Genomic DNA, 57671 nt, shown 5'->3' on the forward strand with positions numbered 1-57671 from the left:
TTTCTATAATAATAGATTGTACTTCATTGTATATAAATTTAAAGGAAAATAAGTTAAGAAAAATGTGGGTGATGGTCCTAATCGTGACACACTCTCTATTTTTATTAGTATTTTTTAATTTTTTTCTATGATCTTTTAATTATTTTTAACCAATATTTTCAACTTTTTATTTTGTCTTATTTTCATTTATTTTCTTTATAAAGATTATTTTACATTATTTTTTTATTTAACTCTTTATCTATTCTTTGTTTTTGATTTTAAGATGCAAGTAAGCACTTGCACTCGAAAACCTTTATATATGGGCTTGTATATATAATAGTATAGGAAATATCAAATTGAATGAAATGAGGTGAAAAAATGCGTATTCCATTTATAAAATAATTTTTTTAACTTGATTTTTATATAAAACATATCAAATTGAATATAAGGGGTGAAAATATGTTTATTAGAGTTATTTAAATACATTTTTTGAAACTTTTGTAAAGTTTTCAATTTTTTTTCTTTTTTCTTTTTTTCTTTAAATTATTGTCTTATTGAATTTTTTCTTAATATTTTTTTATATCTGGTTTTTTCTAACTTTTTTTCGCATGATCTTTTTATTGTTTTTAGCTGATATTTTTTCAAGTTTTTTTTAGTCGATTATTCTTTTATTTTATTATTGAAAGTTATTTTTCTCTTATTTTTTATTTAAATCTTTATTTGTTCTTTGTTTTTGATTTTAAGATGTAAGTAAGCACTTGCACTCGAAAACCTTTATATATGGGCTTGTATATATGATAGTATAGGAAATATCAAATTGAATGAAATGAGGTGAAAAAATGCGTATTCCATTTATAAAATAATTTTTTAACTTGATTTTTATCGAAAATATTTTTTTGATTATACCAAATTTTTTTTAAGAACTTTTTAAAAAGTTTTTTTTAACCATTCTTCTTTCCTCCAAACATATTAGTTCGTATAAACTTTTTAAAAAGTTTTTATAACAATTTCTTTCCTCCAAAATAATAAATTGTTATTAACTTTTTTTATCTATTTTTTTTAATTATTTTTAACTGATATTTTTTTTAATTATTTTTAACTGATATTTTTTTAATTTTTTTGCTGATTTAAACTTTTGGATATTTTTAAAAAAACAGTCTTTTATATAAAAGTTAATTTAAAATAAAAAAAGATTTGCTTTTATTAGGGGTTATTAAAGTAAAAATGGTAAAAATAAAACAGATTGCTTTTATTAATTGTATTAAAGTAAGGTAAAAATAAAAAAAGTAAAAATCCTTAAGTAGGATTTTGATTGGTCTTTTTCTCTGCAGCATTTCTGTCTGAAACTAATTTGACATATGATACGCATCCTATGACCACAGTAAGAATCTGGATTAAGGTTGATACGTAATCATATATTAGGAAGAAGTAAAATATGTAAAATGATTCATTTACGATGAAACTGAGTTTGATCCATCTGATGTCCTTATATGCATAATTACAGATTGTTATTTGAATAACTGCAACGATTGGAATTAAACCAACTAGTCCCAGTGTGTTTACCCATAAACCAATAACTACAGATAGGATAAGGAAAAATATTGTCCACCTGATTGTGAAACGGTCTTTTATAACCATATATATCCTTACTGAGGCTATTGCCATAATAACTGCACCAACTATTGAATTAAAGAAAAATGATGCGATAACCAATGTTAGTGTATTAAGTAATTGGAATGTATATGCCTTTTTATCATCATTTATAATTAAGCTTGCAATTATAAAAATTCCTGCTATCAAGGAAATAAAATTCCCTATAATGATATTTGTAGGCAAACTCATAATAGTTGTTGCTAAATCCATATATTTACTTATATAATATAATATTTAAATAGTTTATTCATTGACTTTTTTAACTAATATTTTTAGTTAAGTTTATATATGATGTAATACATATTATAGTATGTTGTATAGTCCCGTGGGGTAGTGGTAATCCTTCTAGGCTTTGGACCCGGAGACAGCGGTTCGACTCCGCTCGGGACTATCAATTTTTTTAGACCAGTATTATAACAATGTTATATATTTCTATTTTTATTAATTGATTCTTACTTTCATATTTTTATCTCTTGAAAAGGTCATGTTTGTTTAAATGGATTTATTCTATAATTCATATTTCAATCGTTTTTTATTTTTATTTATTATTTCTCAAAATGTTCGATTTTTTATTCTATTTTAATAAAAACTCTCTATTTAACATTTATTTTAAATTTAATGCAAGCATGTACTTGCTTTCAGAAATTTATTTATATATTTTTTTTAAATATATCTAATTGTTTAATAAGGGAGGTTATGAATGAATAATTCATTTTTAAAGTATTTAAGTATTTTTTTAATTTTATTGTTTTGTCTTTCTCCTTTAGGTGCTATTGATTTAGGCCAAGGAGATAATAGTAGTCAAATTAATAATAATGGCACTGATTTAAAGGATTTAAATGATACTGTTATTGATGATGATAGAGATATCAAAAGCGATAATGGTACTGATGATATAAAAGCAATAGATAATGATGTTGAAATTCAAAGAGTGTCTGTTAATGATTCCAATTCCCTAAAACTTCAAGGTCATGATCCTAAATTATCTATGGAAGTTGAGGATTGTGTTTATGGTGAAAGTCCAATTGTAAAAATCTACTTTGAGGATAAATATTTTGGAATTGCTTATGATCAAGATGTTTTTATTCGTTCCGAGGAAAATGGCATTTTTTATGGCATTCCTATTGATCATTTAGTGAAAGGGTGTAATGTCGTTAAGCTTGATGATGATTTGCCTGCCGGTAATTATACGGTTAGCTACAGTTTTGAATATTCTACTTATTATGACAATGTTGAAGTGACGGATGTTTTCACTATTCATAAGCGTGATGCTGCTGTTGAGTGTTCAATTGAGGATATTGACTATGGCAAAAAACCAGTTTTAAATCTTAATTGTGATAACTCTTTAGGAGGTTCAGTTTTTTATATCACTTCACCTTATTTCGAAAATGGGTATAAATTCCATATTCCTAAAAATCCTCAAGGACCTATTTCTTTTGAATTAGATGAGAATTTAACTCCTAGAAATTATATTGTCACTTTTGACTATCAAGGTGATCATAACCACAATAGACAATTGACAAATGTAACTTTTAAAGTAAGAAAGCTTGATTCTAATTTGACTGTTAAAGCGAAAGACTATATTCTTCAAGGGGATAATCTTTCTGTCGAAATTAATGCTAATAAGGCTGTAAATGGTAATGCGACATGCACTCTAATGATAATACGCAAACCGTGCAGCTTGTTAATGGTGTTGGCTATGCAAATATAGATTGTCATGATTTATCTCCAGGTAAATATGTGGTTAGCGCTTCTTTTGATGGTGATACTATTTTCAATAAAGATAATAATTCAATAGATTTCAATGTGAAGGGGTATCCTAATCTAAGCATGCATGTTGATGACAGTCAGGGCATGTTTGAGAGATTGCATGTTGTAGTTGATGCGGATAAAAATTTCAGTGGAAATGCAACCATAACACTGAATAACCGTGTTTGGACTAATAAGATTGAAGTTGTCAATGGTCATGGAGAAGGGTATTATGATGGAGGAGATCGCCCTGGAAATTATACTGCCAAGGCAAGTACCAAGGAATGTGATTTCTTCGTAGCCGGCAACTGTTCTACAACTTATGCCGTTAAGAATTTATAATCTAAAGGGGAGAACTTTAATAATGAATTTCATTTATTATTTTTCTCCGTTTTCTTATTCTTATTATTAAAAATACCATTTATTCTTTTTTTATTATTTAAAATACATTTTATTCTTTTTTTTATTATTTAAAATACATTTTATTCTTTTTTTATTATTGAAAATACCATTTATTTTTTTCATTGATTAAATTAATTTTTTTGAATGTAAACATTAGAGTTTTTATTTCTTTAAATATTAATTTCAAGAAACTTTTTAAATCTTATTTTAAATGCATTTTCACTAAATTCATATAATAATTTATATATAATTTAATACAGATTTATCAATATATAAATAACTTACATATAATTTTTTTAAAACGGAGGAATTTTAATTTTAACTTCAAAATTATCTATCTTTATGGGGAAATTATCCTTTTTGGTTGCTCAAAAGTTTGGAAAAAAAGGCACTGCCCTTCCAGGTAAAGTAGCATTAAAGTTTAATCCTAATCTGCTTGGTGAGGTAGCCGGCAAATGTGATAAGGTTGTATTCATCACCGGAACAAATGGAAAAACCACAACCAATAACCTTTCAACCCATGTGCTTAAAGGTGGATTTGGGGATGTTTTGTCTAATCTAAACGGTTCCAATATGATTCAAGGGGTTTTGACTCCATTTATCACTGATTATAAGGACCATTATGATGTAGGTATCTTTGAAGTTGATGAAGGCTCTGTTCCAGTCGTATCTGAGTATCTAAAGCCGGATTACTTCATCATAACAAATTTCTTTAGAGACCAGTTGGATAGATACGGTGAAGTTGAGATGACCATTAAAATGGTTCATGATGCCATTTCTCCAGAAACTGTTCTGATTATCAATTCAGATGAGCCATCTCTATTGCGTTTTGATGACTTGCCTAACAGGAAGGTCTATTATGGTTTCAATCAAACCAGATTCGCAAAGCATGACATTAATGTTGCAGAGTCTATATTCTGCCCTAAATGTGGAAACAGATTAAGCTACGATTACATTTACTATGGAAATGTGGGAAGATACCATTGTGAAAAGTGTGGAACCACAAACCACGATGCTGACTATTTTCTTGAATCTGCAGACCTTATCAATGGATCCTATGAATTCACAGTCAAAAGCAAAGAGTCAAGTGAAGATTATGTTCTCAATTTAATGGGTTTGTACAATTTATATAATTCCTTGGGAGTTATCAGCTTAGCTAAAGAGATAGGTCTTCCATATGAACTTATTCGTGAGAGAATAGACAATTTTGAGTACAGATTGGGAAGAATGGAAACATTCCACTATTCCAATAAGGATTTGGTTTTGGTTCTTTCCAAAAACCCTGTTGGATTGTCTGAGGTCTTCAATACAATAACCTATGATGATAATGAAAAGTCAGTAATGTTCATTTTAAATGACTATGCTCCAGATGGAAAGGATGTTTCCTGGATTTGGGATGCAAACTTTGAGGAAATCAATAATATTCCAAATCTCAAGACATTTTACTGTGTAGGGACAAGAGCAGAGGATCTTGCTTTAAGATTGAAGTATGCTGGAGTAGATGAAGGCATTCTTAAGGTCTATCCAGCTAAAGACCAGTTTGATATTAATGAGGCAGTCGATACAATTCTAAATGAGGACATTAAGTCATTTGTAATTGGAACATTTACAGCAATGCCTGAAGCTCGTAAGATTCTATTGAAAAGGGAAGCAGAAGGATTCTAAATTTTATTGTATTAGTTATTAAATTTTATGAAAATGATTAATTATTATGTAATTAATATATGATTTTATCAAATATGAAAAATTATTATTTGTAATTATTATTATATTTCTCAAAAATGAAAATTTATTATTTGTAATCTTAATTAAATTTTATTCTAAAAGGTAATTATTATGGAAAATATGGAATTAACAGTAATGAATATGTATTCTGATATTCTAAACACATATGGAGATATTGGAAACTTCACATGCATCAATCAAAGAATTAGATGGAGAAATATCGGTTTAAATATTCAGGAATGCACCATTGACAAGGATGATGACTTCAATTGGGAAGACATTGACATAATCCTTATTGGAGGCGGTTCAGACAACAATCAATCCATTGTATCCCATCACCTTTTAGAGCAAAGAAAGGAATTGGTTGAGTTTGTAGAAACTGGTGGTGTATTGATTGCTATCTGCGGAAGCTATCAGATGTTTGGTAATGTTTATGTGGATGTGGATGGCAATGACATACCTTGCCTGGAAGTCTTTGACATTGAAACCAAAAGTGCAGCTGATAGGCTTATTGGAGATATAGTCATTTCCAATGCTATTAATGATTCAAATAATGTAATCAATAAGGATTTTAGCTTTAAGTTGGAAGATATGGTTGGTTTTGAAAATCATGGTGGAAGAACATATCATAATCATGACCCTTTAGGATATGTTAAGGTTGGTTTTGGAAACAATGGCGAGGATAAGAAAGAGGGAATGGTTTATAAGAACTTCATAGGCAGTTATCTTCATGGCCCATTCTTGCCAAAGAATCCTCATATTGCAGATTATATGATTTTCAATGCATTGAACAGAAAGTATTCCATTGATGAAATTGAAGAGTTAAATGATTCCATTGAAATAAATGCTCATAATAGGATGTTAAAAAGGTTATTAAGTGAATAAAGGTGATTTGTATGCAAAGGGATCCATATAGTCAATGGGTTAAAGACCCTGATAATAAAGCTAAACTGTTCATGTTCATTACAGCTGCTATGGTAATGACCACTTTCTTGATTGTTATAGGTACTATAATTCTTATTTTAAGTTTAGTGGGAATTCTTCATTTCTAACAAACTTTTACTCCCCTTCGGCTTGCAAAAGTTTGATTGAAATATTTTCATGGGTTGGTATTTTTTAACTAATCTTTTTACTTATTTTATCTTATTTTTTCATGTTCCAAATTACTTGCACTAGATTGAATTAACGATTAATAAAATTAAAAGTTCGCATGAAAGTTGCAATAATATTGTTCATAATTTATATTTATTTAATAGTGCAATAGAATTTATGAAAAATGAATTCGTACACTTATATCCTCTATAAGATAAATTAAATATTTAATAATAAAATAAACTTTTTCTAAAAATAAAAAATACTCTTTTTTTTGAAAATAGAATATTGGGTTGTGTTTTTAAGGAATTAAAAAAATAACTCTTTTTTTTTAAAATAAAATATAATGTTCTGATTTTAAGAAATAATAAAAAAATAGACTCTTTTGAAATATTAATTAAATTAAAAAAAAATAAAAAAGGATAATAAAAATTATCCTATTTAATTTATGGTTAATTTTGCTGTTTTGCTTATTGCTGTGTATGTACTGTCTCCAGCGAATTTTGCAACAATGCTATAGGTTCCTTTGGTGTTTAAGCTTACGTTTACCTTAGCAAGACCATTTGCATCTGTTTTTCCTTTGTATGTTTTTCCATTTACAGTGAATGTGATCCATTTGTCTGCAATTGGGTTTCCTTTTTCGGATTTGAATGTTGCAGTTAATGTCTTGGTTTTTGCGCTTGCTGCGTAAGATTTGTTAGGAACAGTTAATGTAGGTTTTTGAGTGTCTACGGTGATTTTTGCTACTACGAATGAAGCGTTGTATTCATAGTCACCGAGGAAGCATATTGCAAAGGTGTATACTCCTTTATATCCAAGGTTGATTTGCAATTTAGCGTATCCGTCTTCATCGGTTATGATTCCGTCTTTTTCATAAGTGTATACAACACCGTTGAAACCGATTTCCATAGGGGTGTTTGCTATTGGATTTCCGTCGGCATCTGTTAATCTCCATGTGAAGTATTCGCCGGTTTTTCCTCCGTCAGCTGGAGAGACAGCTGTAGTGTTCATGTTTTCATAAACAATTACTGTGGCTTTTCTTTCATCACTGAGGTTTTGTGGGCCAATATTGATGTCTCCACTAGTTTCAATGTTTGTAACTTCAAATTCAAATGGATCTATGCCTGCAGTGATTGTATTGCCGCTAATGCTTATTTCTCCAGTAGGGGATAATATGCCTCTTTCTGAGTCAAGCTCTAAAATTGTAATGAATTCTGGAACAGTTGTTTCATTGACAAGCTCAAAGGTGTTGCCAGTGATGCTGATATTTGGAGTTATGATGGATAATGGGTTAGTGTCATTATCAGCAGTTGCTTTTACAACAATGTCCCCATTAGCTAATTTGAAGTCCACTCCTTTGATTGTCACATTTTCAGGACCTCCTTTGGAAATTGCTGGAATATTAAATATAGTGGAGAGCTTACCTGAAGAGCTGATGCTGGCTTTATTGTCACCGTCAATTGTCAGATTTTTTGTAATGTTCACATTAGCCACATCATGGTAGCTATAATTTCCTAATTGCACTACATCGCCAGGGTTTGCAGTGTTAATTGCAGTTTGAATGTCTGCAGTATCTCCTGCATCCGTATGTTTGACTGTAATATTTCCCACTCCAAAGACTTGGAAGGTCACTTCTTGGCTTTGGTGAGTGTAGTTTTCTCCTGCATCGAATTTAATTTCGCTAGTGTATATGCCCATATAAAGGGTTGATCCACTTATTTCTATTGTTGCAGTTCCATTTTCCACTTTTGCTGTACGAGTTCTTTCGTTGACTCTGATAGAGATTTTTCCAGTGTTTATTGGCATATCATTGCCGCTTACATTGACTTTAATCTTCAGCATTTCATGTTGATTTATATCATTTAATTGGATTATGTCAAGTTTAACTTCATCGGTTTCACATAGAATGTAATGTCTTTTGATGGATTGCTGTATTTGCTTCCTCCATCATATCTGATGGTTCCTTCATATGTTCCTGCACTTAAGTCTGGAATTTCTATTGTTGCAATTCCATTTGTGACATTGGCTATGTATTTTTTTCCGTTTATTTCTATTGAAATATTACCTGTATTGAGGGTTTTTCCATCATTGCAGTTTACTTTGACTTTTATTTTGGAAGTGTCTGGATAATCGGCATCTCCCCACTCTATAATTTCAAGGTCTATAATGCCTGTTACTTTGAATGCAACATCTATGCTTGAGTTGTGATATATGTTTCCTTCAGTATAGATTATGGTTTCTTCATAAAGTCCAACGTCCAATTCTGGGATCTGTATAATTCCTATTCCATCTTGCACCGCTCCAGTACTGGTTCTATTTTCTCTTCTTATGATGATTATACCATTATTCACTGGCTTTCCGTTGGAAGTGACTGCGACAGTTATATTGATATCTTCAGGATATGTGGCATTAGTCACTTCTATTATCTGAATGTCTGTAAGGCCCATTACCTTGAATTTGACATCTATGCTTGGGCTGTCATATCCTTTTCCTCCTTCATAGGTGACTGTTCCTTCATATATTCCAGGATCTAGGTCTGGGATTTCTATTGTTGCAATTCCACCAGAGACATTTGCAGTGTAAGGGGTGTCATTGAGTGTGATTGAAACGGTTCCATGGTTTATTGGACTGTCCATTCCAGTTAAGCTCAGTTTGATTTTCATGGTATCTGGGCATGTTATGTTGTTTATTTCCAGTAATTCCATGGTAATCGGAAGTTCATATACTGTGAATGTAACGTTTTGTGAGATTCTGCCCTACATCATTCCTCCATCATAGGTCACTCTTCCTTTATAGGTTCCCATATTCAAATCTGGTATTGTAATTGTGGCTTTTCCATTTGTTACGTTTTCGCTGTATAGTTTTCCATTTATATAAATGGAGACGTTTCCTTCATTTATTGGGGCACGCTCATTAATGGTTATGTTGATTTTAACAGGTTCATCTTTGTAAATGTTTTCCACTTCAACGTTTAATGTTGCTTTTTTGAATGGGCCAAGGTTCTCTGGATAAACATTGTCTAGTATGATGCTATGAAATTCCTGTTTATATTGCTTTATTTCTCGATCTCTGGATAAACATTGTCTAGTATGATGATTTCGGAATCTTCAAGCATTGCGATGTTGTTTAATCCTTCAGTTTCCCTATTGTTGTAAAAGTTTGAGTTGCTGATGTTTAGGATTCCGTTATTTCCGATTACACCTCCATTTCTGGTTGCTGAGTTCATACTAAAATCTGTCTTGTTGATGGTTAATTTTTCATCAGTGTAGATTGCTCCAGACCTTTCAGCATGGTTTTTAAAGAAATAACTTCCGATTATTTTTCCTTCGCCTCCTTCATATTTGATTGATCCACCTTCTACTGATGCGTAGTTTTCGGTGAATGTGGAGTTTATTACTGTACCTCCATATTGGAAGTATATTGCTCCACCTTCTACTGATGCGTAGTTTTCGGTGAATGTGGAGTTTATTACTGTACCTCCATTTTGGAAGTATATTGCTCCGCCCATATCATATGACCCATTTTTAATGTTTAAGTTCTTTATTGTTACATTGTCAAATGCTTCAAATATTCTTGCTTTGCCTGAACCGTCGATTGTATGTCCATTTCCATCAATTTCAATATAGAGCAATCGTATTCCTTGGTTATATTGTTGGAAAAGTGGGATTACTTCGTCAAATTTTGGGTTGAATGCATAATCTTTTTCCAATTTGAATGTGCTGTTGGCACCAATTTCATTTGCCAATCTGGTAAATGAATTCATATATTCATTCATAACATCTTCAAAAGTTATTTTGGAATTATTTGAAGTCATGTATGTATTGTAAATGTTTTTGCATTCCTCAAATGTCAGTGGTGTTGATTCCATATATGTTTCAATATCTGGGCAGACACTTTTCAAATTATTTATGTTCAAATCATCAATTATATCCTCAAGTGTATATTTTGAATTATATCTCATATTGCTGTCAGTATATTTGCAGTAATCAGAAATGTAAAGATTTGAACAATATATGTCATTAGCATTTCTAGTGGCAGAATTTCCATTAAAATCACAATAATGGGCTACCACATTTCCTTTAGCATATATTGCACCTCCATCACCTCCCCAATTCAGGTCCCAACAAGTTACGGAATTATTGTTGAAAAAAGTTTTATAACTCAATAAGGTATTTGCTTCACGTGTGTTTATATAAACATTGCTATTACAATATATTGCTCCACCAAGTTGGCTTGCGGTATTATTTTCAAAAGTACAATTGTCAATGTATACATCGCCATTAGAGAAAACTGTACCTCTACCATCTATAGAAGTTTCTGCATGATTGTAGTTATTTTTAAATATTGACTTTTTTTATTTCAATTGAACCAAATTCAACATATATTGCTCCACCATCGGAGTTTGATAACTTTTGTCCATCAAAAATACAATCGGATATTTTTGTGTCTCCCTTTACATATATTGCTCCACCATAACTGGCTGCTTTATTATTGGTAAAGACAGTTTTATAAGCTTGTCCATTTTCTGATTGGGGGACATTTATATAAAGGCTCTTCTCACAGTATATTGCACCAGCAGATTTGTCAGCATGGTTTTCCTCAAAAGTGGAATTAAATACGTATACATTGTCGGCGGAATAAATGGCACCACCTATTCTATTCAAATTAGAGCTAGATACTTTATTGAGGCTGAATATTGTGTTATTGACTTTCACTGATTTTGGACTGCATATTGCTCCACCTCTTATGCAGGCATGATTGCCTATAAAAGTAGCTCCTTGAACATCTATGTCTCCTACACTGTAGATTGCTCCACCGTTATGGTCATCAGCTTTGTTGTTTGTGAAGATGGAAGGGCCATATCTATTTGTAATGTAAACATTGCTGTTGGCGTATATTGCTCCTCCCCAGTCATCTGCATAATTGTTTTCAAAGTCGGTGTTGTCAATGTATAAATAGTTGTTGCAGTATATTGCTCCTCCGTTGTAATCAGGAATGTCTGATGATCCATCTACCCTATTGTTTTTAAATATGCTGTTTGTGACGTTCAGTGTTCCTGTTGTGTATACTGCTCCACCTTTTCCACAGGCGAGATTGTCACTAAATTCAGCATTATTGATTACTGCATCTTTTTCACAGTAGATTGCTCCACCGTCATGGTCATTCGCTTCATTGTTAATGAAATATGAAACATCATAGCTTGATGGGCTGTTGGTGTTGATGTAAAGATTGCCTCTTGTGTATATTGCTCCTCCCCAATCATCTGCATAATTGTTTTCAAAGGTAGATTTTTCAATGTATAAGTCTTCATTTGAGTATATTGCACCTCCTTCATAATCTGTTGAAGATGCGCTTCCATCAACTATATTGTTTTTAAATGTACAATTTACTTATAGAGGGTGGTTACAGAGTATATTGCTCCTCCAACTGTGGAATATTTCCCATTAATAAAATTAATGTTTTTCAGTGTTATGTTGTTTCCACCGATCTGGAATATTCTACCATTGCCTCTTCCGTCAATGGTATAGCCTTGACCATCTATAACAAAATTGTTTTTATTTATGGCAATTCCCTGAGGATTTTCATTGCCGTTTCTTGTATAGTTTCTATTAAATATCAATATGTCTGTGGATGTTTCAATATCGTTATACAAGTCTCCAAAGTTTCCATTCTCTGATGTTGCACGTATAGTATTTTCTTCATCAGCAATTCCATTGCCTAATGCATTTTCCTCATTTTCTACGGATGATGTTTCATCTGAAACATCATTGCTTTCCAACGAATTGCCAATTTCCTCATTTTCCACGGATAATGTTTCATCTGAAACACTATCGCTTTCCATAGTCACAAAATCTTCCATTTGATTGTCTGCTGCGCTTACATGGGTCAGACTGATTAAAAAAAGCAAGATTATTGTGATAAAAATAATCTTTGATCTAATATGAATCCCCCAAGTAAATATTCAAATGATTATACTTTGTATAATATATTATATATAATATTTTATTTTTTTTTAAAAATTGTTTATTTAGTTAATTATTAATTGAATATAGTGTATTAATAAAAATAGAGTAAAATAATTAAAATTTAGGAAAAATGATTAAAAATTAAGGTGTATATTTAAAAATTATTGAGATATTTAAAAATTAAGGTGTATATTTAAAAATTAAGGTGTATATTTAAAAATTAAGGTGTATATTTAAAAATTTGGAAAAATTAAAATTTATGGGGTTTATGAAATCTCTTTTGTTATAAAGATGTTTTTTAACTATTTAATCAATATTTTCATAAACCTGATTCTCTGCAATTTTTAAATTTTTCATGGCAGTGTCCAAATTCCTATCTGAACTTATTATGGTAACCAAAGGCTGGTCTTTTTCTATTTTCACTCCTTCATAAGGAATGTCGTAAACATTTGGAATATTTAAATTGCCAATGTTTAGCTGTTTTCTAGCATAAATGATTTTCTTAATGGAATATTGATTTGCATCGGGAATATCTATAATTTCCCCTTCACATGCCTTGATATGGGCATCTAACATATTTATTCCACATGCATTTTCCACAAGTTCATAGGTTCCCTGAAGTCTTGGGTTGATTTCAATTATTTTCAAATCACCATCATTATCTAAAATATAATCAATACCATTTGATCCAAGAAGACCAAATTCCCTTATCAAGTCTTCAGATGTATTTTTCATTTCCTTATTTAATTCGTTAATATTAAAATTATTTTTTTCAAAATTAGTTTGATTCCTATTAAACATTTTTATGCTATTTTCATCCAATGGCAAAATGTTTCCAGAATATTCAAATGAATTTTTCCCTAAGTCATGTTCAGTGATAAGTCTTGTATTGATTAAATTCTTTTGAGTGTCATGACTTGATAAGACTGATGATGAAACACTATTTCCTTCAACATATTCCTGAAGTATGTAGTTTTCATATGGAATATTCTGCAAAATTGAATTGGTGTCATTATTGTTGTTACAACTTTCATTATTTAGCAAGAAAATTCCTAAACCTCCACTTCCTTGAAGGGGTTTTAAAATAAATTGGTTGTTAGGGTATTGTTGTAAAATTTCATTAAGTTCATGCATATCACTTGGTTGAAATGTAAGTGGAACGTTGAATTTGTTCTTCAGCTTATTGTAAAACTTAAGTTTGTTTTCAACATTCTCAGTGTTCTTATTACCACGAACAATTTTTTGATACTTTTTGAATTTTCCACTGAAGTCACTTGCATTCAATCCAGTGGTGAGCACAATCTTATCAATATCCTTTTCATCAGATGAATTTTCATTTTCACATAATAGTTCATCAAATAGTAAAAAAAGTTTTTCTTGAGAATAGTTTTCTTCAAATCTTCCACAGGATATGACACTTTCCTGATCTAAAACATGTTTCTCTTTGTAAGGTAGTTGAAAATCCACAGTTTTAAAATAGCTAATGGAAAATGTTTTGTAATTTAATTTTAATGCAGAATTGACCATTGGTCTTGTGTCAATTCCCATAATAAGTAAATTTTCCATAATTTTCATTCCTTATTCTTTCCTTAATCATTATACTTAATCCTTAATATTTAATATTTAATATTTAATCCTTCATAGTTGATTTGTATAATGTATTAAGTTTTATTTTGAAGTGTCTAGTGAGTTTTCCTGTTCTCTTGCTTGGTCGTAAACTGTTTTGATTGTATCCATATCTACACTTGTATAGATTTGAGTTGTGGAAAGGCTTGAATGTCCTAAGAGCTGTTGAATCACTCTAATGTCTACACCATTCTTTAATAAGTGGGTTGCAAAAGAGTGTCTTAAAACGTGTGGAGTCACTTTCTTCTTGATTCCCGCAGCTTTTGCATATTTCTTTATCATCATTTGGACATATCTTGGAGTCAAATTCTTTCCGTTTTTATTGATGAAAAGATATTCGCTCTCATGATCGTTGTATTCAAGATAATCCAGCAAAAGCTCTTTGGTATGCTCATCAAAAAGAACAATCCTATCCTTATCCCCTTTTCCTCTGACTCTTATGGTTCTTTCATCAAAATCGATATCCTTTTTCAATAGTTTTACAAGCTCTGAAATACGAAGCCCAGTAGAATAGAGAAGTGTCAATATGACTTTGTCCCTTCTTTTTGATTTTTGCTTGAAAGGAGTGTCTGTTATATTGACTGTAACTGCTTCCAGCAGGTCATGGACTTCCTTTTCATTTAATGATTTAGGCAATGATTTTGTTCGCTTAGGATTTTGGATGTCTTCTAAAAAATGTATGTCGTTGAATTCAAGAAATTTCTTAGAAACAACAGTTGTAAGGTAAATGTAATTTTGAGTAACGTCCTTATCTCTTTTTAAATCACGAATATACTTTCTAAAACTAGCTAAAAATCTTCTTCCATCATATAGGTTTTCCTCGTTTTTCATATATTCTATCAGATTGCGGATAATGGAACTGTATGTTTTTATTGTGTTTTCTGAATAGTTTCTAATTTCAAGTTCGATCATATATTCTTCGAGCATGTTTTCAAAATCAAAAACTTCAGTCAAATGCTTTTTTTCTCCATTTTCATCGTAGACTGGCAACTTTATTGGAGCTAATGGAACCGGTTCATTTGATAATGTCAATTGCTCTGTAAAAAGATTCATATAAATTCCTTCTAGATTTTCCCAAACCCATTTAATCTATTTGAGGATAGTTTTTCAAGTTTAATAATTTCTCATAATGTCTAAAATTTAAAATAATTAATTATAATTCCTAATAATGATTGATTTAATCTAAATAAAAATACAGAATTATATTTGATAATAATAAACTTCGTTATACCTAATATATATTTTTAGTTTTATATAAAGATTATTAAATTATTATAAAAAAATAATAAAATATTCGAATTTTCGAGTTTGTAAAAAAGTTTAGGCTTTAAATCATAATATTGATTTTTACTTATAAATAAATCTAATAAAATTAAATTAAGCCTATAAAATTTTACAGTCTCTTATTTTTTAAAAATAGGGTTTAAAGGTGGTTTTTTCACCACTTTTTTTTTTTTTTTTTTTTTTTTTTTTTTTTTTTTTTTTTTTTTTTTTTTTTTAAATGATTTTGTTTTAATATGTTTTTCTCTTAGATTTTTTAGCATCCTGCAAGAATTACTGCTCTGAATGTTTGTGTTTCGTTGGTTTCAAGGTTTTTCACAATTATTTTGTGTTCTCCACGGCTTAATGATGTGAATTCTATATTTGCATGACCGTTATCGTCATCAATGTATGATTCATATATGTTGTTGCCGTCTATTGTGAATTGAACTTTGGTTCCGTTTTTCAGGTAGTTTCCGTCTTTGTCAGTGAATTGTGCATCGAATTTTACAAGGTCTCCACGTACTTGAACTACATCTTTAGAACTGATACTGTTTTTAATGTTCATTGCAGTTTGGGCATTGCATCCTATTGCAGAAATGTCGATTGTGTATTTTCCAGCGCCAAGGTTCTCTTGGTTTAGGATTATTGATGCATCTCCGTTTGCATCGGTGGTTACATAGTAATCCTTGAAGAATGATACCTTTACCTTTTGGTTTGCTGTGTATTTTTGTCTCCTTCAAGATGTATTTTTAATGTTTGTGGAACATTTGTGAAACTTGTTATTTCAGGTGCAACAATGCTTATTTTAAAAATATTGATTTCCTGTGAAATGGAATATCCACAAAGGTCTGCAGACACTATCAGTTTTTTTTTCATTTTGTGCACTGAATTCAGAGCAAGCAACATTTGGAACGAAGTAGTTTCTTATTGGATTTACAGCTGTATTAAAATTCAATTTAATTAAGTCTAATGCAGGGGTTGGTCCATCATAGATTGCTCCATTTCTTCTGAGGAAAAGCACTAAGGCTGTGATTTTTTCATTTGTCAGACTGTTGTCATTGCTTACCAGTAGGGTCATTCTTAAAGGATCTTTATCTATTTCATGCCAGTTAGGCACTAATGCAGGCATCCATTCAATCAATTGATCATTATCTTTGCTTGGGATGTTTTCTCCCCAGATATTGTTTTTCACTGTGTCGATTACACCACAGGTGTATACAGCTTGTCCTTCATCATCTGCACTGTTTCCTATGAAGATGTTGTTTAATAAATTTATATGTGATTTTCTATCATTCATATATATTACACCTCCTTCGTCTGTACAGTGGTTGTTTACAAGGATACAGAATTTGAAGGTGACATTGTTTTTGTTTTTGATATATATTGCTCCTCCGTCATCACTAATGGTTGCTCCATCTCCCGCTCTGTTTCCATTGAAAGTTGCATTGTTTACATCAGCATCAAACATGTTTGTGAATATTGCTCCTCCTTTTCCATTGTATGCAGTGTTGGCTTCGAAGATTGTTGGATTGCCTCTTATTGTTATTCCTCCAGTTGCGTAAATTGCTCCTCCGTTGTCTGCTGCATAGTTGTTTTTGAAGATACAATGTACTATGGGCAATGCTTTTGTTGTGTGTATTGCTCCTCCATCACAGTCATTTAATTTGTTTGCTCCATGTCCACGGTTGTTTATGAAGGTTGAGTCACTTATGTAAAGGTTTCCGCCTGTGTTGAAGATTGCTCCTCCATCTTGATTTGCAAGATTACTATCAAAGGTACAGTTAATGATTGTATATTGGGCATTTTCCAGTATGCGAAGTGCTCCTCCATCATCTGCATTCCTTTGGTTTCCGTATTTGAAAATTGTATTCATTATTTTTATTGCACCTTCTGTGGATTGGAATATTCCTGATGCCCATTGTGCATGAATTGAATGTCCATGGCCATCAATTGTAATGTCCTTATTGATCTTGATGCCTTCTTTATTATTTAATGTATTGTCTCCACGATGATATATGTAATTTCTATTTAAGTGGATTGTGGTTCCAGGATTTGCTTGATCAATCATTTCTTGCAAGTCTCTGAATGACAAGTCAGTGTTTTCAATCACTTGAGCGTTATAATCAGGTAATGCTGAACTGACAGTAATGTATCCGAATAATGCTTTGCTTGCATCATTTTATAGGTTTTTAGGATATATTTTGTGCTGTCCTAATTCACTTGCTGTATAGGTGCATTGAATTGAAGAGTCACTTACGGCATATTGGTCAAACTTGCCTTTTTTGTCACTTGCCAATTCAAATACTCTTTCCAATAGAAGTTTGCCATTGAAAAGTTCATTGTGTGAATTGATGAATTTTGCTTCGATTATGACAGGGGAGTCAATTCCTATTTCGGTAGCTCCAAGGGTTAACCTTAATTTCAATGGATCTTCGTCGTAATGGTTTTCGTTTGACTTTCCGCTATGCCATTCTGTTAATATGTTGTCAAAGATGATTAAGTCTTCACCCCACCAATTATTTTTCACTGTTCCATATTTTCCTTTGTTGAATACGGATTTTCCTTCATCATCGGCATGGTTTGCGATGAATATGTTGTTGATTAAGGATAATGTTGAACCTGTAGAATATAGGTATATTGCTCCTCCTTCATCTGTACACTTGTTATTCCAAAATAGGCAATATGAAAAGGTCACATCGTTTGCATTATTGATGTATATTGCTCTAGCATCATCAGAACCCGCACAGTCTTTTCCAGCTATATTGTTTATGAATATTCCATTTGAAACATTTTTAGTGAACTTATTTGTGTATATTGCACCACCTTTATAATATACCCAATTTCCTTCAAAAATGTTTTTACCAATTAGTTCCAATCCATCTTCTGCATAAATTGCTCCACCATTGTCTCCTGCTTTATTTTCAATAAATACACAATCTTCTACATATAAATGTTTAGAAGAGTATATAGCTCCACCATGTTGGGTAAGGGTGAAAACACTTTTGGCTTCTTGAGAATTATTTTTAAATATGGTTCTTTTAACTACCATCTTGCCCCCATCATTAAAAATCGCTCCCCCTCTTCCATGTATAGCATTTCTATCGAAAGTGCAGTTAATGATAGTGTATTGGGCATCTCCTTTAATCTTGATTGCTCCATCATCTTCATCATTATCAAATTTTCCAGCTTGATATAATTGACCGCCTATAAAATAAATGTCTATTAATGTGATGTTTCCTGTTTTAGATTGGAATATACGAGTGAATGTTTCTCCATTAAATGCATGTCCATGGCCATTGATTACAAGATTTTTATTGATGATGATTCCTTCCTTATCATTTAATTCCTTATCACAGTCTTGAAAGTGATAATCTTTTTTTAAGTTCAAGGTGGATCCAGGTACAGCATCATATATGTCTTGTTGGAATTCAGAAAATGATCCAATTGCAGGTTCGTCAACTTTTTGATTCATAACTTTTGCAGTTATTTCCTCATTATGATTTGATTCTGAAAAAGAAGCGGAATTCTCTTTGAGATTGATTTTTTCAGCATCTCCTTTAGAATAAGCATTGTCTACATCTAAAGAATCACTGCTCAGTGCTGGTGATTCAGTGACAGTACTTTCATGTATGTCAGTAGCAGAAACTGCTGCCAACGAAAAAAAAATACTAAAACAAATAAAACAGCTATAAATTTTTTGATATTCATTTTTTCCCTATATTTTTTTTTTTTTTTTTTTTTTATCTTGTAAGATATAATATAAGTTTTGAAATTTCCTATATAAATGCTTTTTCGCATGTAAGTGCCTACTTGCATTTAAAATCATGATTTAACAAGAAAAATTAAGTTATTTATTAAATGCATATTAAATAATACTTTATTAGGAAAATAAATCTATTTTTGAGTTTATTTTTAGAAATTGAGGATTTATAATAATGTAAAAATAGCGGTAAAATTAAGTGTTTTTTTTGGGTTTTTTGGATAATTGTTGGTTTGTATTAAGAAGAAATGCTGGTGAATATATGTTTTTTTTGATTAATATGTGGGTTAAAATAGAAAAATTAGGATTGTTTTTGGTTTTTTGAATATTTTGTTGGTTGAATTAGAAAATTTGGGATTAAATTGGGATTATTTTTGGTTTTTTGAATATTTTGTTGGTTGAATTAGAAAATTTGGGATTAAATTGGGATTATTTTTAGTTTTTTGAATATTATATTGGTTAAAATAGAAAATTAAGAATCATATTTTCCTTAAAAAGTAAAAAATAGTTTATTTTTAATTATTAGTAAAATTAGAAAAGAAAAAAAGAAAAGTAATAGAAATAAATTAATTATTTCTATTTTTGGAATTTATTTATTCAAATAGCGAATTTAACTTAAAGTAACTAATCTGAGCTTGTCAGGTCTTTTAATTACTCTGCTTGATTTAAAAGCAACTAATGTTTTGATTCCTTTAGTGTATGCAATGTCAACTAATCTTTGGCTGATTACACCATCGAAAATTATGGTGTCTGCATCTGGATTGTCTTGTTTTAAATCTTCGTAAAGGGTTTCAACGTTAGTTTCTTTTAATAGGTTTAAAGAATCATCGTAGATTTCACTGTTTCCAGTTCCTTCTAAATCTTTAAGCATGTTCTTTAATAATTTAATTCTACTATCTTGAATTCTGTCGTTTTGTCTGTCTCTATGGCCTCTGGAATTTCTGTCTTCTCCTCTACGATCGTTTCTGCCGTTTTTTCTGTCTTTTCTTTCGAATTTGTCTTTGCGATCGTTTCTGCCGTTTTTGTTTCCGTGGAACTTTTCAGTTTTGTTTAAGTTTTTTGCTCTTCTGTCATTGGTTTTGTTAGCTCTGTTGATTTTGTTTTTAGGTACTTTTGCTTGGGTATCTAAATTGAAATCAAGGTTGTTGATAACTTGTTCAGTAGGAGCTTTATCTCTTAAAGCAACTAAAACTTCTTCTTTTTCAAGATCTTCAACTTCTTTGCCTCTTGGAGCTCTTGTAATGTAGTCAACATCTCCAACTTGCAAGAGTTCTTTTAAGATTAATTCTCCGCCACGATCACCATCAACAAATGCAGTTACAGTTCTTTTTTTGGTTAAGTCTGCAACGCTAGGAGGAATGTTTACCCCTTCTACTGCGACAGTGTTTTTAATTCCGTATTTTAATAAATTTAAAACATCATTTCTTCCTTCTACAACAATGATTGCATCGGAAGTATGTACATTTGGACCTGCAGGAAGTCTTTCTTCTCCAAATTCAGAAATTTCATGAACCCTCATTGATTCTCTGATTTCTTCAATCATTTTCATGCTTTCAGGAGAGACAGTTTCCATCATGCCCATATAAATTTCTTTTGCACGATTGATAACTTGTTGTCTTTTCACAGCTCTTACATCTTCAACTCTAAGAACTTCAATAGTAGCTTCACAAGGACCTACACGATTAATGGTTTCAAGGGATGCTGCTAAGATGGCAGTTTCAATTCTATCTAAACTAGATGGAATAACTATTTCACCTTTTGCACGTCCACTATTGGAATGGATGATCACTTGGATTCTTCCAATTCTTCCAGTTCTTTGGAGCTCTTTTAAATCTAAATCGTTACTTAAAAGACCTTCAGTCTGTCCGAAAACCGCACCTACTACATCAGGTTTTTCTACGATTCCATTTGCATTGATTTGAGCGTGAATAAGATATTTAGTTGTAGTTAATTCTACACCTTTTCCCATATTAAGCCTCCTTGAGCTTTAGTAATAGGATAATTTAAGGCTAGTCATTCGTAGAATTGTTATCATAACTAATATCTTCATGATAATTTAAAACCTATGAAATTAATTGATTTATTCTTAGTTTTAAACATTTATAATTAATAATACCTCATTTAGTTTATTTTAAACATATTATTGTTTTTTAATATTGTTTAATTAAATTAGTTTAAATAAATGGCTTAAATAATATCTCAGATAATAGCTTAAATAATGGCTTAATAAATATCTTAGATAATAGCTTAATAGCATAAATAAACAGCTTAAATGATATCTTAGATAATAGCTTAATAGCCTAAACAGCTTTAATAAATTATTAATTTAAACCCATTTATTTTATATGATTTAAAATTAATTATTCTAATTAAGATTTAGCATAATAACAATCATCACTACTAGCTTAATTATAATTAATTTTAATTAATAAAATTTTAATTTAATTGATTATAATTTTTAAATTATACTGTAATTTGTAATAAATTGATTAATTATTTAATTAATTTTAATTAATTAATTGATAAAAGCAGATACCATTTAGAATTTCTAAAATTTGCCATAGGCAAATAAATATTGAATTTTCTAAGAAACCATATAAAAAAAGATAGCTATTTGATTAAAAGTTAAAGACGATTATTTAAATATCTCTTTAATAATTTCTTATTAGTTTGTCATCTCATTTTGATCGAAAGTAATAAATTGAGTGATTGATCTAATTAAAATTCAAACCTATTTTAATTTAAATCGCTTTTTGATTTTATATTTAAATAATTTTGATTAAAATCCTTGATTTTAATTTCTTTGGCAAAAGTAGTTTTATAAGCTAATTCAAATAAGTCAATGAATAATTGTTTTTTTATATTGTAAGTGATATACATTATTTATTTCAAGTAAAAATTTATTCAGAATTTATTTAATGGTAATTAGTTTATTTTAGTTAATAATGATTTATTTCCTTTCACCTTATATCTTTAATTTTAATAATAATCGTAATAATCGTAATTAATAATGAATTAATTAATTGATAATTCCTAATGATTTTCTAATTAATTAATATTGTTATTATAATATTATATCATTTTTATATGATTTTAGTATCCACTTAAATATATCTATATCATAATATATAAATTATTTTATTTGTTTATCTAAGCACTTTAATTTTTTAATAAATGGTAAATTTATCAATAATTTCATCATTGGATTTGGCAATACAATTGCAAAAATTTATATTCTGAATGGTGCTGCTTTTTAATTATTAGAAATGTTTATTAAATATCTTTTAGAAATTTAATTATAGATGCATTAATCATTTTTTTAATTAATATTAATAATTATTTTATTTTTTCGAGGTGTTTAATTTGGCTAAGGTCACTCCAAAAACTTTACTTAAAAAGTCATCTAAAGTGATTGATTTGGATGATGTTGACATTGCAAAATATGATTTTTCCATTGATGATTTGGATAATGAAAAAAGCAAGAATCATGCATTATTAAAAAAGATATTGGATTCAAGTTCCGCTTGTCAAGTTTCAGATGCTTATGCTTCTGTTTCAGGCAGGAACGGGGTTATTGCAGGTTTGAAACCAATGAATAATAATAAGGTTTACGGTAAGATATTCACTGCAAAGACAAATACAGATGACTGGGGAACTTCCCTAATGGCTATGGATAATGCAGAAAAGGGGGAAGTCCTATTCATTTACACATATGGCAAGCCAGCATCAGTATGGGGAGAGCTTGCTTCCACTTGTGCAGGTGAAAAGGGAATCGCTGGAACCGTTTTATATGGCTGGGCAAGAGATATGGATGCTCTTGTAGACTTGGATTATCCAGTATTTGCACTTGATTACCTTCCAAATGCAGGAAAGGCATTAGGACTTGGGGAAATCAATGTTGAATTGGAAATAGATGAAGATATCATAAGGCCTGGAGACTTTGTCTTTGGTGATCAAAATGGTGTTGTAGTGATTCCTAAGGAATTATTCCATGAAACTATGGTAGCTACCTTTAATGTTAAGGTTAAGGAAAGCCATATAATTAAGGAACTAAAAAAAGGAAGATTATTATCTGAAATCATTGGATTAAACAGATAATTATCTTTTATTTGTAAAATATTTTTATTTTACTTTTAATTATTTTCTTTTTTTCTATTTTGCTTATTTCACTATTTTACTAATTTTACTTATTTTAATAATTTTGATTATTTTGATTTTTTTCTATTTTAATTATTTACTTATTTTACATTTTTTTTTATTTTTTTATTTTTCATTATTATATTAAATTATATTATTCTATTTATTATTTATTTTCAATATTTTATAATTTCAATATTCTATTTAATTTAATTTTCATTATTTCAATTTTAGCCTGTTTTATTCAATTCCAATATTTTATTCAATTTCAATATTTTTTAATTTATTTTATTTCTATTTGGTCTAATGTTTCTCCAATTGCCTCATTAATGACTAAGCTGGCTAATCCATCATATGGTGTTTCGCTTTTATTGATTAGAACAAGTTTTGAACCGTTGAAGTAATTTATCAATCCTGCAGCAGGATATACCACAAGTGAAGTTCCTCCAATTATTAAAGTGTCTGCATCAGAGATGTAATGGATAGCAGAATTCATTACAAAGTTGTCTAAAGGCTCTTCATAAAGCACAACATCTGGCTTGATGATTCCTCCACATTCACATTTTGGAATTCCATCACTTTCTAAGATATGGTCTAAACCATATTCCCTATTGCAGATTTGGCAATAGTTTCTGTGAATGCTTCCGTGAAGTTCAAAAACCTTTTTGCTTCCTGCCTTTTGATGCAATCCATCAATGTTTTGGGTGATTACTGCCTTTAGCTTTCCTGCCTTTTCAAGTTCTGCTAATTTTATATGGGCCGGATTAGGTTCTGCATCCTTGAAGACAAGGTTTTCCTTGTAGTAATTGTAGAATTCTTCAGTATGGTCTATATAGTAGCTATGTGAAACTAATTGTTCAGGGCTTGCACCATACTTTTTTAGGCTGTTAAATATTCCGCTTTCAGATCTAAAGTCAGGTATTCCACTTTCTGTTGAGACACCTGCTCCTCCAAAAAATACAATATTGTTTGAATTGTCTATTATTTCTTGCAATTGGCTGATTTTAGTCATATTCTTATTTTTATCAATGGTTCATATTAATTTTTTCTTCTCTTTAGATTCTTTTCATTCTTAATGTTTTCATATTATTTTTTTTCTTTAAGCATTTCCGTTGCTTAGGGTTTTCATATTATTTTTTCTTCTTTTGAGCATTTCCGTTGCTTAGGGTTTTCATATTATTTTTTCTTCTTTTGAGCATTTCCGTTGTTGAATATTTTCATATAATTCTTGATAAATTTATTAAATTGCAACAAGCTTTATATATGATGGAGTACAATTATGATTAAACTAATCACTGTATAATTTTTTTAAAGGATATTTTTTTATTCTTATCCATATTTCGAATTGATTGCAAATCTAATAATTTTTTGTTTATTTCTATTAGTAACGAATAAAATTAATCAAATTTAAGAAATTAGGGCATTAGACAGTTCGTTAGTTTTTTAACTATTCTTAATCAATTGTTTTATGGATTAAGGATTAAACTTATGGTATTTATAAGTATTATTATTAGGATTATTTAGAAATCCTTTTTAATAAGAAATTTTTATATATAAAGGCATCGAAACATTTAAATACTATCGTAGCTTAATATTAAGATGTACTAAGTTTATTTTTAAGATGATTTTTTATGAAATTTTTAGGTAACATTTCACACCTTGCTAATTCTGGAAAGCTTATTGTTAAAACCACCAAGACTCCTCCAGCAGGAGCTTTTGTTTTTACAAATGACAAACAGAAGATAGGTAAGGTATACTCTATTTTTGGGCCAGTGAAAAATCCATATGTTTCCGTAAATATTTTTAGGTCTGTAAATAGGAGGGATCTTGAAAGTAGACAAGGTGAAAAGCTTTTTGTTTCTACTAAAAGTGAAATGGAAAAACTCAGTAAAAAAGGTAAAAAGGGTTCAAAGAGGAACTCAAAGTCTAGACGGAATTCCAAAAGATCTAATTCAAAAAGAAGAAGAAACAATTAGGTTGATTTAAAAACTTTTAATAATTTTAATAACTTTTAAAAACTTATTTCTCTATTGTTTTTTTAAGGGAATCTATAATAATTTTCTCTATTTTTTATTAGGGAAGTCTTTAAAAACTTATTTCTCTATTGTTTTTTTAAGGGAATCTATAATAATTTTCTCTATTTTTTATTAGGGAAGTCTTTAAAAACTTATTTCTCTATTTGTTTTTTAGGGAAATTCATAAATCTTATTTCTCATCATTAGAGAATAAAAACTTTTTAAATTACTTAATAGGAGAGATTAACACGAAAGAAGGATTAAGTGTTGAGGTTCGTGAAAGTTCTAAAAGAACTTCAAGAAGAAGAAAAAAAGAAACCTCTGAACAAGAAAAACAAACTGTATGTCCTCAATGCGGATCCACTGATTTAATTGGTGACTATGAAAGAGCAGAAGTTGTTTGTGCTAACTGTGGTTTAGTTATTGATGATAATCTTGTAGATATGGGTCCTGAATGGAGAGCATTTGACCATGAACAAAGAGACAAACGTACAAGAGTAGGTGCTCCTATTACTTACACTATTCACGATAAAGGTTTAAGTACAATGATTGATTGGAGGAATAAAGATATCTATGGTAGAGATATTCCTGCAAGAAACAGAGCTCAATGGTACCGTTTAAGAAAATGGCAAAGAAAAATCAGGATTTCTGGTGCTACTGAACGTAACTTGGCTTTTGCTTTAAGTGAATTAGACAGAGACTCTTCAAGATTAGGTCTTCCAAGAAGCGTAAGAGAATCTGCTTCTGTTGTTTACAGAAGTGCTGTAGAAAACAAGCTTATCCGTGGAAGAAGTATTGAAGGTGTTGTAGCTGCTTCATTATATGCAGCTTGTAGAAGATGTAAAGTTCCACGTACTTTAGATGAAATTGCTGAAGTTTCCAGAGTAAGCAAAAAGGAAGTTGGAAGAACTTACAGATTCTTGACAAGAGAATTGAACATTAAGTTGCCTCCTACTTCTCCAGTAGACTATGTTCCTAGATTTGCAAGTGAACTTGGATTATCTGGTGAAGTACAATCCAGATCCATTGAAATCATTGAAAAAGCAATGGAAAAAGGATTAACTTCAGGTAGAGGTCCTACTGGTGTAGCTGCTGCTGCATTATACATTGCATCTGTTTTATTAGGTGAAAGAAAAACTCAAAGAGATGTTGCAGATGTTGCAGGTGTAACTGAAGTAACCATCCGTAACAGATACAAGGAACTTACCGAACAATTAGAAATGGGTGTCACACTTTAGACACCAAATTTTTTCTTTTTTTATTTTTACTTTTTTTAATATTTTTTAGTCTTATCAATTTTATTCACATTCTAATTTTTTAGGTTTTCATCTATTGTTTGATTAGTATGAAACTATTATTTTTTTTTTTAATCTATTTTCAAATTTTTGTATTTTGTTTGATTGATTGGGAACTATTTTATTTTTGATTTAATTTTCATGTTTTTGTATTTTGTTTGATTGATTGGGAACTATTTTATTTTTGATTTAATTTTCATGTTTTTGTATTTTGTTTGATTAATAAAAAACGATTTTATTTTTTTAAAATTATTTCCTTTTTTTAATATAAAAAATTGTGTTCACGTAAAATCGTGTAATTTCGTGAAATGATAAAAAAAATAGTTTTAAATGATTAAATTTTAAAAATAAACATTTTAACAAATATTCTTGTCGTGAAAAAAATGATGGTCAAAGGCATGGCTATTATAATTTGATAGTCAAGTTTAGCACAAATGAATAAAAAAATTTTGTATATTGGTGATGCTTTTTTGTTAATTCTTGAAGATTTTGAATAAAAAAATTTTGTATATTGGTGATGGTTTTTTGTTAATTCTTGAAGATTTTGAATAAAAAAATTTTGTAAATTATCTATAATTTTATAGCCAGGATTAGAAAAGATTTGAATAAAAAATTTTGTAAATTTTCTATAATTTTATAGCTTAGACTTGAATAAATTTGAAAAAAAATTTTGTAAATTATCTATAATTTCATAAATTATATTAAAAAAATTTGAATAAAAAAATAATGAAATCAGTAATCAAGTCTTGAATACTTTTCAATGCTTAAGTCAAGATCCTTTAGGATTTCAGTATTGTCCCATGGTTCAACCTTATTCAAGTTTTCTTGGTACTTGTCAAGATTTGCTAAAATGCTTTCAATCTCTTCAACATTCAATTCATCATGAGATTCTCCGAAACCAAATTTTTCTACATAGAATCCATTTAATATCTGTTCAAAGTTCTTATGTGCAGGAGTGCAGTAAATAGGCTTCTTAAGATAAATTGCCTCTGAAATCATGGTAAATCCTCCATTTACTATGATTGCTTTAGCAGTTCTCATATCCTCAAAGATTTGCTCCTCATTAAATGACCTGTATGTTAAGTTCCCATCAACTTCATCCTTATTGAATCCATATACAATAAACTCATGATCCAGTTTCTTAAGCTCTTCCATAAGGTTTATGCTTGATTCTGCAGTTTGATAAACCAAAACATGCTCTCCCTCTTCCGGCTTTAGCTTTAGAATCTCTTCCCTTAAAACAGGAGGGTACTGTGCAGTCATATTAGGGTGCTTTAACGGTGGATGGAAAAAGTTGGTAATGATATGCCTTTTAGGTCTTAGGATATATGATTTGGTTACAGCTATTGCCATAAGCATGTCTATTCTATGTTTTGGAGGATAATCATATTCACATTGTGTAATCATATGTATATTGTCTAAGCTGATTAATGGAATGTTCATTAGCTTGCTTAGAATACTGGAATAGTTTTCAAAGTCAGAAATTATTATATTTGGCTTTATTTTCTTGTATTGCTTATATAAAACATTGTATCCATCTTTTAAGTTTGTAGGATTTGCTTTCATTGCTTTGAAGAATGTTTTCTTGGTTCTTACAACATTATTTTCATAGACAGTATTGAATCCTCCAATTTCGAATACATTATCAAACTTCTTTGCAAGGAACTCATATGCCCTTTCGCTTGAGAAGATATAAACATCATATTTTTTAGTCAAATGCTCTAATATTACGCTGCTTCTGATTGCATGTCCCATTCCTTCTCCACATACTGAATAGAATATTCTTTTTCTTCCTGTTTCTGCAATTGCATCATCTAAGCTTATCAGGGCATTATCCCCTTCTCCACTTGATAAGAGAGGTGTGTCTGAATGTACAGCCGCTTCCAAGTGTTCTGCGCTTTCGGAATTGACTCCTATTAAAGTGGTCTCATTTTCATTAACCTTAACTTCAAGCAATTCGTTTTCTTCAGGTTCACGATCTTTGAATTTATTGATTCTGTCCTTTATTTTTCTATTTCTTGATTTTTCAGCTATCTTTTCCATTTCCACACTGTCAAGTGCTTCTATTGGGTTATGTTCAAATTCATAGTCTTCTATGTTTTCAATTGATTTAATAGGACTTTCTGTAGAATCATGTCCAAATCCATAGCCTAACTCTTCAGCAGTGGTTCTTTTTCCTCTAAAGTCATTTACAGTACTTTTTCCGTATTGCTTAAGCAAAGTGTAAAGGCCTTCCTCTTCAAGCCTTCTTGTGGAAACACCAATTTTTGCATTTCTAAGCACTTTAAACTCGCTTATTTCTGCCATACGTTCGATATAATCAGTGTCTTCACCAAAGCTCAAGTTTTCATCAAATCCATTTATCTCTTCATGCAGCTCTCTTCTGGATATGATTCCATAACATCCTGCACCATGTGGCTTGATGTTTTCAACAGCTATCATAAACCAGTTTGCAAGGTCATGAAGGTAAATGTCTCTTTTCTTTTGGGACAATGGAGTCATTTGGGTGATTGCAATTCCATATTCCCCTTCTTCAAACTCTTCTATAACATTTCTCAGATAATGTTCTGTAAGCTCTAAGTCAGAGTCTAAAAACAGCAATATCTCTCCTTGAGCAACTTCTGCACCTCGATTTCTTCCAGGTCCTGGAAGCCCTCCTTCAACTACAATGCATCCATATTCCTTAGCAATCTCTCTTGTATTATCATTTGACTGTGCATCTGCAACAATAACTTCATAATCAGTGAAATCCTGGGTCTTAATACTTTCAAGAAGTTTAGGAAGGTATTCCTCTTCATTATATGTTGGTATGATAATGCTGATTTTCATTGTATCCTCTCTTGATTGCATTGTATTTTAATCGAATTTGATTTAATTTAAACTTATTAAAGATTTGTTTGCTGTTTTTGGATTGATTTTGTTTAATAAACTTATTAAAACATTTGTTTGCTTATTTTTTGTTTATTGATATATAAAATTATTAAAATATTAAAATTATATTTGGTTAACTCTATTTAAACATTTATTGTTTAAAAGTATGAATATATGTTCCAGCTAAGAGAATACCAATCGCATTTTCCATCTAAACTAATGGCCAAGTTATTTAACAATTCCATTTCATTATATTGATTTGAAATGTAGATTGTTGTTTTATTTCCATCCTCTGTTAAATTTAATGTATCGTATTGATCTAATGCATCAATGTCATGTGCATTGCATATATTAAGTTCATAGGAATCTGGACTTGCACCATAAAATGCTATTGAAAACCTTAAGACAATAATCAATATCAAAGCTATATGCGGAATCAAATTCTTCAAAAATTTAAGGCCTGTTTTTTTGTTTTGGCCGATTTTAAGAGAAAATAGTGATTTAAAGTCTTTCCAGTCATCATTTAATTTGCCTTTTATATGTGGCCTTTTTTCCTTATCAGTTATCAAATCTGAAATTGCATCCAGCTGGCTGCCATTAAACATTAATATTAGTAAGACATATATTCCTCCAATCGCAGGAGTGCCGAAGAATCCACCATCTATAACTCCAATGATTCCAATAGTGATTGCAAATGACAGCAATATTCTTGGAAAGGCCTTGCGTCTTTGCAGGGAAAGAATCATGACAATGTAGGTGATTGGAATTAAAATGAACAGTAGATTTATTATGCTTGGAGTATAGGCACTTAATGAGCTTCCAGTGTGTATTCCTGTTGGAATATGGCTTAGAAACATTCCTATGATTGTTCCAAATATTGCCTTATACAAATGGGAATGCAATATGCTTGTGCTTGTAAGACTTGGATTCATGATTACAAGTATTGTATTCCATCCTATTCCAAGTGAATTTCTTAAATACAATTCCACTATCAATCCCGCTGTTGCAGTAAATAAAACTAAGATTAGAGATAACTTTAAATAGAAATTCTTATCTTTAAGGAATTCTGGAATTGACAATCCTTTGAAATAATTGGATACTCTTTCATTATCTCCAATTGTGGATAATATGATTGTTATTCCAAGGAGAACAAAAAACAGAATGTCCTTTCCCTTAGAGGAGCCCATTAGAATCGGTTGGGTAAATGGTCTTATGAATTGGTCTATGCCGCTTAGGAAGTATAGTGATCCTCCTAAAATGATTAATAGTATTCCAAAGGGAATATATTTGTTTAATTTTCGATTCATAAGACTTTCTCCCATTAAAAATAAATGTTTAAGGATATTTTTTAATTTTTTTATAAAATATCTATTTATTAGTTAATTATTTATATTTCATTTTAAATATAAGTTTTTAGAAACTATTAATATAAATCATTGCTCTATTTATTAATTCATAGTTCAATTAGTTTTATTAGATTTATTTAATTAATTTATTTTTTAAGAATTATTACGTGAGATTATGTATTCAATTGGCTTTTATATCGGTTTAGTCTTGATAGGAATCTTTGCGGGGCTTGCTTCAGGTTTGCTTGGTGTAGGTGGAGGATTCCTAATGGTTCCTTTGCAGTTCTTCTTATTAACATCAGAAGGCATTGATCCTTCACTTGCCATGATGGTGTCATTAGGAACCAGTTTGGCAATAATCATTCCAACAGCTTCTTCTGGTGCATATCAGCATCAGAAAAAGAATAAGGATATTGTCAAGCCAGGAATTAAGCTTGCTGTTTTTGGTATTGTAGGTGGATTTTGTGGTGGTCTCATTGCTAATATGGTTCCATCAAGAATCTTGCAAATCATATTTGCCTGTCTTTTGCTTTTTGTAGCTTTGAATATGCTATTTGGTTCAAGAAGCGATGGAGAAAAGGCATTGATCAATTTCAATTTAGTCAATGCAGGAATTGTAGGATTTTTAATAGGAATTGTCTCCGGATTGCTTGGTGTAGGTGGAGGAGTTTTCCTGATTCCATCCCTTTGCATATTGTTTGGATTTACCTTGATTGAAGCTATTGGAACATCTTCTGTATTCATTGCCTTTACAGCTATTGGAGGACTTATCTCTTATATTTACACTGGTTTTGGAGTTAATCCAATGCCTTACTCATTAGGATATGTTAGTTTGGTGAATTTTGTAGTTATTGTTCTCTTTTCAGTACCTATGGCAACTGTTGGTGCAAAATTAGCTTATAAATTGCCTGAAAAAAGATTAAAACAAATATTTGCCATCATATTAATTTATATGGCAATTAAGATGATTGGATTTGATCCAATCAGCATCCTATTAGGTTTATAAAAAAAATAAGATAGACAAAAAACATTATTCTTTTTCTAAAAATAATGTTTTTTTTTTTTTAATTGTAAAAATAGTTATTTATAGATGGTTTTGGCTTTTTTTTTTTAATTGTAAAAATAGTTATTTATAGATGGTTTTAGCTTTTTTTTAATTTAAAAAGAGTTAATTATAAATTAGTTTTGGCTTTTTTACAATTGTAAAAATAAAGCTAATAAAATAAGTTTTGGAGTTTTGAAATAGAGTTAATAAAAAATCATTTTTTATTAACTTAAATTCCATCTTCTTCAAAAACGACTCCAGTTCCTTTAAGGAATACTTGGTTTACATTATCTCCTTTTTTAGGTCCAACAGTATCAAAGATTATTTCTAAATTCATTATGCCGTTGCATCCATCAGCCTTTAGTTCCTTAATTAATTTTAGTATTGCCTTATCTTGAGCTAGTTTAACTCCAATTAGCACATTTTCTTCCAGCTGATCTTCAAGACCTTCTTTTATTTCTTCTGTTCTGTTGGAGGAAAAGATATGTCTTGATATATAGATTCCTTTCTGTTCTTTAATTTTCAATCCTTCTGGAGGGTATTCTAAAGTTAATAGGCGAACTCCCAAGTCGTTCATATTAAGTTCCATATCATAAAAATCATATCTGTGGTTGATTTGCCTTTCTCCATAAATTTGCTTTTGCTGATAAGCCTTTTTTACTTTTGACTCTTTTTTAAAGATTCTCTCATATAATCCAGTAAAGAATTTTGTTATTTTCTTGAATACTCCTGAAAGGTGTGATACGATACCTAAACCCATTGCTATTAGGAAATAATTCATTGCGGTAGGAAATGCCGCTTGGATGATTATGACTATGCTTCCTGCGGTAATCACATTAAATCCTAAAGTTGGATTTGCTATAATAAAACCATATATTACTGTAATTATGAAAAGAATAAATGCGCTTACTGCTCCTGTACTTTCATGAAGGTACCTTTTTGCAACAAAGCTTTCTGCATATCCTGCAAAAAGAGGAGACAAGACTAGACCAAAATTCCATCCGAAAATAGCAAAATTAGTGTATAGGCATAAAACATAGGTTGCTATACCTACGATTGTTCCAAATGCAATACATGCTATTTCAATAAGGAATTTTTTTCGCCCTTCCTTGTTTTTTAAGTTATTTAACTTATTTTTAATTTCGCTTGTCATTTATTCACTCTTTGGTTTTATTTTTTAAAAAAAGTTTTATTAAGACTGATTTCTTTTAAGTTGGATTGTTTTCATTCATTAATTTATTGTTTTTCTAAGTTAGATGGTTTTTATAAGCGTTTTTTTGTTTTTCTTAGTTAGATGGTTTTTATAAGCGTTTATTTTTTGTGCTTTTTTAAAGTTAGATAGTTTTAATAAGCATTTATCAATGTTTAGTCTTTGTAAGTTACAGCAGTTCCATAAACGCTAACTAAAATGGTATTTCCCATTGTACCTCCAAGGTTATTGTAGGAAATCTTCAATCCTATGATTCCATTGGCGCCATACTCTTTTGCTTTAGCTTCGATGGCTTCAATAGCTTCATTTCTTGCACCATCAAGGTCTTCTTCATAAGTGGAAGTTCTGCCTGCAACAACATCTCTAACTCCAGAAAATAAATCCTTATAAATATTGGATCCGATTAATGATTCTCCATGAACCAATCCATGATATTTTATTATAGTTTTGTTATCTAAAGTACTTGTTGAGGATAATAACATTTTATCACTTAAAAATAGTTTTTTTTTTTAAAAATTAATTAGCTATTAAAATAATTCTTAAAATTAATTCATAAATTAATTTATGAACTTAATTCATAAAAATAATTTATAAACTTAATTTTTAAAAAATTAATAACTTTTGAGTTCTTTTTGATGAAAAATTCCATTTATTTGAAGTACATGAAATATGTCCATACTAAAATGAATATTACAATTACTCCAAACAGCATTATTCTGCTTTTTCTAATGTTTTTTTGTTGTTGGGTTAATACTTTTTCACAATCTGAGGAGCATACCCTTTCCTTCATTGGTATTGGGGTTCCACATACTGGACAATGTTTGTGTGGTTCTACCATAATTCTTCACCTTCCTTTTTTTAATTTTTCTATAATCTTGATTTATTTTAAAAAATTTTTTGAATTAAGTAAATTTAAATATCTAAATATTTGATTAAATCCAATTATTTAAATTTTTATACACATTATTTTATTCATTTAATATTATTTAAAAATTTTCTAATTGATGATTTTTTTTTAAATTTCAAAATAATTTTTTTCATAATAATTATTTATTCATAATAATTATTTTTCATCATTATATATTGAAGAATTTTCTTGTTGTTTCACTTACCTTTTCTCCAAGCTCTTCCCTATCCATGCCTTTGTATTCAGCTATTGTATTTAGGATATGTGGAAGATATTCAGGCTTGTTCTTATTTGATTTAGGCTTTTTAGGGAAATTTCTTGGAATCAGGAATGGAGCATCAGTTTCTATCATCATCTTTTCAGGAGGTATGACTGTAACTGCTTCCTGCAATGATTGGCCTCTTCTCTCATCGCAGATCCAACCGGTCACTCCAATGTAGCAGCCTAATTCAAGGTATTTTTCAGCTTCCTCTTTGGTTCCTGTAAAGCAATGGACACAAGCCTTTTCACACATATTAGGATATTTTTCCAATATTTTGACTAAATCATCATGAGCTTCCCTTTCATGGAGGAACAATGGCATATCCAATTCATCTGCAAGCTTTACTTGCTCTTCAAACCATTTTCTTTGAACATCCTGTGGAGAATAGTTTCTGTTATAGTCAAGACCGCATTCTCCAATTGCCACTACACAGTCTTCCTTTGCAAATCTCTTTAGTGTTTCAATGGTTTCATCATCACAGCTTTTAGCATCATGGGGATGAACACCTGCAGTTGAGAATAAGACTCCTTTGAATTTGTCCTGCTTTGCATATTCCAATGCAGTTTCACTTGACCTTATATTTGTTCCAGTAATAACAAACTGGCTTACTCCAACTGCATTTGCATTGCTTATTATCTCATCTCTGTTTTTGTCAAAGGACTTATGCATTAAGTTTAATCCTATATCAATTAATCCAGTCATTTAAATCACTTAAAATAAGAAATAATTTTTAAAAAATCTTTAATTTAAAATTTTACAATAATTTTAAAAATAAAAAAAGAGTGTTATAAAATAAATTGTTTATTCAGATATAACTCGTGTTCCAATCTTTTCGCCTTTAATTGCTTTAATGAGGTTTTGAGGTTCATTACCATTAGCTATTACAGTTTCCAAGTTGGAACGCTTAATCATTTGAATTGCAGTCATGTCAATGAATTCATAGGTTCCTGCCTTAACCTCATTGCCGCTGATGATATTCATCATGTCAGAAGCGGTTATCTCTTCAATCAATTCAGCATCATCATATTTTTTAGGATCTTTGGTGTATAATCCATCTACAGCGGTTAAGTTGACAAGCATGTCCGCTTGAACATATTCTGCTAAGATTGCAGATACTGCATCTGTACTGTGTGCAGGTTCAGTTCCACCCATAACAACTATTTTTCCAGTTGCAGAGTATTCCAATGCTTCTTGGAAGTTATGAGGAACTTTTTGATAAGCAGAATCACCAAGTGCAAGCAATAGGAGCTTTGCATTGACTCTTGTAACTTCTATTCCAATATCATCACATTTAGCCTCTCCTGCACCAAGGTCTCTTACAACTCCAATATACTCTCTTGCAGGTTTTCCTCCACCTACAACAACAAATATTTCATGCTCTTCACTTTGTTCCTTCAAGAGCCTTGCATATTCCTTAAATCTTTCAGCGTTGTAATCCTGTAATAGTATTGATCCTCCAATAGCCGCTACAATTCTCATAAATTCACCTTTTTAAATCTTTATATAGTTAGTTTTCAAATTACTTTTTATAATTATTTTCATAATTATTTTCATAATTTTTCATAGTTATTTTTCTTTTTAATTAGCTTATTTTTAGTTAAATTGCTTTAAACTAAATTAGCATAATTTTATTATATTTATCTTTTTAATAATATTTAAAGAGTATGCTATTCTTAAGTTATTTAATGTCAAAAAAGAGTCTCATAATTTATAATTGGATTTGGATTAGCTATTAAAAATTATAAAAAAAGAATTATTTGTTATTTTTTTGTTTCTTATTTAATTGCTTTAAAATTATAAAATAAGTGTTATTTATTCTTTTTTTTGTTTCTTATTTAATTATTTTAAAATTATAAAATAAGTGTTATTTATTCTTTTTTTGTTTCTTATTTAATTGTTTTAAAATTATAAAATAAGTGTTATTTATTCTTTTTTTTGTTTCTTAAGCAATTGCTCTAAACCAGCTAAAGTTTTCTCCACCAAAATAGCTGACTAAAATTGAAACGATTGTTGTAAGAACAAAGATTATCAATGCAGATTGATGTCCTGAAAGTAGGAAGAATACAAATACAAGAATCATCAATATGTAGAAAATCTTTTTTGTATTTCTGTTTCCATTTTCATTCAAAACTGTTAAAATCCCTAAAATGATAGGTGTAATGATTATAGCAAGTATCATCCATAAGCACTCATTTAATGGAACTAGATTGTAGACTGGCAAATTCAATAGATTCATGTAAAGATAGGCTTCCAAAACGGTCATCACCAATCCAAAGACTCCTCCAGCTATTGCTTGAGCCATAGTATGTTTCTTTAAGGTGAATCTGCTCCAAATGAGTATAGGATAAAGCAATCCAAACAATGCACCTATTGGTCCAAGAAGCATAATTAAAGCTGCTACAGGTCCTGTTAATCCAGTTGTATGTATACTGATTTTCCATTTGACTGTAATGAGCATTACAATAAATGTATTCACTGCATAGCATAAGATCAAAACTGTTAAAAAGTTGGAAACTCCAAGGATTAATGAAATTATGAAACCAATTAAGTAGGACACTACACCTACAATAAGTGGAATGAAACGGTCTTCCCTATTTGATATGTCCTTGTCTGTATTCAATTTCTTTGCCCAGTATAGGATGATTGCCATTTGCAAGATAGAGGCAAAGACAAGTGAAATCATTTCTGTTATTATGAATTGGCTCCAATTAAAATTAAAGCTGCTTGTAAAAGGAGTTCCGCTACTTGCAAGAATTATACAGATCAATAAAAATAATGGGATGGTAATTATAGGAGGATTTGTAAAAACAGATATTGTATCAGCTATTTTAAGTTTTTTCTCATCTGTTTCATCATACTTGTTTTCCGTATTGATGTTTTTTAAGCCGATCATGTTTTCCTCCTTAAATGGTTTTATAATTTTAAATTTTTCCTTTTAAATTTTCTCTTTTAAAATTTCCTATTTATCTATTTCTCTTTTTATAGTATTATTAATTTTCTATTTTTCATTTTATTTTTTCATCTTTTATCATCATTTAAAATTATTACTTAATCTTGTAAACATACTCATTTATATATTATATAAAATATATATATATATATATATATATATCATATTGGATAAATTTATAAAAGATAAAGAAATCTGATGGGGAAACTAAATGAAATGGGGTCTAAAACCATTTTCATTATTATTGCTAACACTACTTCTTTTATGCACATTGACATCACCTTATGCTACTGATATGAGTAATATGGCAGATGCAATAGAAATAAGCGATTTTAATGAAAATGTAAATGAAATAACTTTAAAAAGTGATATAAGTAATGAGAAAAATTCGCAGGATAATGTTTTGTTGTAGATGATAATTTAAATGATTTTGAGAGTGATTCGTCTATAGATAGTAGTTTTACTGATTTTGATGATATGTCTATAGGGGATTATTCTTCTATAGATAGTGGCTTTGCTGGTGAGAATGTTTTACTGAATGATGAATATGGAAATGATATCATTGCTAATGAAAACAGTTCTCAAAATGATTATTCAGTTGCATCAAAGGGTTCACAGCAAAAATTAGCTGCTATTCCAGGATTAACCTTTAGTCAATAATCTCAAGATATCGCTGCAGCATTGCCAGTAGGTCTGATAAATTTAGAATCAGATTATGCATTTAATCTGCAATATGATGAAGCATTTGTATTTGGAATTTCAATACAGCCTGTAATGAATACTGTCATTAATGGAAATGGCCATATTATTGATGGGGATTATAAAGCTGCATTATTCAATATACTAAATGCTCAGTTTAGAGTCACTTTCAATAATCTGACATTTATAAATGTTGGCTACAGCAATGATATGGAGGATTGTTATCGTAATCAGGCTCCTCCAGGTACTGGAGATGTTCGCAAGATAATTAATGCTGTCCGGATTGTAGGGTCTGATGTAATGTTTAGTAATTGCAAATTCATATCCAATAAGTGCACTATGGATGGGGCAATATCCGCTTCATCATTTTCAAAATTTGAGGTTTTTAATTCTCAATTCCTGTCAAACAATGCTGCCAACGGTGCTGCGATTACAATGGACCATTCATGCTCTGTAGAAATTTACCAAAGTGATTTTGCCCAAAATATGGCATAGATGGATGGGGGAGCTATTTATATTAAAGAGACTCAGCTGTTAAATGAAAATAATACTGTTAAAATAATTGATTGCAACTTCGCTTCCAATACTGCAGGATATAACGGAGGTGGAATTTGTGCCGATGAAGATGGGAATACTCTTTTATTTCTGTTAAATTCAAATTTTACAGGAAAAAAAGCAGAGGAAACTGGTGGCGGGCTGTATTTAGTATGCCGTTGTAGCCTTGACCTCTGTGAGTTTATCGAAAATCAAGCTCAAAGTGTAGGGGGAGCTTATTTAGGGGCTATGGGATATTTAAGTAATGAACCATATGATGAAACTGTTGCAGTCCTTCTAAGGTTTACCCAATGCAAACTCATTGGTAATCATGCAGAAGATTTAGCCAGTGATCTTTACATTAATATAGCAGAGTATACTGGGCTTTTTGTACTTCGGGAGATTTATGTGAAAAGTAGTTCTGTTGAAGTTCCTGCCATTCATTTGAAATCTGAATCTGAAAGAGTAAATTTTATTATTAAACAAAATTCTTTCGTTGTGCCGAATTCCACATCTGATTTTTGCTATATGAAATTGAAAATACTCGTATCTCTAATGTCATTGAAAATTGGTGGGGAAGAAATAACCCATATTCAAATACTCGATTTATAATTGATGTGGATGGCCGTATTTTTGATATTTCAAGACCTTTCGATCAATCTCATGTCCGTTTCGCTCTTAAATCTCCAACTCTTTATGCAAATGTTCAAAGTGAATTCGAGTTAAGCCCTAAAAATAATTATGAGTTCCTCCCGTTTTTCCCATATGGTGTTGAGGCAAATTGTTTTACCTCTGATGGTGTTGCAACAATCAGCCCATCTGAACTTTTCCCTAATTCAAGACGTAGCATATTTTTCACTCCTAATAAAGTTGGTACCGTTAGCCTTAGCGTCATATTGGATTATGAGAACATAACATATCAGGCTTGGTCTTGGCCTACTAGAAAAATGGTAGTGACTTGGACAGGTGCTGGAGTTACTGTCGGACTTCTCGTTTATGGTATTGTTCGCATACGCGAAGATTTGTCTGATGATACATCTTCCTTTGCCACATTTGAAGAGGCAATCAATAATATTGATGATGGATTTGCGATTATAGTTCCTCCAGGAGTTTACAGAGGAATTGGAAACGTTGGATTGAACATCAATAAGAACATAGTCATAATGTCAGACCCTAATCAGACTGGTGATGTGATAATTGATGGGTAGGGTCAGTCATGGATATGGAACATTTCCGCTACAAACATTACCCTTTTAGGACTGACTTTTTCCAATGGGCTAACTAACGGTGACGGTGGGGCTCTCATGTTCAATGAGCCTATGGATAATTGTACAATCATATCCATTTTCGTTAACAATAATGCTGCCAATGGAGGAGCTATCTATTTCGCCTCAACTGGAGGAAATATCAGCTACAGTAAGTTCACGTCGAATGTTGCCACATATGATGGAGGTGCTGTTTATTTCTCAGATGGCGGAACGATTATAAATGACACTTTTGAATATAACCGGCAGACCGTGGTGGTGCAATATTCCTTATGGGTGATTTGAACAACGAGAATATAACTTTTACAAACAATATGGCTAATGAAGGAAATGACATTTATGCTGTAGGAAGCACTGATCCTTCTTTAAGTCTTAGCATCAATAACGTTACAGAAGGACAGCCTGTTTTATTTGAAATCAATGCAGATTCCTCTTGTTCAGGGATGGCTTTAGTTTATGTCATTAACCTTACTTATACTGTAAACATTGTCAATGGGTATGGAAGTGCAACAGCCAGTTTACCTTATGGAGTCTATACTGCAAATGCTGTTTTCAGAGGAAAATGATAAGTTTAAACGAGTGAATGTTACACAGGAATTTGAAGTTTATAAAAAGCCTTTGATTGATCCTGAGTTAATCATAAGCGTTGGAAATATTGCTGAAGGCCAAGATGCCTTAATCGAGATCAATGCAAACAGCGCTTTCTCTTCTCAAGTTCACGTCATGATTGATTTGGATGTCTTAAATATCCAAACCGTAAATGTTGTCAATGGATTTGGCTTTCTCACATGGGAAGGTTTGAAATTAGGCAATCATACCGCCACTGCCTTTTGGGATGCCATCGATGATTTGCAGGTGGAGCCAATTCCACAGACTTTGAAGTTTATCCTAAAGAGTTGATTGACCCTGAATTAAGAGTCAGTGTAGAAAATGTGAATATTGGCGAGTCTGTTTTGGTTAAGGTTTATGTCAATGAGACTTTCAGCGGTGATGTGGACCTTATGATTAATAATTCAGATTCAACATATTTGGTGCCAATTGTTGGTGGTTATGGTGAGTTTGAAATTTCCGATTTGCCTATAGGCAGCTATATGGCCACTGTTGTGTTTAATGGAACTGATACATTTAGAAACAGCACTGCAACTGCTGAATTTGAAGTTTATCATAAAGATTTGATAGATCCTAACTTGACAGCAAGTGTCAGTAATGTTACTGCAGGAGAATCAGTATTGATTGAGATTCATACTAATGATACCTTTAATGGCAATGTTAGTGTTACTGTCAATGGTTCCGAGCTCAGTAATCTTGGGATTGCCAATGGTTCCCAAGTCCGTAATGTTGAGATTGCCAATGGTTATGGATCTGTTGCATTTGATGATTTGGCCTCTGGCAATTACACTGCTACCGTGAGATTTAATGAAACTGAAGTATTTAGAAAAAGCAAGGTCACAGTAGAATTTGAGGTTCGCCCTAACTTGGTTGATCCTAACTTAAGCATCAGCATATCCAACATCACATACGGTGAGCAGTTAGTGGTTGAATTAGGTACAAACGCTACATTCTCAGGAAATGTGACATTCAAGTTCAATGGTTCAGAGGAATCCTATCATGTAAACATTACCGAAGGATATGGAAAATTAACTTTAGATAATATTAACGCTGGTCGATATATTGCATTTGCAGCATTCCATCATACAGATGTATTCCAAAGAAGCATAAAATGGACTAAGTTTGAGGTTTATCCTGCAAATACATCATTATCAGCTATTGTGGATGATGTTGTTGTAGGAGAATCTTCCAATCTGCAAATAAGCCTATTTGATGAAAGTGGCAATCCTATAGATGGAATAGTGACCATTTCCATTAATGGTGAAGACACTAATGTAACTGTCACCGGAGGAAAAATCACAGTTCCAGTAGTTCCTGCTGGTGAAATAGGAGTTTGTTCAGTTACAATCACTTATCTTGGTGATGAAAATCATGGTTCAAGTGTTTTAAATGCAGATATTACTGTCTATGGTCCTGGAAACGTAACCGTTAAGCACACTGATGCTGGAGATGCAGCAGACATTCAAGCTGCAATCGATTCTGCAAATCCTGGAGATACAATAAGATTAGGAAAGTACAGCTATGCAGGTGTTGTTGATGTAAACATCACTGAATCTGTAACAATTGCAGGAACTGAAGGAACTATCATTGCAAGTGCAGGTGATGGAACACCTATATTCAATGTTCTTGCAATTTCCGATAATGGTTCTGAAAACCTAACAATCACTGGTGTTGACTTTAAGTTAGCTAATGGAGACACAGTTGTTAAGGCAACTGCTGATAATGACACTGAAAACCCGTTATCTATTGTAACTCCGTCCATAAGCATCACTGACAACAGCTTTGAGCTTGTCAATGATACAACTGTTCCAGAATCAATCAGGATTTTAGAGCTTGACTCTGAAAGAGGAGTATTATCTCCTACAGGTGAAATAGCTATTGCAGGAAATACCATTTCTGCAGGAATCGGTCCATTTAAATTTGAAGTAACTTCAATCAATTCCGGTGGAGACACCATCATTGTTCCTCAAAACATTTCTGATGAAAGAAAGGCTACAGTGATTGTATTTGAAAACATGAACACAACTGCAGTTTCTAAAGATGATGGAGGAAAAACAGGAGAATACTTCGTATGGAGATTAACAGATGCTGACGGAAACCCATTGGCAATCACTCCTATGGAAATAGGGTTCAATGGTGTTGTATACACTTATGAAAAGGATGGAATCATTACAGATGATGACGGTTATGCTAAATTGCAGATAAACCTCGGATACAAAGGAGTATACACATTTGCGATATGCTTCCTTGGAAATGATGAGTACAATGCTTCATTTGTTGTAGCGAAAATAACTGTAGACACTCAAAAGCCTAGCTTAGCAGCTCCTAACAAATCTTATGCAGCAAGCGCAAAGACCAAGACATTGACTGCAACATTCAAGACTGCAAATGGAAACCCAATTGCAGACGAATGGATCACTTTCACAGTCAATGGAAAAATATACAAGGCAAAAACCAATGCAAATGGTATTGCAAGCGTAAACGTTAGCATAAACAAAAAAGGAACCTATGCATTTGTTGCAAAATTCGCAGGAGACAGCACTTATGCTGCAATAAACAAAACAGCAATATTAACAATAAGTTAAATGGGATAATTTTTATTATCTTATTTGATTTTTTCTTTTTTTTTAGTTTAGTTTAGTTTAGTTTATTATTTGATTATTTTTTTTATTTTCTTTTTTTCAAAATTATTATTCTATCTTTTTTTATTTTTTCTATTTAGGTTCTTTTTTTAATTTGATGTGTTTATGTTTTTATTCTTTTTTTCAATTCATCTGCATATAGCTATAAGATTATTCATTAAAATTTATAAATTTTCTATTTCAACAAATAAAGTTAAAAAGAAAACCTAATATTATATATAATATATTCAATAAAGTTATTTATATTAGAATATATTATATAAAAATTTTAATTATATTTCTTGGGGGAGTAAGTTAATGAAAAGGGGATTAAGAATATTTTTATTATTCCTTGTTTTCCTTATTTTATGCTCATTTACATCAGTAAACGCAGAGGATGCAAACAATATTGCTGATGTAGTGGGAGAAAATAATATTGGGGATAATTTTGCGCTTGAGGCCTTGGAAAATGATGGGAACATAAACCATTTGGCCACTAATGATAATTCTATGCTATCTGATAATATCCTGGAAGAGGATAATGATTTAGATAATGCAATAGCTGATTCTTGCAATGAAAAGGATAGTAATGAGTTTACATTGTCAGTAGAAGATGAAAGCATAGATAATGAAAGCAATGGGAATAATCTTGTTTTGTCTGAAAATGATGTTAATGATTTATCTGACAATATATTAGGTGTAGAGGAAAATAATGACAATTCTGATTTATCTGACAATATATTAGGTATAGATGAAAATAATGACAATTCTTTTTTATCTGACAATATATTAGGTGTAGAGGAAAATAATGACAATTCTGATTTGTCTTCTGATTCAGATCAAAATTTAGGGGTTATTGGAGGATTGCCCTTTGCCCAATTAGCTACATTTATCAACATAAATATGCCATTAGGTGTAATTGGTTTGACTTCTGATTATAGTTTTAATCTGACAACTGATGAGGCATTTGCATTGGGAATTTCATTACATCCTACAATGGATACTATTATTGATGGTAATGGCCATTCCATTGACGGGGACTTCAAAGCTGTCTTGTTTACTATAATACACGCCCCATTTTCCATCACTTTTAGGAATGTGAATTTCATCAATGCCGGCTATAGTGATGAAATGAGGGAATGTTATGAGGGTTTGGCTCCTCCAGGTACTGGTGATTACATCAATTATTCAATGCTGTGAGGATTATAAGTTCAAGAGTAAATTTTCAGAATTGCACATTCATGAATAATAGATGTCCAATAGATGGCGCACTATTTGCATCATCAAATTCTAATATTGATTTACTAAATTGCCGATTTGAGGGAAATTCCGCAACTAATGGTGCTGCTATCACTGCAGATAATTCCTGTAATCTAGTTATTGGCAACTCTTCATTCCTTCTTAATAATGCAAAAATGGAAGGTGGTGCAGTTTATATTAAAGATGCTGGACTTCTATCAATTCAGAAATTGTTGATGATATATCAATCTAGCTTTGAAAGCAATACTGCACAATATAATGGCGGTGCAATATATGTTGAGAGCGATGAAAGATTCATAGCAACCATAGTCGATTCAGTTTTCACAGAAAACAGTGCCTCAAATACTGGAGGTGCATTGTATATAGACTCTAATGCAGATTTAACATTCTGTAATTTCACTCGCAATTCTGCTGGAAGTGTAGGTGGGGCTTATTTAGGATATTTTAAGAATGGAAATGAACCTATTGATCCTGATGACGAAAACAATCTTAGATTCACCCATTGCATTTTCATTGATAATCAAGCCACAAGCATGGCTTCTGATTTATATATTGATTTTCAGATGGATGAAGGTCTTTATGTTTTCCAGGAAAATTATGTCAAATCAATTGCAACCCATACTCCTGCTATCTATTTACATTCAAGTGTAGCTGCTCTAAGATATAAAATAAAACATAATTCATTTATAGTCCCTAGGAGTTTAGTTGATTTTTGTTTTATGAAAATGGATAATATGCATGTTGATGAGTTCAATGAGAATTGGTGGGGTAGAAATTTTTCTTATGACGATATTAAATTCAATGTTATGTTAGATAGATTTACTTATGATGTTGGAAATCCATTAGACAGACGACCTTTACATATTTCATTTGGTCTCGATAACCTTGAAAAGGGTGTAGAATCTGAAATTAAGTTTGTTATTAGTACTGGAACAACCTATAAAACATTAAAAACAATTAAGTTTTTCCCATTTGGTGTTAATTTTGAAAGCACATCTCCACATGGTGCAATTAGGGTAGGGCCAAGTTCCAAAAAGCCTAGCTGGAAAAGCGTATATTTCACTCCTAATAAGGCTTTCGCTGTTAATTTTACAGTCACTGCTGATTATCAGACATTAAAATTTTCTTCAAGTGCTTCAATTTCAACTAAAAACACTTTGATTTGGTTTGGTGCAGGTTTCGGTGCTGTCCTATCTGTTATTGCTTATGAATTTGTTTCTCTTCATCATTCTGATGATGGTTCTGATAATGAATCTGATGATGCTTATTATACAATTGAGGATGCAATCAATGCTGTTGGAGATGGCTGTGCCATTATAGTTCCTCCTGGAGTTTATAGGGGACTTGGAAATGTTGGTTTGAACATTAATAAAAATATTATCATTATGTCTGACCCAAATCAGACTGGTGATGTGGTGATTGATGCTGAAGGAAAATCCGGAATTTGGAACATTTCAGCCTCAAACTTCACTGTTTTAGGTTTGACTTTTATAAATGGACAGACAAGCGACAATGGAGCTGCCTTAAATTTCAATGCACCTCTTGACAACAGCACTATAGTTGCTAATTTCATTAACAATAATGCTGCAAATGGAGGAGCAATCTATTTTGACTCTACTGGAGGAAATATAAGCTACAGTAAGTTCGTATCGAATGTTGCCACATATGATGGAGGGGCTGTCTATTTCTCAATGGCGGAACCATTGAAAACGATGCGTTTGAATATAATAGGGCAGACCGTGGTGGAGCGATATTCCAAACAGGGGAATTAAGCAAGGAAAACATTAGTTATAGAAGCAATTATGCAAAAGAAGGCAACGATATATTTGTTATTGGAAATGATGATCCAAATTTAGGCTTAAGGGTTAATGATGTAACTGAAGGTGAGGAGGTGCTTATGGAAATCACCACAGCTTTACATTATTCAGGTTTGGTCTTTGTTGAAATCAATGGCATCTCTTATGATGTGAATGTAGTTAACGGATATGCTACTAGGGCATTTAATCTGCCTGTTGGCGTTTATAGGGTGAATTTGATTTTCAGAGGTACTGAGAAATATAAATCCAGCAGTTTATCTTCAGAGTTTGAAGTTCACAGCAAAGAACTCATTGATCCTGACTTAAGCATTAGTGTTGGCAATATTACAGTTGGAAATGCCGCTTTAGTTGAAATAAGCGCTAATCCTAAGTATTCTAACAATGTAAATGTTGTACTTTATTCCAGTTTTTCCAAGATTTATCCTGTAAATGTTGTTAATGGATATGGGAATATTGCTATTGAAAATTTAAGTGTTGGATCATATCTAATTCTAGTATATGCTGATGCCATTGGTGATTTTGATGCATCTTCAGCTTTTTCCTCCTTCAATGTTTTTGAGGCAGGAACAGTTGATCCGGAAATAAGCATTGAGCTTCCAGGAGACATTGCTGAAGAGGAAAATTTAATTAATATCATAGCTAACAGTTCCTTCTCAAGCAATGGTTATGTTCAATACAATGATTCTCAAAAGCTTTATCCTATAGATGTCATTGAAGGCTATGGAGAAATCCCAATCTATGATTTGTCTGCAGGCAATCATACCGCTACCCTTACACTCCATGGAAATGATATCTTTAAGGCCATTAACTTAACATTCGAATTTGAACTATTTTCTCCTGCATTGAAGGACCCTGACTTGTCAGTAAGTGTTTCTAATGTTACTGTAGGAGAGCAGGTATTGATTGAAATCCGTGCCAATGAAACCATTAACAGCATTGTCTCTGTTGAAATTTTTGGATTTGATGTTCTTAATGTTGTGAAGATATTTGGAAGTTATGGCGAGTTTATAATTTCCGGTTTAGATGTTGGCAATTATTCCGCTAGAGTATTCTTTGAAGGAAATGATGAGTTTGGAGAAAGCAGAAAAGTGGTTGATTTTGAAGTTCGACCTAATGATTTGATAGATCCTAATTTAAGCATTAGTGTTGAGAGTATCTCTTTTGGTGAGAAATTGTTGGTTGAAGTGACTGCAAGAAATTCCTTCTCTGGAAATCTAACACTAAGAGGCATCGATTTTGAAGAGGTTTATAGTCTTGAAATTATAGATGGTTATGGAAATGTCACAATTGATAATCTAAATACTGGTTCATATATTGCATTTGCATTATCCAATCATACAGATGCCTTCCTGCAAAGTGCAAAGTGGGCTGCTTTTGAGGTTTATGGTCCAGGAAACATAACTGTTAAACACACTGATGCAGGAGATGCTGCAGACATTCAAGCAGCTATTGATGCTGCAAGCCCTGGTGATGTTGTCAGATTAGGAAATCATAACTACACTGGTGTTGCTGATGTAAACATAACAAAATCTATAAGGCTTGTAGGAAGTGAAGGAACATCTATTGCAAGTGCAGGTGATGGAACTCCTATTTTCAATGTTATTCCAATTTCCAAAGAAGGGCCTGAAAACCTAACAATAACTGGAGTGGACTTTAAGTTAGCTAATGGAGATACAGTTGTTAAGGCAACTGCTGATAACGATACTGATAATCCATTATCCATCGTAACTCCAAATATCAGCATAAGGGAAAACACTTTTGAGCTTGTCAATGAGACCACTGTTCCAGAATCCATAATTATATTGGAGTTGGATTCTGAGAGAGGGGTATTGTCACCTACTGGTGAAATATCCATTATGGCTAATACAATTGCTGCAGGCATTGACCCATTTGAATTTAAGGTAACAAGCATTGGATCTGGTGATGTAGTAATTGCTCCACAGAACATAAGCATTGAAAGAAAAGCCACTCTAATTCTTTATGAAGACATGAACACCACTGCAGTTTCTAAAGAAGACGGCGGTAAAACAGGTGAATACTTCATATGGAGATTAACTGATGCTGATGGAAATCCAATAGCCAACACTCCTATGGAAATAGGTTTCAATGGTGTTGTATACACTTATGAAAAGGATGGAATAATTACCGATGGTGACGGTTATGCTAAATTGCAGATAAACCTTGGTTATAAAGGAGTTTACACCTTTGCAATATGCTTCCTTGGAAATGACAAATACAATGCTTCATTCGTAGTGGCTAAGATTACTGTAGGAACTCAAAAACCTAGTTTAACCCTTCCAAACAAGTCTTATGCAGCAAGTGCAAAAACAAAAACATTAACTGCAACATTTAAGACTGCAAAAGGAAACCCAATTGCAGACAAATGGATCACATTCACTCTAAACGGCAAAACCTACAAGGGAAAAACCAATGCCCAAGGAGTTGCAAGCGTAAATGTAAGTTTAAACTCTAAAGGAACTTATTCATTTGTTGCAAAATTCGCTGGAGACAGCACTTACACTGCAATAAACAAAACAGCTAAATTAACTATAAAATAAATAAGTTTGCCCAAGTTGTGCCCAAGCTTTCGACCCAAGCTTTCGACCCAAGCTTTTTGAGCCTGCGGCTCAAAAACCTTGACCAAAATATTTTCATTTTTGGTTTTTAATAAATAAAAATAGCATTTAGATAAAAAGAATAGTTTTAATGATATTCTTTTATTTTTTATTATTTTTAATTATCAATTCTTCTTCAAGTTGAAGAATGGTTTCCTCATCTTCTATCTTTTTAAGTTTATTTTTTTATTTTAATTATTTTATTTTTCTTTTTTCATTCTATTTTTTCAGTTTAGTTTTTTTATTTTATTTATTTTATTTTTCTTTTTTTTATTCTATTTTCAATTAATTTTTTTATATTAATTAGTATTATTTTTATTTCAATTATTTTTTCATTATGCACAATCATCACATATTCTTTCCTTAACTATCTAAACATAATGTTTTAAATATTATATTTTATATAAATATTTAATATATAAATAAATGATGAAAACTGTTTAAGGAATGTCTTGGGGAGTAATTTAATGAAAAGGGGATTAAGAATATTTTCATTATTATTGCTTATTTTACTCGTTTTATGCTCATTCACATCAGTTTTTGCTGAGGATACAAATAATATTGCTGATGGCTGGGAGAAAGCAATCTTAATGCAAATATAGGTGAATTAGGTTTTAGTGACATAGAATATGAAAATGAATCAGTTAGTGCTGACTTGAATAGTGAGGATAATCTTGGAGTCAGCTTAATCAATGAGGAACTGGAAAATGACTCTGGTGCAGAAGAAACAATTAGCCAGAGCACTGGCAAAAAGTCCTATAGGGATTTGTATGTAAACGTTGTCACCAATCCTAATAATCTTACCTTAACAGGTGATTATACATTCAATCCTGAAATAGACCAATCACTATTTGTAATTGGAATCCCTGATTTTTATGAAAATTATGTTATAGATGGACAGGGTCACACCATAGATGGTGCTAATTCTGCTCGTTTTTTTATGGTTTCAGGTACTAATGTAACTTTAAAAAACATTAACTTTATCAATGGAAACTCAAGCTTAGGTGGAACTGTACACTTTTCAAAAAGTGGAACCATTGACAATTGCACATTTTCAAATAACTATGCAAACCTATCAGATGTGGTGTCTTTTGATGATTGTGGATATCTCTTCAATTCTGAATTTAATAATAATTCTGCATATAATGGAACAACAGTGTTTTTATATGGTGGAGTCATTGACAATTGTTACTTTTTAGAAAACAAGGGGACTCGAGGTGGAGCGGTACGATTCAATTCTAAGGGTAATCTAAGCAATTCCATATTTGTACATAATTATGCGGGCGTGGAGGAGCTATTTTTAATACAATCAATGGAATCTCTATTGACAATTGTAGGTTTGAATCCAATTCTGCAAAACGTGGAGGGGCAATTTTTAGTGATGCCGACCACATTTTTATAAACAATTCTGATTTCTTCCAGAATAATGCAGATAATGGTGGAGCAGTGGAATTGAATGATGGAACAATTATAAATTCCAATTTTAACCTAAATGATGCAGGCATATCTGGAGGAGCTGTTTATTCCAACTATTATGTCTTGATTGACGGCTGCACTTTCGAAGATCAGTTTGCTGGAGATGGTGGGGTTTTATACTGCCTTAATTCTGGTTTAGTTCAAAACTCCTTATTTGAGCACAATATTGCATTCAACAATGGAGGATCAATTTTCTTCACTTCCTTTGGAGAAGTGTACAGCAACAACTTCACTGACAATAAGGCAATGTTTGAATTGGGAAATTCAATTTATTGTAATAATAAATTATTCGCTAAAAATAATTTCTATGACAATGAAACAAATGCCATTTTCTCAAACAGAACCTATGATTTCAAGGCAGTTCATGTTGATGGAAATGCTGCAGCATCAGGTGATGGGTCATTTAGACATCCATGGGAAAGCTTATTATTGGCTATAGAAAACTGCAATGCTGATGAAGCTGTTTTTATGCATTCTGGAACATATAGCGGACCTGCCTACAGCTCTTTGAACATTGAAAAATATGTCAATATTTTTGCTGATGGGGAAGTGGTCATTGACGGCAATCACACCACTATTTTCTATATCCATAAGGGAGCCAATATTGAAGGAATAACCTTTAAAAATGCATATACTGAAGTTTATGGCGGAGCATTGTGGGTTATGTCAGATGCAGAAACTGTTTTAAACAATTGTAAATTCATTGACAATCAAGCAAGGTTTAATGGTGGAGCAATATTTTGTGAAGGATATCTTGAAGTTAATGACTGTTTCTTTTCCAACAATAGGCAATCAATGCAAGACCCTGGAGGAGCGGATTCATCAACTTGGGGTGGAGGAGCCATTACAGGAACTTATCCATTGAGCATGCTCTTATTAAGAATACTGTATTTGAAAATAACTATGCTGCTGAAAATGGTGGAGCAATACAGGCAGGAGCATTAGCTTACATTGACAACACTTTCGATAAGAATCATAAGGATTTTGAATACACTACAGGCAGGAGCATTAGCTTACATTGACAACTGTACTTTCAGGGGAAATAATGCTCGCTCTGGTGGTGCCATCAGGACCTATGTAATCAGCGATCTAATGTTTTCAGATACAGGCTCTACTTTCATTTCCAACCATGCAACTAGTAGTGGTGGAGCAATATATTTGGTCTTTATCAACACTCCTGTCAGCAATCTCTATTTTGAAAGCAATTCTACAGAATCTGGTTCTGGTGGTGCTATTTATGGTCTTTATGGAGATGATGTCCATAAATATGGTGGCAGATATGAGTTGCATCTTATCAACTGTACCTTTATCAAAAATAAGGCGGGAGATGGTGCAATTGCTGGAGCTATTGGATATTCTATAGCTAACAATCAAACAATATTGTGTCTTGATGGCTATTTCTTTAGCGGAAATTCTGCATGGGTTGGAGGTGCAATATATTCTGGAGGCATTTTGCGATGCATAGGGGATCCAACATATTTCATTGATAATCATGTGTCCTATTCTACTGATGGGGAAATTAATTATCTCGGTGAAGGTGGCGCAATTATGCATTATGGGGCCTTTGAGTTCAACACCACAGTTTATTTCACAAGGAATTATGCTTTCTATGGATTTGGAGGAGCCATAAGTGTTGGCTTAGGAAATTATCCTGACCCTATTATTAGCAATGCGGTTTTCACTGGCAACTATGTTCGTTATGCTGGTGGAGGTGCGATAAGTTCTGCCCATAATGTTACAATAGCAAATTGCGAGTTTAAAGACAATTATGCTTATACTACAAATTCCATTGATTGGGTAATTCATGATTTTGAAATACCATATGATTGTCCTGGAGGAATAATATATTCCGCAAGTCATGATGTGGCATTTACACTGATAAAAAATAATTTTATAGATGTTGATTTCAGATATAATGAGACCTATGAGTATGGAAATGCTTTATATAATTGGTTTGGACCTATTGTTTCATATGGGAATTATTATACTGAATGGCATAGAAAGCATAACATATTAGGTGCAAGGACTCCTAATGGAATAGTTCAAGACAGCTATCCTATTCACCTTCAATGGAATTTCAATAGTGGATTAAGCAAATTCCTTGATCTATTCATTTTTACAGATAACAATGGTGAAGCAATCTTAGATAGGGATTATATGATAGACAATGAATTCTTATTTGACTATCCTGTATCTAAGAATTTGGTTATTGATGGTAAGGGACATACCATTAAGGGAAATGGGGAAAAATTACTTAGCCTTAATGTTTATGGCAAAATCACTTTTATAAATTTAAATTTTGAAGGATTAAATGAGCTTTTTTCAATTTATGATAATGGATGCTGCAATTTTATTAACTGTACATTTTCATCTAACAAAGGGGTCATATCAGTTTATGGTTCTGGAGTCTGCAATGTATTGAATTCCCTCTTTATTGAAAATTCCGCTTATCAGGGTGGAGCAATCTCTGTTTATGATTCTGGAGTCTGCAATGCTGTGAATTCCAAATTCATATCTAATCATGCAACTACAAATGGAGGAGCAATTTACAGTGAAAATGAAGTCAATATAAGGAATTGTTTATTTGACTCCAATTCTGCTGATTATTCCGGCAATGACAATAAGGGAGGTGCAATCTATTCAAAAGTCCTCTCTCTTGATAAGTCTACCTTTGTTAATAATCATGCAAATGGCTATGGTGGAGCTTTTTTCACCAGCAAATTGACTCCAATAAATTCAACATTCAATGAGAATTCTGCAACCTTTGGAGGTGCAATATATATTGCAAATAGCGATGAAGTGGATTTAAAAATTCAGGACAATGATTTTTATAGGAATGTCGCTTCTAATAAGGGAGGTGCAGTTTACATTAATGATAGTGATATGCACTTGAAATTCTATTCCAATAATATTATCATTGACGGTCCAGCTTATTGCGTAGGCTTTGCAGTTTATAACTGTGGAGAATATGATACAATATTGTACAATTATTGGGGTGAGGATTTTGTTGATTTTCTAAATGAGCCGATTTTAGTGAAAAAAGGATCTATTCGGGACGTATATCTTTTGGATCCAGATATGAGATTCAATCCAGATGAAACTGTTCACACATTGCCTCTCAGCTTGCTTCAAAATTAAATAGATTCCCGTGAAACCCTTGTATTAACATGTGATTATGCATATAAGGAAGGATATGATGATTTAGGTGGAATAATTGTCACTCGTGACAATATTGTAATTGATGGTCAAGGCCATATCCTTGATGGAATGGCAACTGCAAGGATATTTGATATTCAAGCTAAAAATGTGACTTTAAGGAATATTGTTTTTGCCAATGGATATTCCGATTATGGCGGTGCAATCAGAGGGGATGGTTTATTAATAGACAACTGCAGTTTCATAAATAACTATGCAAATTACGGTGGAGCGGTTTCTGGTGCTGGAATAATAATTAATGAAAGCAGTTTCAATGGTAATCGTGCATTTAATTGAGGTGCAGTTTACTTATCTGGTGATGGAGAAGTCTATGAATCTAATTTTACAGGCAATCATGCTTTAGATTATGGAGGTGCAATATATTCTGATGGCAATTTGACCCTTAGTTATTATGTGGTCTTTAAGGATAATATTGCTGATGATGATTCAAATGACTATTATTTAGGTGAAAATGCTAGCGTTATACATTTAAATGATAATTTCAAGTCATTTACTCAATTGCAGCAGTTCCTTGATGCTTCTGAAGGTCCTGTAGTCAAATTAACTTATGACTATCGCTGTGAGCTATCCGATTGCATTTGGGATAATAAGCATAGTGGCATAAACATTACCCGTGACAATATTGTAATTGATGGTCAGGGACACACAATTGATGGAAACCGTTTGACAAGAATATTTTTTGTCATCTCAGATAATGTAACCTTTAAAAACATTAATTTTGTAAATGGAGGTACAGAAAACTTTAGTGATGATAGAATTTGGGGAGGTGCAATAGAATCCCAAAACTTTGCCTTTGTAACAAACTGTACATTCCTTAACAATATTGCCGTTTCTGGTGCAGTCTGCTTCAATAATGGAGGATTAGTGGAAAGTTCTAAGTTCATAAACAATACAGGCAATATTCATGCGGCGTCTATAATGTCATATAATGATATATGCCTTGACAATGTCAGCTTTGAAGGAAGTAGGGTGATTGTCTATGAGTCCTCCAATGAAGATTATTATGCATATGGCAAGATCTTTAATGTCACTCGAATTGACCCTGATTTGAAAATTTCCATTAAGGACATCTCTCAAGGTTTTCCTTTATTTGTTGAAATCGAATCTAGTGCTAATTATAGAGGTGATGTCATTCTTGAAATTGGTGGTGTGGATTATACTGTAAATCTTAAGGATGGTTTGGGAAACATTACAATTGAAGCTTTGAAAGTAGGTGTTTATACTGCTACAGTAAGTTCTATACCTAGCATTCACTTTAGGGATTGTGTAAGATCAACTGACTTTGAAGTTCATTTAAAGCCTCTTCCTGACTTGAGCATATCTATCGAAGATGTTTATGAAGGCACTTCTCTCTTTGTTGAAATTTTTGCCAATGAGGATTTATCTGATGATGTCACTCTTGAAATAGATGGTGTGGATTACACTGTAGCTATAGTCAATGGTTATGGAAACATTACAATCGATGGTTTAAATCCAGGCACTTATATTGCTACAGTGATTTTAGAGTATAATGATGTATTTGAAGACAGTCGAGAATCCGTTGAGTTTAACATATATCAAAAAGTAAGTCCAAACCTCGTTATTGATGTTCAAAATTCCACTTTTGGTGAAAATGTATTGATTGAAATCCATGTCAATGACATATTCACTGGTTTGATTCCTATCTCTATTGCAAATGAAAATGATTCTGATGAAATCATTGCAATGAATTATGCTGTTGTTGTTGGAGGATATGGATCTGTTGCAATCAGTGCTTTGGATGTTGGAAAATATATTGCTACTGCAGAATTCAAGCCTATAGGTGTATTCATTGGAGAGACAGCCTTTGCATTATTTGAGGTTTATCCTAAAAATTCAGCCAATCTCTCTAATCCTAGTGCTTCTTCAGTAAGAATCAATCCTAATTTGAAGATTGTAGTTTCAAGCATTAGGGTTGGCAAAAAAGCAATTATTAAAATAACAAGCAATAAAAGTTTTTCAGGAAGAGTCAAAGTCATAATAAGATCCAAGACTTACATTGTTAATGTTGTAAAAGGAAAAGGAACCCGAGCAATCAAAGGACTTAAGGTTGGAACATATAAGGCAACAGCAAAATTAGCTGCAACAAAGACATTCAAGGCAAGCACCAAAACAACAAGCTTTAAGGTAAAACCTCATGTGATTAAGCTATCCCTTAAAAAGGTCAAAATCAAAAGGTCTTCTAAAAAATTGAAAATCACAGCTGCTTTAAGGATTGATGGAAAATTAGCTAAAGGCAAAAAACTCAAATTCCTATTTAAAGGCAAAAGATATTTTGCAAAAACCAATAGGAAGGGAATTGCAATAATAACCATTAAGAAAAAAGTCCTTAAAAAGCTTAGAGTAGGTAAAAAAATAAGATATCAAGTTCAATATGGTAAAAAGAGAGTAAAAAGAACTGTTAAAGTTCTCAGATAAGTTATGGGATTTTATAAAATGGTGTTGAAATAATTTTATTTTATTAATTTCCTAAAATGGGTTTGAATTAATTTTATTTTATTAATTTCCTAAAATGGGTTTGAATTAATTTTATTTTATTAATTTCCTAAAATGGGTTTGAGATAATTTTATATTATTAATATCATTCCCTACTTTCATTTTCTTATTTTTTTAGGCTGAATAAATATTCTAGTCTATTTTTATTTTTTGCTATTTTTTAAATAAAAAATTATATTAATATAATTAATTTTAACTTCTTTTAAAATGCAGATTCTTTATGTTTCTATTAATTTAATTAACTTGTTTTTGAATTAAATTAAAAGCATCATATTAATTGTCATTTCACTATTTTCACATCTACATCTATATACTCATATCTATCTAATTTTATCAATTTTATTCTAATTTTATCTAATTTATTCTAATTTATTCTAATTTATTCTAATTTATTCTAATTTATTCTAATTTATTCTAATTTTATCTAATGTCTGTCATAGCTATATACATTTATCAATTATTTATCATTCATTTTAACATTTATCTTCAATTTCATCATTACTTATATATGTAACTTATGCCAATACATAATATATTATATCAATTTAAGGTTATTTGTATGGTTTGAAATGATTTTATTTTTAAAAGTTTAGAAGCTTTAAAATTTTAAGTTTGAAATGATCTTAAATGATAATTGTTTTATTTTAATTTTTTATTTTAATACATTATTAAAAAATTTATTTATCAATCTTATTAGGTGTTATGAATGAGTGAGGTATCCTCAAAAGAATTATATGAGTTTAAAAAGTCATTAAAGGAATTGGCTGAAAAGAAGGGGAAAGGAACAGAGCTTGTTTCAATGTATGTTCCTCCAACAAAGCAATTAAGTGATATCATTAAGCAGATGAGAGACGAATTAGGACAAAGTGCTAACATTAAAAGTAAAACCACTCGTAAAAACGTTCAATCTGCTATTGAGGTAATCATGCAAAGAATCCGTATGATTACAAACGACAACAAGGAATTGCCAAACGGTTTTGTGCTCTTTGTTGGAATGATTCCTAAAGGTGGTCCAGGTACTGAAAAGATGGAAACTGTAGTAATTGAACCACCTGAAGAAATTCAAACTTACAGATACATTTGTGACAGCACTTTCTTCCTTGAGCCTTTAGAAGACATGATTGCTTCCAAAGAGGTTTATGGAATTGCTGTAATCGACAGAAATGAAGCTACAATCGCTACCTTAAAAGGTAAAAGAATCAATGTTGTTTCCAATTTAACCAGTGGTGTTCCTGGAAAGCATAAGGCAGGGGGACAATCACAAAGAAGGTTCGATAGGGTCATTGACCAATTGGCTCACGAGTTCCTTAAAAGGATTGGATCTCACATGGATGATGAGTTCTTGCCAATTAAGGATGATTTGAAGGGAATCGTTCTTGGTGGACCTGGAGGTACTAAGGAAGATTTCTACAATGGAGATTACATGCATTATGAACTTAAGGATAAGGTCATCACTACTGTAGACACTTCCTATGCTGGAGAATTCGGTATTAGGGAAACCATTGACAAGGCTTCTGGTGCTTTAGAGGAATTAGGAGTTATCCAAGAGAAGAAATTGGTTCAAAGATTCTTGGCAGAATTAAGAGATGACCATGGATTATATTCCTATGGTGAAAAGGAAGTGAGATCCAACTTGGAAATCGGTGCAGTGGATATTCTTTTGCTTAGTGAAGACTTAAAATCCAAAAGATTAACAATTGACTGTCAAGCATGTGGATTCCATGCTGAAGTCACTCAAAAGGAAGGGCAAAAGGTTGAAGACTTGACCTGTCCTCAATGTAATGAAAAGATG

51 protein-coding genes, 1 tRNA gene and 2 pseudogenes (1 of these 54 running past the window's edge) are annotated in these 57671 nt (G+C 31.4%); 30 read left to right on the forward strand and 24 right to left on the reverse strand.

What is annotated here, in order from left to right; all coding sequences use genetic code 11:
• Positions 1 to 1275 precede the first annotated feature (1275 nt).
• A complete protein-coding gene (locus QZV12_RS01935) occupies positions 1276 to 1842 on the reverse strand; it encodes a YgjV family protein (protein ID WP_295616364.1) in 567 nt (188 codons plus the stop codon).
• Between the two features lie 109 nt (positions 1843 to 1951).
• Between QZV12_RS01935 and QZV12_RS01940 the strand changes: the two genes are divergently transcribed.
• The 6 genes from QZV12_RS01940 (at position 1952) to QZV12_RS01965 (ending at position 6560) form a co-directional block, all read left to right on the forward strand.
• Positions 1952 to 2023 (forward strand) — tRNA-Gln (locus QZV12_RS01940).
• Between the two features lie 309 nt (positions 2024 to 2332).
• The gene (locus QZV12_RS01945) at positions 2333 to 3343 is read left to right on the forward strand and encodes a hypothetical protein (protein ID WP_295616367.1); all 1011 of its coding nucleotides are present in this window, start codon (positions 2333 to 2335) and stop codon (positions 3341 to 3343) included.
• A complete protein-coding gene (locus QZV12_RS01950) occupies positions 3307 to 3723 on the forward strand; it encodes a hypothetical protein (RefSeq protein ID WP_295616370.1) in 417 nt (138 codons plus the stop codon). The genes QZV12_RS01945 and QZV12_RS01950 overlap by 37 nt, the downstream gene beginning before the upstream one ends.
• Positions 3724 to 4125: 402 nt before the next feature.
• Positions 4126 to 5448 carry a Mur ligase family protein gene (locus QZV12_RS01955; RefSeq protein WP_295616373.1) on the forward strand — a complete coding sequence of 441 codons (1323 nt, stop codon included), beginning with the start codon at positions 4126 to 4128 and terminating at the stop codon, positions 5446 to 5448.
• Between the two features lie 171 nt (positions 5449 to 5619).
• Entirely contained in the window at positions 5620 to 6393 is a 774-nt protein-coding gene (locus tag QZV12_RS01960; protein ID WP_295616377.1) for a type 1 glutamine amidotransferase, read from the forward strand.
• Between the two features lie 11 nt (positions 6394 to 6404).
• Positions 6405 to 6560 carry a hypothetical protein gene (locus QZV12_RS01965; RefSeq protein WP_295616380.1) on the forward strand — a complete coding sequence of 52 codons (156 nt, stop codon included), beginning with the start codon at positions 6405 to 6407 and terminating at the stop codon, positions 6558 to 6560.
• Between the two features lie 481 nt (positions 6561 to 7041).
• Here the strand turns inward: QZV12_RS01965 and QZV12_RS01970 are convergent, their stop codons facing one another.
• The 14 genes and pseudogenes from QZV12_RS01970 to dnaG form a co-directional block, all read right to left on the reverse strand.
• Positions 7042 to 8442 carry an Ig-like domain repeat protein gene (locus tag QZV12_RS01970; RefSeq protein WP_295616383.1) on the reverse strand — a complete coding sequence of 467 codons (1401 nt, stop codon included), beginning with the start codon at positions 8440 to 8442 and terminating at the stop codon, positions 7042 to 7044.
• Between the two features lie 29 nt (positions 8443 to 8471).
• The gene (locus QZV12_RS01975; protein ID WP_295616386.1) at positions 8472 to 9263 is read right to left on the reverse strand and encodes an Ig-like domain-containing protein; all 792 of its coding nucleotides are present in this window, start codon (positions 9261 to 9263) and stop codon (positions 8472 to 8474) included.
• Positions 9264 to 9356: 93 nt separating this feature from the next.
• Positions 9357 to 9563 carry an Ig-like domain-containing protein gene (locus QZV12_RS01980; RefSeq protein WP_295616389.1) on the reverse strand — a complete coding sequence of 69 codons (207 nt, stop codon included), beginning with the start codon at positions 9561 to 9563 and terminating at the stop codon, positions 9357 to 9359.
• Between the two features lie 92 nt (positions 9564 to 9655).
• Complete coding sequence (locus tag QZV12_RS01985; RefSeq protein WP_366925522.1) at positions 9656 to 10867, reverse strand: hypothetical protein; 1212 nt, start codon at positions 10865 to 10867, stop codon at positions 9656 to 9658.
• Positions 10868 to 10937: 70 nt separating this feature from the next.
• Complete coding sequence (locus tag QZV12_RS01990; protein WP_295616396.1) at positions 10938 to 11315, reverse strand: hypothetical protein; 378 nt, start codon at positions 11313 to 11315, stop codon at positions 10938 to 10940.
• 30 nt (positions 11316 to 11345) lie between these two features.
• A pseudogene (locus QZV12_RS13620) lies at positions 11346 to 11966 on the reverse strand (hypothetical protein); the annotation flags it as partial.
• 20 nt (positions 11967 to 11986) lie between these two features.
• The gene (locus QZV12_RS02010) at positions 11987 to 12460 is read right to left on the reverse strand and encodes a hypothetical protein (protein WP_295616408.1); all 474 of its coding nucleotides are present in this window, start codon (positions 12458 to 12460) and stop codon (positions 11987 to 11989) included.
• Positions 12461 to 12872: 412 nt separating this feature from the next.
• A complete protein-coding gene (locus QZV12_RS02015) occupies positions 12873 to 14132 on the reverse strand; it encodes an ATP-grasp domain-containing protein (protein WP_295616413.1) in 1260 nt (419 codons plus the stop codon).
• Between the two features lie 102 nt (positions 14133 to 14234).
• Complete coding sequence (gene xerA, locus QZV12_RS02020; RefSeq protein WP_295616416.1) at positions 14235 to 15245, reverse strand: site-specific tyrosine recombinase/integron integrase; 1011 nt, start codon at positions 15243 to 15245, stop codon at positions 14235 to 14237.
• Positions 15246 to 15729: 484 nt separating this feature from the next.
• On the reverse strand, positions 15730 to 16020 hold the full coding sequence (locus QZV12_RS02025; RefSeq protein ID WP_295616418.1) for an Ig-like domain-containing protein: 291 nt from the start codon (positions 16018 to 16020) through the stop codon (positions 15730 to 15732).
• 137 nt (positions 16021 to 16157) lie between these two features.
• The gene (locus QZV12_RS02030) at positions 16158 to 16313 is read right to left on the reverse strand and encodes a hypothetical protein (protein WP_295616421.1); all 156 of its coding nucleotides are present in this window, start codon (positions 16311 to 16313) and stop codon (positions 16158 to 16160) included.
• A complete protein-coding gene (locus QZV12_RS02035) occupies positions 16261 to 17565 on the reverse strand; it encodes a hypothetical protein (protein WP_295616424.1) in 1305 nt (434 codons plus the stop codon). Before QZV12_RS02035 ends, QZV12_RS02030 begins: the two co-directional genes overlap by 53 nt.
• A 69-nt stretch (positions 17566 to 17634) precedes the next feature.
• Positions 17635 to 19110, reverse strand: a complete 1476-nt coding sequence (locus QZV12_RS02040) for a hypothetical protein (protein ID WP_295616427.1) — start codon at positions 19108 to 19110, stop codon at positions 17635 to 17637.
• A 715-nt stretch (positions 19111 to 19825) separates the two neighbouring features.
• Positions 19826 to 21184: a DNA primase DnaG gene (gene dnaG, locus QZV12_RS02045; protein WP_295616431.1), complete on the reverse strand. Its 1359-nt coding sequence runs from the start codon at positions 21182 to 21184 to the stop codon at positions 19826 to 19828.
• A gap of 1385 nt (positions 21185 to 22569) precedes the next feature.
• On the opposite strand from dnaG, the gene QZV12_RS02050 reads away from it, so the two are divergent.
• On the forward strand, positions 22570 to 23313 hold the full coding sequence (locus tag QZV12_RS02050) for an RraA family protein (RefSeq protein WP_295616434.1): 744 nt from the start codon (positions 22570 to 22572) through the stop codon (positions 23311 to 23313).
• 322 nt (positions 23314 to 23635) lie between these two features.
• Here QZV12_RS02050 and QZV12_RS02055 read toward each other — a convergent pair whose 3' ends face one another.
• Positions 23636 to 24364: an NAD-dependent protein deacylase gene (locus tag QZV12_RS02055; protein WP_295616437.1), complete on the reverse strand. Its 729-nt coding sequence runs from the start codon at positions 24362 to 24364 to the stop codon at positions 23636 to 23638.
• 619 nt (positions 24365 to 24983) lie between these two features.
• Here QZV12_RS02055 and QZV12_RS02060 point away from each other — a divergent pair.
• Both QZV12_RS02060 and QZV12_RS02065 read left to right on the forward strand, forming a co-directional pair.
• Positions 24984 to 25328, forward strand: a complete 345-nt coding sequence (locus tag QZV12_RS02060) for a Gar1/Naf1 family protein (RefSeq protein ID WP_295616440.1) — start codon at positions 24984 to 24986, stop codon at positions 25326 to 25328.
• Between the two features lie 272 nt (positions 25329 to 25600).
• Entirely contained in the window at positions 25601 to 26605 is a 1005-nt protein-coding gene (locus QZV12_RS02065) for a transcription initiation factor IIB (RefSeq protein ID WP_394350715.1), read from the forward strand.
• A 789-nt stretch (positions 26606 to 27394) separates the two neighbouring features.
• Here QZV12_RS02065 and QZV12_RS02070 read toward each other — a convergent pair.
• Entirely contained in the window at positions 27395 to 29491 is a 2097-nt protein-coding gene (locus QZV12_RS02070; protein WP_295616443.1) for an MJ1255/VC2487 family glycosyltransferase, read from the reverse strand.
• 200 nt (positions 29492 to 29691) lie between these two features.
• Positions 29692 to 30840 (reverse strand): hypothetical protein, encoded by a 1149-nt coding sequence (locus QZV12_RS02075; RefSeq protein WP_295616447.1) that lies wholly within the window; start codon positions 30838 to 30840, stop codon positions 29692 to 29694.
• A 211-nt stretch (positions 30841 to 31051) separates the two neighbouring features.
• Here QZV12_RS02075 and QZV12_RS02080 point away from each other — a divergent pair, with 211 nt between their 5' ends.
• Positions 31052 to 31885 (forward strand): sulfite exporter TauE/SafE family protein, encoded by an 834-nt coding sequence (locus tag QZV12_RS02080; RefSeq protein WP_366925523.1) that lies wholly within the window; start codon positions 31052 to 31054, stop codon positions 31883 to 31885.
• 268 nt (positions 31886 to 32153) lie between these two features.
• Here QZV12_RS02080 and QZV12_RS02085 read toward each other — a convergent pair whose 3' ends face one another.
• From QZV12_RS02085 to QZV12_RS02110, 6 genes are all read right to left on the reverse strand, one after another.
• Entirely contained in the window at positions 32154 to 33077 is a 924-nt protein-coding gene (locus QZV12_RS02085) for a hypothetical protein (protein WP_295616453.1), read from the reverse strand.
• 212 nt (positions 33078 to 33289) lie between these two features.
• Positions 33290 to 33616, reverse strand: a complete 327-nt coding sequence (locus tag QZV12_RS02090; RefSeq protein WP_295616456.1) for a YbjQ family protein — start codon at positions 33614 to 33616, stop codon at positions 33290 to 33292.
• A gap of 167 nt (positions 33617 to 33783) precedes the next feature.
• On the reverse strand, positions 33784 to 33972 hold the full coding sequence (locus tag QZV12_RS02095; RefSeq protein ID WP_394350714.1) for a DUF2116 family Zn-ribbon domain-containing protein: 189 nt from the start codon (positions 33970 to 33972) through the stop codon (positions 33784 to 33786).
• A 238-nt stretch (positions 33973 to 34210) separates the two neighbouring features.
• Positions 34211 to 35005, reverse strand: a complete 795-nt coding sequence (locus QZV12_RS02100) for a TatD family hydrolase (protein ID WP_295616460.1) — start codon at positions 35003 to 35005, stop codon at positions 34211 to 34213.
• Between the two features lie 99 nt (positions 35006 to 35104).
• Positions 35105 to 35782: a UMP kinase gene (pyrH, locus tag QZV12_RS02105; protein ID WP_295616462.1), complete on the reverse strand. Its 678-nt coding sequence runs from the start codon at positions 35780 to 35782 to the stop codon at positions 35105 to 35107.
• A gap of 463 nt (positions 35783 to 36245) precedes the next feature.
• Positions 36246 to 37196 carry a hypothetical protein gene (locus QZV12_RS02110; RefSeq protein ID WP_295616465.1) on the reverse strand — a complete coding sequence of 317 codons (951 nt, stop codon included), beginning with the start codon at positions 37194 to 37196 and terminating at the stop codon, positions 36246 to 36248.
• A gap of 268 nt (positions 37197 to 37464) precedes the next feature.
• Here QZV12_RS02110 and QZV12_RS02115 point away from each other — a divergent pair, with 268 nt between their 5' ends.
• From QZV12_RS02115 to prf1, 20 genes and pseudogenes are all read left to right on the forward strand, one after another.
• Positions 37465 to 37665 carry a hypothetical protein gene (locus tag QZV12_RS02115; RefSeq protein ID WP_295616469.1) on the forward strand — a complete coding sequence of 67 codons (201 nt, stop codon included), beginning with the start codon at positions 37465 to 37467 and terminating at the stop codon, positions 37663 to 37665.
• Between the two features lie 65 nt (positions 37666 to 37730).
• Complete coding sequence (locus QZV12_RS02120; protein ID WP_295616472.1) at positions 37731 to 37913, forward strand: hypothetical protein; 183 nt, start codon at positions 37731 to 37733, stop codon at positions 37911 to 37913.
• 21 nt (positions 37914 to 37934) lie between these two features.
• On the forward strand, positions 37935 to 38447 hold the full coding sequence (locus QZV12_RS02125; RefSeq protein WP_295616475.1) for a hypothetical protein: 513 nt from the start codon (positions 37935 to 37937) through the stop codon (positions 38445 to 38447).
• Entirely contained in the window at positions 38448 to 39098 is a 651-nt protein-coding gene (locus tag QZV12_RS02130) for a hypothetical protein (RefSeq protein WP_295616478.1), read from the forward strand. It abuts the gene before it with no gap.
• The gene (locus tag QZV12_RS02135; protein WP_295616482.1) at positions 39008 to 39694 is read left to right on the forward strand and encodes a hypothetical protein; all 687 of its coding nucleotides are present in this window, start codon (positions 39008 to 39010) and stop codon (positions 39692 to 39694) included. The genes QZV12_RS02130 and QZV12_RS02135 overlap by 91 nt, the downstream gene beginning before the upstream one ends.
• 96 nt (positions 39695 to 39790) lie before the next feature.
• Positions 39791 to 40036: a hypothetical protein gene (locus QZV12_RS02140; protein ID WP_295616485.1), complete on the forward strand. Its 246-nt coding sequence runs from the start codon at positions 39791 to 39793 to the stop codon at positions 40034 to 40036.
• Positions 40024 to 40317 carry a hypothetical protein gene (locus QZV12_RS02145; RefSeq protein ID WP_295616488.1) on the forward strand — a complete coding sequence of 98 codons (294 nt, stop codon included), beginning with the start codon at positions 40024 to 40026 and terminating at the stop codon, positions 40315 to 40317. Before QZV12_RS02140 ends, QZV12_RS02145 begins: the two co-directional genes overlap by 13 nt.
• Positions 40256 to 40651 carry a hypothetical protein gene (locus tag QZV12_RS02150; RefSeq protein WP_295616491.1) on the forward strand — a complete coding sequence of 132 codons (396 nt, stop codon included), beginning with the start codon at positions 40256 to 40258 and terminating at the stop codon, positions 40649 to 40651. The genes QZV12_RS02145 and QZV12_RS02150 overlap by 62 nt, the downstream gene beginning before the upstream one ends.
• Entirely contained in the window at positions 40648 to 42945 is a 2298-nt protein-coding gene (locus QZV12_RS02155) for an Ig-like domain-containing protein (RefSeq protein WP_295616493.1), read from the forward strand. Before QZV12_RS02150 ends, QZV12_RS02155 begins: the two co-directional genes overlap by 4 nt.
• A gap of 354 nt (positions 42946 to 43299) precedes the next feature.
• Positions 43300 to 44181 (forward strand): hypothetical protein, encoded by an 882-nt coding sequence (locus QZV12_RS02160; RefSeq protein WP_295616496.1) that lies wholly within the window; start codon positions 43300 to 43302, stop codon positions 44179 to 44181.
• 41 nt (positions 44182 to 44222) lie between these two features.
• The gene (locus tag QZV12_RS02165; RefSeq protein WP_295616499.1) at positions 44223 to 46013 is read left to right on the forward strand and encodes a hypothetical protein; all 1791 of its coding nucleotides are present in this window, start codon (positions 44223 to 44225) and stop codon (positions 46011 to 46013) included.
• A 125-nt stretch (positions 46014 to 46138) separates the two neighbouring features.
• Positions 46139 to 48616, forward strand: coding sequence for an Ig-like domain-containing protein (locus QZV12_RS02170; protein WP_295616502.1), 2478 nt, complete (start codon positions 46139 to 46141; stop codon positions 48614 to 48616).
• Positions 48617 to 49140: 524 nt separating this feature from the next.
• Positions 49141 to 49275 (forward strand): hypothetical protein, encoded by a 135-nt coding sequence (locus QZV12_RS02175; protein WP_295616504.1) that lies wholly within the window; start codon positions 49141 to 49143, stop codon positions 49273 to 49275.
• Between the two features lie 53 nt (positions 49276 to 49328).
• The gene (locus QZV12_RS02180; protein WP_295616507.1) at positions 49329 to 50075 is read left to right on the forward strand and encodes a hypothetical protein; all 747 of its coding nucleotides are present in this window, start codon (positions 49329 to 49331) and stop codon (positions 50073 to 50075) included.
• Entirely contained in the window at positions 49997 to 51094 is a 1098-nt protein-coding gene (locus tag QZV12_RS02185; RefSeq protein WP_366925524.1) for a hypothetical protein, read from the forward strand. The genes QZV12_RS02180 and QZV12_RS02185 overlap by 79 nt, the downstream gene beginning before the upstream one ends.
• Positions 51025 to 51171 (forward strand): hypothetical protein, encoded by a 147-nt coding sequence (locus tag QZV12_RS13625; protein WP_366925525.1) that lies wholly within the window; start codon positions 51025 to 51027, stop codon positions 51169 to 51171. The genes QZV12_RS02185 and QZV12_RS13625 overlap by 70 nt, the downstream gene beginning before the upstream one ends.
• Positions 51101 to 53287 carry a hypothetical protein gene (locus QZV12_RS02190; protein ID WP_295616513.1) on the forward strand — a complete coding sequence of 729 codons (2187 nt, stop codon included), beginning with the start codon at positions 51101 to 51103 and terminating at the stop codon, positions 53285 to 53287. Before QZV12_RS13625 ends, QZV12_RS02190 begins: the two co-directional genes overlap by 71 nt.
• Before the next feature lie 129 nt (positions 53288 to 53416).
• Complete coding sequence (locus QZV12_RS02195) at positions 53417 to 53641, forward strand: hypothetical protein (protein ID WP_295616515.1); 225 nt, start codon at positions 53417 to 53419, stop codon at positions 53639 to 53641.
• Positions 53642 to 53692: 51 nt separating this feature from the next.
• Positions 53693 to 55801 (forward strand): annotated as a pseudogene (locus QZV12_RS02200) (hypothetical protein); the annotation flags it as partial.
• A gap of 784 nt (positions 55802 to 56585) precedes the next feature.
• On the forward strand, positions 56586 to 57671 hold the 5' portion of the coding sequence (gene prf1 / locus QZV12_RS02205; RefSeq protein WP_295616518.1) for a peptide chain release factor aRF-1. The gene runs 159 nt beyond the window's last position; 1086 of the gene's 1245 nt are visible here — the first part of the coding sequence; it begins with the start codon at positions 56586 to 56588; its stop codon lies off the right edge, out of view.

This window comes from uncultured Methanobrevibacter sp., from assembly GCF_902769175.1.
GTDB lineage: Archaea > Methanobacteriota > Methanobacteria > Methanobacteriales > Methanobacteriaceae > Methanobrevibacter.

What these genes read in the sequence shown, in the direction of transcription:
- QZV12_RS02090 (WP_295616456.1), bottom strand. Translation starts at nt 33,616, where the DNA reads ATGTTATTATCCTCAACAAGTACTTTAGATAACAAAACTATAATAAAA.
- QZV12_RS02195 (WP_295616515.1), top strand. Translation starts at nt 53,417, where the DNA reads ATGGCAACTGCAAGGATATTTGATATTCAAGCTAAAAATGTGACTTTA.
- QZV12_RS02010 (WP_295616408.1), bottom strand. Translation starts at nt 12,460, where the DNA reads ATGGAAGATTTTGTGACTATGGAAAGCGATAGTGTTTCAGATGAAACA.
- QZV12_RS02075 (WP_295616447.1), bottom strand. Translation starts at nt 30,840, where the DNA reads ATGAATCGAAAATTAAACAAATATATTCCCTTTGGAATACTATTAATC.
- QZV12_RS02060 (WP_295616440.1), top strand. Translation starts at nt 24,984, where the DNA reads ATGAAATTTTTAGGTAACATTTCACACCTTGCTAATTCTGGAAAGCTT.
- QZV12_RS02160 (WP_295616496.1), top strand. Translation starts at nt 43,300, where the DNA reads ATGAAAAGGGGATTAAGAATATTTTTATTATTCCTTGTTTTCCTTATT.
- QZV12_RS02170 (WP_295616502.1), top strand. Translation starts at nt 46,139, where the DNA reads ATGGAAATCACCACAGCTTTACATTATTCAGGTTTGGTCTTTGTTGAA.
- QZV12_RS02025 (WP_295616418.1), bottom strand. Translation starts at nt 16,020, where the DNA reads ATGAACATTAAAAACAGTATCAGTTCTAAAGATGTAGTTCAAGTACGT.
- QZV12_RS02140 (WP_295616485.1), top strand. Translation starts at nt 39,791, where the DNA reads ATGTTCAATGAGCCTATGGATAATTGTACAATCATATCCATTTTCGTT.
- pyrH (WP_295616462.1), bottom strand. Translation starts at nt 35,782, where the DNA reads ATGAGAATTGTAGCGGCTATTGGAGGATCAATACTATTACAGGATTAC.
- QZV12_RS01955 (WP_295616373.1), top strand. Translation starts at nt 4,126, where the DNA reads ATGGGGAAATTATCCTTTTTGGTTGCTCAAAAGTTTGGAAAAAAAGGC.
- QZV12_RS02100 (WP_295616460.1), bottom strand. Translation starts at nt 35,005, where the DNA reads ATGACTGGATTAATTGATATAGGATTAAACTTAATGCATAAGTCCTTT.
- QZV12_RS02095 (WP_394350714.1), bottom strand. Translation starts at nt 33,972, where the DNA reads ATGGTAGAACCACACAAACATTGTCCAGTATGTGGAACCCCAATACCA.
- QZV12_RS02120 (WP_295616472.1), top strand. Translation starts at nt 37,731, where the DNA reads ATGTCTATAGGGGATTATTCTTCTATAGATAGTGGCTTTGCTGGTGAG.
- QZV12_RS01935 (WP_295616364.1), bottom strand. Translation starts at nt 1,842, where the DNA reads ATGGATTTAGCAACAACTATTATGAGTTTGCCTACAAATATCATTATA.
- QZV12_RS01975 (WP_295616386.1), bottom strand. Translation starts at nt 9,263, where the DNA reads ATGAAAATCAAACTGAGCTTAACTGGAATGGACAGTCCAATAAACCAT.
- QZV12_RS02165 (WP_295616499.1), top strand. Translation starts at nt 44,223, where the DNA reads ATGAATAATAGATGTCCAATAGATGGCGCACTATTTGCATCATCAAAT.
- QZV12_RS02110 (WP_295616465.1), bottom strand. Translation starts at nt 37,196, where the DNA reads ATGATCGGCTTAAAAAACATCAATACGGAAAACAAGTATGATGAAACA.
- QZV12_RS02055 (WP_295616437.1), bottom strand. Translation starts at nt 24,364, where the DNA reads ATGACTAAAATCAGCCAATTGCAAGAAATAATAGACAATTCAAACAAT.
- QZV12_RS01960 (WP_295616377.1), top strand. Translation starts at nt 5,620, where the DNA reads ATGGAAAATATGGAATTAACAGTAATGAATATGTATTCTGATATTCTA.
- QZV12_RS02145 (WP_295616488.1), top strand. Translation starts at nt 40,024, where the DNA reads ATGGGTGATTTGAACAACGAGAATATAACTTTTACAAACAATATGGCT.
- QZV12_RS02130 (WP_295616478.1), top strand. Translation starts at nt 38,448, where the DNA reads ATGGATGGGGGAGCTATTTATATTAAAGAGACTCAGCTGTTAAATGAA.
- QZV12_RS02015 (WP_295616413.1), bottom strand. Translation starts at nt 14,132, where the DNA reads ATGGAAAATTTACTTATTATGGGAATTGACACAAGACCAATGGTCAAT.
- QZV12_RS01945 (WP_295616367.1), top strand. Translation starts at nt 2,333, where the DNA reads ATGAATAATTCATTTTTAAAGTATTTAAGTATTTTTTTAATTTTATTG.
- xerA (WP_295616416.1), bottom strand. Translation starts at nt 15,245, where the DNA reads ATGAATCTTTTTACAGAGCAATTGACATTATCAAATGAACCGGTTCCA.
- dnaG (WP_295616431.1), bottom strand. Translation starts at nt 21,184, where the DNA reads ATGGGAAAAGGTGTAGAATTAACTACAACTAAATATCTTATTCACGCT.
- QZV12_RS02115 (WP_295616469.1), top strand. Translation starts at nt 37,465, where the DNA reads ATGAAATGGGGTCTAAAACCATTTTCATTATTATTGCTAACACTACTT.
- QZV12_RS02175 (WP_295616504.1), top strand. Translation starts at nt 49,141, where the DNA reads ATGAAAAGGGGATTAAGAATATTTTCATTATTATTGCTTATTTTACTC.
- QZV12_RS01965 (WP_295616380.1), top strand. Translation starts at nt 6,405, where the DNA reads ATGCAAAGGGATCCATATAGTCAATGGGTTAAAGACCCTGATAATAAA.
- QZV12_RS02085 (WP_295616453.1), bottom strand. Translation starts at nt 33,077, where the DNA reads ATGACAAGCGAAATTAAAAATAAGTTAAATAACTTAAAAAACAAGGAA.
- QZV12_RS02070 (WP_295616443.1), bottom strand. Translation starts at nt 29,491, where the DNA reads ATGAAAATCAGCATTATCATACCAACATATAATGAAGAGGAATACCTT.
- QZV12_RS01970 (WP_295616383.1), bottom strand. Translation starts at nt 8,442, where the DNA reads ATGCTGAAGATTAAAGTCAATGTAAGCGGCAATGATATGCCAATAAAC.